This is a genomic window from uncultured Campylobacter sp. (assembly GCF_938017705.1).
GTDB lineage: Bacteria > Campylobacterota > Campylobacteria > Campylobacterales > Campylobacteraceae > Campylobacter_B.
In genome coordinates this window covers 1-46,480 of the sequence record NZ_CALIIS010000141.1, presented here as the reverse complement: position 1 = coordinate 46,480, position 46,480 = coordinate 1, and the positions used below count along the sequence as shown (strand labels likewise).

The 46,480-nt window shown below is 46.0% G+C and carries 40 protein-coding genes, 2 tRNA genes, 3 rRNA genes and 1 pseudogene; 20 read left to right on the top strand and 26 right to left on the bottom strand.

Annotated elements, in window-relative coordinates:
- Nucleotides 1–130: 130 nt before the first annotated feature.
- The 5 genes from infC to Q0605_RS07280 all read right to left on the bottom strand — a co-directional run bounded on the left by infC (nucleotide 131) and on the right by Q0605_RS07280 (nucleotide 4,833).
- Entirely contained in the window at nucleotides 131–652 is a 522-nt protein-coding gene (gene infC, locus Q0605_RS07300) for a translation initiation factor IF-3 (protein WP_177388239.1), read from the bottom strand.
- Nucleotides 649–2,472 carry a threonine--tRNA ligase gene (gene thrS / locus Q0605_RS07295; protein WP_298705564.1) on the bottom strand — a complete coding sequence of 608 codons (1,824 nt, stop codon included), beginning with the start codon at nucleotides 2,470–2,472 and terminating at the stop codon, nucleotides 649–651. The genes infC and thrS overlap by 4 nt, the downstream gene beginning before the upstream one ends.
- A gap of 102 nt (nucleotides 2,473–2,574) precedes the next feature.
- The gene (locus Q0605_RS07290) at nucleotides 2,575–3,774 is read right to left on the bottom strand and encodes a multidrug effflux MFS transporter (protein WP_298705561.1); all 1,200 of its coding nucleotides are present in this window, start codon (nucleotides 3,772–3,774) and stop codon (nucleotides 2,575–2,577) included.
- The gene (locus tag Q0605_RS07285) at nucleotides 3,758–4,495 is read right to left on the bottom strand and encodes a spore coat protein (RefSeq protein WP_298705559.1); all 738 of its coding nucleotides are present in this window, start codon (nucleotides 4,493–4,495) and stop codon (nucleotides 3,758–3,760) included. The genes Q0605_RS07290 and Q0605_RS07285 overlap by 17 nt, the downstream gene beginning before the upstream one ends.
- Nucleotides 4,496–4,758: 263 nt before the next feature.
- Nucleotides 4,759–4,833: transfer RNA gene (locus tag Q0605_RS07280), tRNA-Glu, on the bottom strand.
- Nucleotides 4,834–4,910: 77 nt separating this feature from the next.
- Between Q0605_RS07280 and Q0605_RS07275 the strand changes: the two genes are divergently transcribed.
- Together Q0605_RS07275 and nfo are read left to right on the top strand one after the other, a co-directional pair.
- Nucleotides 4,911–5,405: a hypothetical protein gene (locus Q0605_RS07275; RefSeq protein WP_298705557.1), complete on the top strand. Its 495-nt coding sequence runs from the start codon at nucleotides 4,911–4,913 to the stop codon at nucleotides 5,403–5,405.
- Nucleotides 5,406–5,770: 365 nt separating this feature from the next.
- Complete coding sequence (nfo, locus tag Q0605_RS07270) at nucleotides 5,771–6,625, top strand: deoxyribonuclease IV (protein WP_298705554.1); 855 nt, start codon at nucleotides 5,771–5,773, stop codon at nucleotides 6,623–6,625.
- A gap of 754 nt (nucleotides 6,626–7,379) precedes the next feature.
- Here the strand turns inward: nfo and Q0605_RS07265 are convergent.
- Both Q0605_RS07265 and Q0605_RS07260 read right to left on the bottom strand, forming a co-directional pair.
- The gene (locus Q0605_RS07265; RefSeq protein ID WP_298705551.1) at nucleotides 7,380–7,574 is read right to left on the bottom strand and encodes a hypothetical protein; all 195 of its coding nucleotides are present in this window, start codon (nucleotides 7,572–7,574) and stop codon (nucleotides 7,380–7,382) included.
- A gap of 132 nt (nucleotides 7,575–7,706) precedes the next feature.
- The gene (locus Q0605_RS07260) at nucleotides 7,707–8,045 is read right to left on the bottom strand and encodes a hypothetical protein (protein ID WP_298705548.1); all 339 of its coding nucleotides are present in this window, start codon (nucleotides 8,043–8,045) and stop codon (nucleotides 7,707–7,709) included.
- Between the two features lie 192 nt (nucleotides 8,046–8,237).
- On the opposite strand from Q0605_RS07260, the gene murI reads away from it, so the two are divergent.
- Nucleotides 8,238–9,143 (top strand): glutamate racemase, encoded by a 906-nt coding sequence (gene murI, locus Q0605_RS07255; protein WP_298705545.1) that lies wholly within the window; start codon nucleotides 8,238–8,240, stop codon nucleotides 9,141–9,143.
- A 965-nt stretch (nucleotides 9,144–10,108) separates the two neighbouring features.
- On the opposite strand, the gene Q0605_RS07250 is transcribed toward murI, so the two are convergent.
- The 3 genes from Q0605_RS07250 to Q0605_RS07240 form a co-directional block, all read right to left on the bottom strand.
- Nucleotides 10,109–10,471 (bottom strand): EexN family lipoprotein, encoded by a 363-nt coding sequence (locus Q0605_RS07250; RefSeq protein WP_298705542.1) that lies wholly within the window; start codon nucleotides 10,469–10,471, stop codon nucleotides 10,109–10,111.
- 310 nt (nucleotides 10,472–10,781) lie between these two features.
- Complete coding sequence (locus tag Q0605_RS07245; protein ID WP_298705539.1) at nucleotides 10,782–12,476, bottom strand: Na+/H+ antiporter NhaC family protein; 1,695 nt, start codon at nucleotides 12,474–12,476, stop codon at nucleotides 10,782–10,784.
- 16 nt (nucleotides 12,477–12,492) lie between these two features.
- Nucleotides 12,493–13,239, bottom strand: a complete 747-nt coding sequence (locus Q0605_RS07240; RefSeq protein WP_298705536.1) for an SDR family NAD(P)-dependent oxidoreductase — start codon at nucleotides 13,237–13,239, stop codon at nucleotides 12,493–12,495.
- Between the two features lie 36 nt (nucleotides 13,240–13,275).
- On the opposite strand from Q0605_RS07240, the gene Q0605_RS07235 reads away from it, so the two are divergent.
- Nucleotides 13,276–13,482 (top strand): hypothetical protein, encoded by a 207-nt coding sequence (locus tag Q0605_RS07235; RefSeq protein ID WP_298705533.1) that lies wholly within the window; start codon nucleotides 13,276–13,278, stop codon nucleotides 13,480–13,482.
- Between the two features lie 92 nt (nucleotides 13,483–13,574).
- The gene (locus tag Q0605_RS07230) at nucleotides 13,575–14,174 is read left to right on the top strand and encodes a hypothetical protein (protein WP_298705530.1); all 600 of its coding nucleotides are present in this window, start codon (nucleotides 13,575–13,577) and stop codon (nucleotides 14,172–14,174) included.
- A 597-nt stretch (nucleotides 14,175–14,771) separates the two neighbouring features.
- Here the strand turns inward: Q0605_RS07230 and Q0605_RS07225 are convergent.
- From Q0605_RS07225 to Q0605_RS07205, 5 genes and pseudogenes are all read right to left on the bottom strand, one after another.
- On the bottom strand, nucleotides 14,772–15,314 hold the full coding sequence (locus tag Q0605_RS07225; protein ID WP_298705528.1) for a DJ-1 family glyoxalase III: 543 nt from the start codon (nucleotides 15,312–15,314) through the stop codon (nucleotides 14,772–14,774).
- Between the two features lie 10 nt (nucleotides 15,315–15,324).
- A complete protein-coding gene (locus Q0605_RS07220) occupies nucleotides 15,325–15,900 on the bottom strand; it encodes a c-type cytochrome (protein ID WP_297988883.1) in 576 nt (191 codons plus the stop codon).
- 75 nt (nucleotides 15,901–15,975) lie between these two features.
- Complete coding sequence (locus Q0605_RS07215) at nucleotides 15,976–17,199, bottom strand: OprD family outer membrane porin (protein WP_298082961.1); 1,224 nt, start codon at nucleotides 17,197–17,199, stop codon at nucleotides 15,976–15,978.
- A 794-nt stretch (nucleotides 17,200–17,993) separates the two neighbouring features.
- Nucleotides 17,994–18,380: a hypothetical protein gene (locus tag Q0605_RS07210; RefSeq protein WP_298705524.1), complete on the bottom strand. Its 387-nt coding sequence runs from the start codon at nucleotides 18,378–18,380 to the stop codon at nucleotides 17,994–17,996.
- A gap of 681 nt (nucleotides 18,381–19,061) precedes the next feature.
- Nucleotides 19,062–19,301: pseudogene (locus Q0605_RS07205) on the bottom strand (helix-hairpin-helix domain-containing protein); the annotation flags it as partial.
- A gap of 25 nt (nucleotides 19,302–19,326) precedes the next feature.
- Here Q0605_RS07205 and Q0605_RS07200 point away from each other — a divergent pair.
- Together Q0605_RS07200 and Q0605_RS07195 are read left to right on the top strand one after the other, a co-directional pair.
- The gene (locus Q0605_RS07200; protein WP_298705522.1) at nucleotides 19,327–19,668 is read left to right on the top strand and encodes a hypothetical protein; all 342 of its coding nucleotides are present in this window, start codon (nucleotides 19,327–19,329) and stop codon (nucleotides 19,666–19,668) included.
- A gap of 299 nt (nucleotides 19,669–19,967) precedes the next feature.
- Nucleotides 19,968–20,669, top strand: coding sequence for an IS1595 family transposase (locus tag Q0605_RS07195; protein WP_298705519.1), 702 nt, complete (start codon nucleotides 19,968–19,970; stop codon nucleotides 20,667–20,669).
- Nucleotides 20,670–21,119: 450 nt separating this feature from the next.
- Here the strand turns inward: Q0605_RS07195 and rrf are convergent.
- The 6 genes from rrf to Q0605_RS07165 form a co-directional block, all read right to left on the bottom strand.
- Nucleotides 21,120–21,236 (bottom strand): 5S ribosomal RNA (gene rrf, locus Q0605_RS07190).
- A gap of 463 nt (nucleotides 21,237–21,699) precedes the next feature.
- A 23S ribosomal RNA gene (locus tag Q0605_RS07185) occupies nucleotides 21,700–25,260 on the bottom strand.
- A 638-nt stretch (nucleotides 25,261–25,898) separates the two neighbouring features.
- A tRNA-Ala gene (locus Q0605_RS07180) sits at nucleotides 25,899–25,974 on the bottom strand.
- A 343-nt stretch (nucleotides 25,975–26,317) separates the two neighbouring features.
- Nucleotides 26,318–27,830 (bottom strand): 16S ribosomal RNA (locus tag Q0605_RS07175).
- Together the 16S, 23S and 5S rRNA genes with 1 tRNA gene alongside form the textbook arrangement of a ribosomal RNA operon.
- Before the next feature lie 1,069 nt (nucleotides 27,831–28,899).
- Nucleotides 28,900–29,772 carry a signal peptide peptidase SppA gene (sppA, locus tag Q0605_RS07170; protein WP_298705517.1) on the bottom strand — a complete coding sequence of 291 codons (873 nt, stop codon included), beginning with the start codon at nucleotides 29,770–29,772 and terminating at the stop codon, nucleotides 28,900–28,902.
- The gene (locus Q0605_RS07165; protein ID WP_298705514.1) at nucleotides 29,760–30,977 is read right to left on the bottom strand and encodes a metal-dependent hydrolase; all 1,218 of its coding nucleotides are present in this window, start codon (nucleotides 30,975–30,977) and stop codon (nucleotides 29,760–29,762) included. The genes sppA and Q0605_RS07165 overlap by 13 nt, the downstream gene beginning before the upstream one ends.
- Before the next feature lie 172 nt (nucleotides 30,978–31,149).
- Here Q0605_RS07165 and aroQ point away from each other — a divergent pair, with 172 nt between their 5' ends.
- From aroQ to Q0605_RS07130, 7 genes are all read left to right on the top strand, one after another.
- Nucleotides 31,150–31,617 (top strand): type II 3-dehydroquinate dehydratase, encoded by a 468-nt coding sequence (gene aroQ, locus Q0605_RS07160; RefSeq protein ID WP_297988578.1) that lies wholly within the window; start codon nucleotides 31,150–31,152, stop codon nucleotides 31,615–31,617.
- Between the two features lie 14 nt (nucleotides 31,618–31,631).
- A complete protein-coding gene (locus tag Q0605_RS07155) occupies nucleotides 31,632–32,657 on the top strand; it encodes a M24 family metallopeptidase (protein ID WP_298705511.1) in 1,026 nt (341 codons plus the stop codon).
- A gap of 16 nt (nucleotides 32,658–32,673) precedes the next feature.
- The gene (folK, locus tag Q0605_RS07150) at nucleotides 32,674–33,204 is read left to right on the top strand and encodes a 2-amino-4-hydroxy-6-hydroxymethyldihydropteridine diphosphokinase (RefSeq protein ID WP_298705508.1); all 531 of its coding nucleotides are present in this window, start codon (nucleotides 32,674–32,676) and stop codon (nucleotides 33,202–33,204) included.
- A complete protein-coding gene (locus Q0605_RS07145) occupies nucleotides 33,186–33,941 on the top strand; it encodes a hypothetical protein (protein ID WP_298705505.1) in 756 nt (251 codons plus the stop codon). The genes folK and Q0605_RS07145 overlap by 19 nt, the downstream gene beginning before the upstream one ends.
- 116 nt (nucleotides 33,942–34,057) lie before the next feature.
- Nucleotides 34,058–34,663 carry a TIGR00730 family Rossman fold protein gene (locus tag Q0605_RS07140; protein ID WP_298705502.1) on the top strand — a complete coding sequence of 202 codons (606 nt, stop codon included), beginning with the start codon at nucleotides 34,058–34,060 and terminating at the stop codon, nucleotides 34,661–34,663.
- Complete coding sequence (mnmA, locus tag Q0605_RS07135) at nucleotides 34,660–35,691, top strand: tRNA 2-thiouridine(34) synthase MnmA (protein WP_298705499.1); 1,032 nt, start codon at nucleotides 34,660–34,662, stop codon at nucleotides 35,689–35,691. Before Q0605_RS07140 ends, mnmA begins: the two co-directional genes overlap by 4 nt.
- Before the next feature lie 110 nt (nucleotides 35,692–35,801).
- The gene (locus Q0605_RS07130) at nucleotides 35,802–36,368 is read left to right on the top strand and encodes a hypothetical protein (RefSeq protein ID WP_298705496.1); all 567 of its coding nucleotides are present in this window, start codon (nucleotides 35,802–35,804) and stop codon (nucleotides 36,366–36,368) included.
- Nucleotides 36,369–36,421: 53 nt separating this feature from the next.
- Here the strand turns inward: Q0605_RS07130 and Q0605_RS07125 are convergent, their stop codons facing one another.
- The 3 genes from Q0605_RS07125 to luxS all read right to left on the bottom strand — a co-directional run bounded on the left by Q0605_RS07125 (nucleotide 36,422) and on the right by luxS (nucleotide 39,474).
- Complete coding sequence (locus Q0605_RS07125) at nucleotides 36,422–37,879, bottom strand: DKNYY domain-containing protein (RefSeq protein WP_298705494.1); 1,458 nt, start codon at nucleotides 37,877–37,879, stop codon at nucleotides 36,422–36,424.
- A 163-nt stretch (nucleotides 37,880–38,042) separates the two neighbouring features.
- Nucleotides 38,043–38,381, bottom strand: a complete 339-nt coding sequence (locus tag Q0605_RS07120) for a cupin domain-containing protein (RefSeq protein WP_298705492.1) — start codon at nucleotides 38,379–38,381, stop codon at nucleotides 38,043–38,045.
- 589 nt (nucleotides 38,382–38,970) lie between these two features.
- On the bottom strand, nucleotides 38,971–39,474 hold the full coding sequence (luxS, locus tag Q0605_RS07115; protein WP_298705489.1) for an S-ribosylhomocysteine lyase: 504 nt from the start codon (nucleotides 39,472–39,474) through the stop codon (nucleotides 38,971–38,973).
- Nucleotides 39,475–39,580: 106 nt separating this feature from the next.
- On the opposite strand from luxS, the gene Q0605_RS07110 reads away from it, so the two are divergent.
- Entirely contained in the window at nucleotides 39,581–39,784 is a 204-nt protein-coding gene (locus Q0605_RS07110; RefSeq protein ID WP_298705486.1) for a 4-oxalocrotonate tautomerase family protein, read from the top strand.
- A 327-nt stretch (nucleotides 39,785–40,111) separates the two neighbouring features.
- On the opposite strand, the gene Q0605_RS07105 is transcribed toward Q0605_RS07110, so the two are convergent.
- A complete protein-coding gene (locus Q0605_RS07105) occupies nucleotides 40,112–40,525 on the bottom strand; it encodes a hypothetical protein (RefSeq protein WP_005869910.1) in 414 nt (137 codons plus the stop codon).
- An 80-nt stretch (nucleotides 40,526–40,605) separates the two neighbouring features.
- Here Q0605_RS07105 and Q0605_RS07100 point away from each other — a divergent pair, with 80 nt between their 5' ends.
- From Q0605_RS07100 to Q0605_RS07090, 3 genes are all read left to right on the top strand, one after another.
- Nucleotides 40,606–41,295, top strand: a complete 690-nt coding sequence (locus Q0605_RS07100) for a dUTP diphosphatase (protein ID WP_298021570.1) — start codon at nucleotides 40,606–40,608, stop codon at nucleotides 41,293–41,295.
- Between the two features lie 410 nt (nucleotides 41,296–41,705).
- Complete coding sequence (locus tag Q0605_RS07095; protein ID WP_298705481.1) at nucleotides 41,706–42,446, top strand: EI24 domain-containing protein; 741 nt, start codon at nucleotides 41,706–41,708, stop codon at nucleotides 42,444–42,446.
- Between the two features lie 72 nt (nucleotides 42,447–42,518).
- The gene (locus tag Q0605_RS07090) at nucleotides 42,519–42,722 is read left to right on the top strand and encodes a hypothetical protein (protein WP_298705478.1); all 204 of its coding nucleotides are present in this window, start codon (nucleotides 42,519–42,521) and stop codon (nucleotides 42,720–42,722) included.
- Between the two features lie 268 nt (nucleotides 42,723–42,990).
- On the opposite strand, the gene Q0605_RS07085 is transcribed toward Q0605_RS07090, so the two are convergent.
- The gene (locus Q0605_RS07085) at nucleotides 42,991–43,410 is read right to left on the bottom strand and encodes an acyl-CoA thioesterase (protein ID WP_295153100.1); all 420 of its coding nucleotides are present in this window, start codon (nucleotides 43,408–43,410) and stop codon (nucleotides 42,991–42,993) included.
- Between the two features lie 152 nt (nucleotides 43,411–43,562).
- Here Q0605_RS07085 and ciaB point away from each other — a divergent pair, with 152 nt between their 5' ends.
- Both ciaB and Q0605_RS07075 read left to right on the top strand, forming a co-directional pair.
- Nucleotides 43,563–45,377, top strand: coding sequence for an invasion protein CiaB (ciaB, locus tag Q0605_RS07080; RefSeq protein ID WP_298705475.1), 1,815 nt, complete (start codon nucleotides 43,563–43,565; stop codon nucleotides 45,375–45,377).
- 71 nt (nucleotides 45,378–45,448) lie between these two features.
- Complete coding sequence (locus Q0605_RS07075) at nucleotides 45,449–46,126, top strand: hypothetical protein (protein WP_298705472.1); 678 nt, start codon at nucleotides 45,449–45,451, stop codon at nucleotides 46,124–46,126.
- Nucleotides 46,127–46,480: the final 354 nt, after the last annotated feature.

The window sequence follows — 46,480 nt, the reverse complement described above, 5'->3', positions numbered from 1 at the left end:
TTTATTGGATAGCGCATTAAATTTTAAAATTTACGCTATTTAGCTTAAATTTACGCACTGCGCCGCGGAGAAAAAGAGCACGAAATTTTAAAATTTTGCCGCACGCAGCGCAAATATCGCTAAATTTGCGCTACGCCTTTTTCGGCGTGATCAGCATATTTACGTAGCGACCCTCCAGCGCAGGCGCCTTATCGCGATCGGCAACTTCAGCGAAAAATTCGTCCCAAATTTTATTGAGCAAATTTACGCCGATTTCCGGGCTCGACATCTCGCGCCCTTTTAAAAATACGCGAAGCTTGACGTGTTTGCCGCTACTAAGGAATTCTTTCGCGTGTTTTACTTTGTAATTAATATCGTTTTGAGCGATTTTGGCGGACAGCTTGATCTCTTTGACCTCGATGATTTTTTGCTTTTTTTTCGCCTCTTTGAGCTTTTTTTCCTGCTGATAGCGAAATTTGCTGTAGTTCATGACCTTGCAAACGGGCGGCTTTGCATCGGGCGCTATCAAAACCAGATCCACACCCTCTCGCTCGGCGATTTGCAGCGCCTGCGCCTTTGAAATTATGCCGTAAACCTCGCCGTTGTCGCCTATGCACCTGACTTCGCTAGCCGGAATGTCCTCGTTTAGAAAAACCTCTTTGCCTCTGCTCAAAAATTCACCTCGTTTAATTTAGCTTTTACGAAATTTAAAAACTCATCCAGCCCTAAATTTCGCTGTTCGCGCGCCCTACGATCGCGCAGAGCCACGCTGCGAGCCGAAACTTCATTATCGCCTAGGACGATGATGAGCGGCACCTTCTGTTTTTCAGCCGTTCTGATTCGTTTATTTAGCGTCTCGTTTTTATCTAAAATTTCGCCGTCAATGTCTGCTTCGCGCAGCAAATTTAAAATTTCGTTCGCGTAACTTGCGTGCGCCTCGCCGATCGGCACGATCGATACCTGCGTAGGACAGATCCAAAACGGAAGCTCGCCCGCGGTATGCTCGAGCAAAATCCCCACAAAGCGCTCGAAGCTTCCCAAAATCGCGCGATGCAGCATCACGGGCTGCTTTTTTTCATTATTCTCGTCGATGTAGCCTAGCTCGAAGCGCGCAGGCAGGTTAAAATCGACCTGTACCGTGCCGCACTGCCATTTTCGGCCGAGCGCGTCGGTAATTTTGATATCGATCTTAGGCCCATAGAATGCGCCGCCGCCCTCGTCTAGACCATATTTTAAGCCTTTTTCGTCAAGTGCGTCTTTTAAAGCCTTCGTCGCGATATCCCAAACCTCGTCGTCGCCGACCGCCTTTTGCGGTTTGGTCGAAATTTCAAGCTCGTATTCAAAGCCGAAAGCCTTCATCAAAAGCTCTACGAAATCTAAAATTTCATAGACGTTTTCTTTGATCTGGCTTGGCATCACAAACAGATGCGCGTCGTCCTGCGTGAACTCGCGCACGCGGAAAAGTCCGTGCAAGACGCCGCTTTTTTCGTGGCGGTGCACGACGCCGTACTCGCAAAATTTAAGCGGCAGATCGCGATATGAGCGGATTTCGCTTTGATAAACCTTGATGTGACCGACGCAGTTCATCGGCTTGATGCCGTATTCTTGATCCTCGATCGTCGTAAAATACATATTTTCTTTGTAGTTACTGTAGTGCCCGCTGATCTTCCACGCGTCGGATTTTAAAATTTCAGGACCGCGCACCGGCTCGTAGCCGCGCTTGCGAAGCTGCCTATAAAGGCGCTCCTCGAGCTTTATACGCATCCTCGTGCCGGCAGGAAGCCAGATCGGGAGTCCCGCGCCGATCTGCTCGTCAAAGGTGAAAAATTTCATCTCGGCTCCGAGCTTTCGGTGATCGCGCTTCTTGGCTTCTTCTAGCATCGTAAGGTGTTTTTTAAGGCTATCTTTATCGGCAAATACGACGCCGTAGATGCGAGTTAGCATCTCGCGCTTTTCGTCGCCGCCAAGATACGCCCCCGCGATGCGCGTAAGGGCGAAATTTTTCAAAAATTTCGTATTTTGCACGTGTGGACCGCGGCAGATGTCCTCAAACTCGCCCTGCGCGTATAAGCTAACCGGGCCGTCGGGGATACGCTTTAAAACTTCTTGCTTAAGATCGTCGTTTGCATATTTTTTCGCGACCGCCTCTTTGGTGGAGGCTATCTTTTTAATCTCTAAATTTGCCTCGGCGAGCGCTCGCATCTTCTTTTCGATCGCCTTTAAATCCTCTTCGCCGAGCTTCTCGCCGCTATCTTTACTGACGCGGATGTCGTAGTAAAACCCATCCTCGATCGCAGGTCCTACGAAAAATTTTGCGCTCGGATAAAGCTCGCGTACCGCCTGCGCCAAAAGGTGCGCACAGGAGTGACGCATAATTTTAAGCGCGTCCTCGGAGTTATCGAAATATATCGGCTGTGCCTCGCTTGCGTGCTCGCCGATGCTTTGAGTATCGTAAATTTCACCGTTAAATTTATACGCGATAATATCGCTCATTGGCTTGTTTCCTTTTTTACCGAATTGTCTTTCTTACACTGAAAGAACGAGAGCTAATTTTAGCTAATCAATCCTTAACGATAAATTTAAAAAATATTAAAATTAAAATTTTTGATTCTTTTCTCGCAATAAAAAATACACGGCGTTAGCACAAAGAGCACAAATCGCCATCACACTTGCGAGCAAAAACGGCTTATTCGCTCCCACTGCACCCACGATAAACGAAATAGCCCCGGCAATAGCAAACTGCGCAGTCCCCAGTACCGCCGAAGCTGCGCCAGAGTTGCCGTCCTTATACAGCGCCATCGCAAGCGTCGTGGCGTTAGGCGCGACAAAGCCGAGCGATGAAAGCAATACGAAAAGCGAAGCCTCAAAGCAGATGAAGGGAAGGCCAAGCATAGCGCATGCGAGCAAAATCAGGCTCGCCACAAGCATCGCTATTAGGCCGAAATTTAATAAAGCTGTGGGTTCGCGATTTTGCACGAGTTTGGCATTTAGTGCCGAAATGAGGGTCATCCCAAGAGCGTTGATGCCAAATATTACGCCAAAGGCATGCTCACCCAGCCCATAATAGCCCAAAAATATAAAGCTAGAGCCCGTGATATAAGCGAAAAGCGCGCTCATCGCAACCGCAAATCCTAGCGTATAGCGCATAAATTCTTTATTTCGCAAGATTATGCCGTATTCGCCAAGCACGCCTTTTACGCTAAGTGTAGCAGTCCCATCTATCTGCACGCTCTCGTCGAGTCCGAAAAATATAAATGCAAAAAGCAAAATTCCAAGTGCGAACAAAATCGCAAAAATCGCTTGCCACGAGAAAAAATCTAGCACAAATCCGCCTAGAGTTGGTGCTAGCATCGGAGCTAGCGAGCCTACGACCATCATCAGCGCAAACATCGCCGCAGCCTCGTGCAGTTCGAATTTATCATTAATTACGGCTCGCGCAAGTACCACTCCAGCGCACCCACCCAAAGCTTGCAAAAATCTAAAAAATATAAACGCGTAAACGCTATCAAAGCTCACGCAAGCAAGCGACGCACATATAAAAAGCAAAATGCCCGCGTATAACGGCTTTTTACGACCAAATTTATCGCTTAGCGGCCCATAAACGAGCTGTCCTAGCGCAAAAGCGATGAAAAAGCTCGCAACCGATAGCTGAGTGTAAAACTCGCTCGTGGCGAAGCTTTGCTTGACCCTTTCTAGTGCGGGTAGATACATATCGGTAGACAAGGGCGCCAGAGCGGACATATAGGCGAGTATAATCACCAGTTTAAATTTAGCGAATTTACTTTGTTTGACCATCGTTTTTCTCAATTATTTTTAGGCAGAGCTCAAACGTGCGCACGAGCGCGTTTAGATCCTTAAATTTTTGCGGCAAAAGCCTAGCGATAAAATATATCGGACGTAGCGCAAGTACCGTAGCCCACGCACTTTGCACTACATCCTGCCCGCCGCTTGAGGCATAGGTGCGAATGCCTGCACGCACCAAACCTTCGCTTAGCCCTTCGCGACACAGATCATAGACAAACAGCAAAAAATCTCGCATTTTGGCTTTTTGCAGATTACCGCGCTCGCCACGATTTTCAAAATCTATAAATTTCATCTCGCCGTTTTTTACTAAAACGTCGCGCAGCGCAGGTCTGCCGTGTATGAAGCCGCGCGAATGCAGCTGTGCTAACGCCGCAGCGTAACCCTGAATGAGCGCCACGCAAGATGCCTCATCCGAGCTTTTTAGCACCTCGTCCACCGGCGTGCCGCCGTCTTTGAGTACGAAAAAGCTCTCGTCTCGCAGCACCAGCTGCGGCACAGGCGCGCCGGCTGCGTACAGGCTCTCGCATTTTAGCGCTTCGTAATCGAAAGCAGCTTTCGGATTTGCTTTAAATATTTTCGTAAGCAATCCACCGCGGATGCGCAGTTCCGGCTGCTTTAGCCAGTATTTTTCACCCTCGAAACTAAAGCTCGTGACGCGCTCGCCAGGATGATTTTTTAGAATTTCATTTACATATTCTTTAAAATTTTGCATTCAATAAATTTAGCGAATTTTTTTTAGAAAGAGCTAAATTTGCGAGTTTTATTTCATTAAGTTCCATATGTCCGCATAAAATTTATTACGTAAATTCGGCGGGGATAAATTTTAAAATTATCAGGTAGAATTTTTATTGCAGTCTTGGAATTTTGTAGCGCAGGAAGCAGCAAAAGCGCATAATTTTAGAATTTAGTAGTTAGATAAAATTTCAGAATTTTACAAAAATTAAGATTTGCGTCAAAAAATTTTAAAACTAGAAGTGGCGACCCCTACGAGATTCGAACTCGTTTTACCGCCGTGAAAGGGCGATGTCCTAACCGTTAGACGAAGGGGCCACTTAATCTGGTATTAAGATTAAAGGCGGTATTCTACTCAAGACGCACTTAAACCCAACTTAAATTAAGGATTATTTATGAAATGCTCTTTTCTGGCGCCGCTTGCACTTTCGCTTCTGCTCGCAGGCTGCGCTACCACCGCACTCAAGCCCGCTTCCACACAAGCTGTAAATTTCACCGTCATTTCGCCGCTTACTCGCACTAGCGACGCGGGCTTTATGCGTAAATTTAAAAACCAAACCGAGGTTCAAATTTACGCAAGCGGCATCAGCGTGCTGAGCCTGGTTTTAAAAGGCGATAAAATTTGCATGAACGGCGCATGCGACGACGAGCTCGTTTTCAATAAAAAATTCTTCGGCGCCGAGCACTACCGCGGGCTTCTCGGCCAAATCCTAGACGGCAAGCCGATCTTTGGCGGCAGCGACGCGGGCGAGCGCCGTTGCCTAGTGCAAAGCCTGCAAGACGGCTCTATCGATTATAAGGTTTGCCGTGGCAAGGACGGCGGCGGAAGATCCATAAGCTTCGCCGACGCAAAACGCGGCGTAAAGATTAAAATCCGCGAGCTGCAGTAAATCTCGCGCGGCGAGTATTCGTAGCACGTGAAATACTACTCCGCAGGGCGGCGCGAATAAATTGCGAACGAATAAAATTTCGCGCGGCGAGGCGCCTTGTAAGCGCACGAGAATAATGCTCTCTAGCAGCCGCCTCAAAACACAGCGCGAGCGGTCAAAATTCCATTACTCGGCGGGGTAGCCGCCTAAGCTGCACAAACGGCGCAGTTTTATTGACGTTCTGCGCCGGCTCTTCGCGGCGAAATTTACTAAGCAGCGCGTATGTGCAAAAGAAAAAGAGCATATTTAAATTTAAAAAATTCGTGCACAGCGGAGGTTTATAAAATTTCGACCCACGCAGCGCAAAATAAAATTTAGGAGGCAGAATGAAGCGGATCGGAGCGCACGTGAGTGCTAGCGGCGGAGTTTTCAACGCGCCGCTAAACGCCGCAAAGATCGGGGCGGATGCGTTTGCGATGTTCGTCAAAAATCAGCGCAGATGGGACGCGCCGCCGCTTAGCGCGGAGGAGACCATCGCGTTTAAGGACGCGCTGAAGCAAAGCGGCATCCGCGCGAAGCATGTCTTGGTGCACGACAGCTACCTCATAAATTTGGGCCATCCGCGCGAGGCAGAGCGCGAGAAGTCCCTAAACGCCTTCGTGGACGAGATCCGCCGCTGCGAGGCGCTCGGGCTTAGGCTTTTGAACTTTCATCCGGGCTCGCATCTAAATGAAATTTCAGCTCAAGTGTGCCTGGATAATATCGCAGGATCGCTAAATTTCGCTATCGCAAACACTAGTGGCGTCAAGCTCGTGCTCGAAAACACCGCCGGCCAGGGCTCCAATCTCGGCTATGATTTCGCTCAGCTCGCTTACGTGATCGGCAAAATTTCAAATAAAGATCGCATCGGCGTCTGCATCGACACCTGTCACGCGTTCGCCGCAGGATACGACCTCCGCAGCCCGCAGGCCTACGAGCGCACTATGAGCGAGTTTGACCGCGCGATCGGCTATAAATTTTTAAGCGGCATGCACCTAAACGACACGAAAAACGAGCTTGGCGTGCGCAAAGATCGGCACGAGAGCCTCGGACGCGGATTTTTGGGGCTCGCAGCGTTTGAAAACATCATGAACGACCCGAACATCGACGAGATCCCGCTGATTTTAGAAACGATTGACGATAGCCTCTGGGCGGAGGAGATCGCACTTTTGCGCAGTATGCAAGGACGCCGCAAAGCCTAATCGGGCGCCTTTTGCGCCACGTAGAATTTATCTCATTTCGCTTCGAAGTGGCGCCAGCGATAAAAGCCCTATGCCGTGCGTTTACATCGCGAGATTTATCATTTAAATTTTAACAAGCAAAATAATGAGGATCGCGCGTTAAGAATGCCGCGTCAAAAAAGGCACGAAATTCTATGACGAAAACATGGCGTCATAGCAAAAGAGCAAAATTTTTATAGAAAAACGCAGCGCCCTGGCAGAAATGAAAAATTTTACGCTGCGTAATTAAAATTTTCAAGCAAGATTTTTAAAGCGATGCAGCGGTAAATTTTAAAATTCTATCGCTACGATATTTCAAGGCTCAGCGCCAGATTCGAAGCTCTAGGAATTTTAAAATTCTAAATTCCGCATCAAAAAATTCGCGCGAAGCTTTATACGCGCGACTGCGTAAATTCCAATCTTGCAATTGTCCAATCTATGCGGAGGCGAAAGCGCATAAGGCTACGTAATTCTAACTTAAAATTTTGCTGCGTGCCAATCTATGCTTTTAGCACGCATTTGCTTATGACAAATCTGCCTCTTTATTTTAGCGCTTTGCTTGCGCTAAAATCTATGCAGGATCCGTGTAAATTTACGTTAAATTCTGCCGCATATCGCCCGATTAATTTAAAATTTTATCGTTGAGCTTAGTAGCCTACCGCCACGATTTAAATTTAAAGGCGGCGGGATTTTGAGCCGCAGCCGACGCGTATTGTATCAGCCGCAGCTCGGCGTGCTATTTTAGCAGCTCATACATATCGCAGGATTCTTTATATATTTCCGACTCTCGCAAAATAAGATCGTCTTTGCATGTATCGCAAGCTTTTTTAAAATACTGCGCGGCTTTGCTTTTATCTTTTATAGTGTAATAATTGAAATTTGCAAAGTTATAGCACGCGACACAATCACCTAAATCACAACCTTTTTTCATATAAACCCCCCGATTTTAATTTATCCATTTTTACCTCTTTACCTTCATCATACATTTTCATTAGACTTTCGCAAGAGATAGCATCTCCTATCTTAGCATTACAAGCCTTGTCGTAATAATTTATCGCCTCTTTTATATTTTTTCTACAAATTTTCCAGCATGATATAACATCCCTAAATTTAAGCAGCTAATTCCGCTTCCCTCACTGCATTTTCTTTCGGCAAATTTGATACCCTCCTTTGGATCTTCATTTATTATTTTAGCAATCACAGCGTTACAAGCCAAATCCTCTCCTCCGTCGCAAGCTTTTTTAAATAGCTCATGCCTTTTAGCTGGATCTTTATGCCAGATGGCTGCGAAAAAGCAAGATTTCATATTACCGTCATTGCACTCTTTTTCTAGCGTCTTAAGTTCGGACGCTCCTAACGCAAAGCAAGCGATAAATGCTAACAAAAATAGTGATTTTTTCATTTAGTATCCTTTCCGGGTAAAATTTGGCTAATTTTACCCCCCCCCCCCTAAGAAATTGATTAAATTTATCGCGAATTTTAACGAGGCGGCGAGAATTTAACGGTCGCGAATCTGCCAAGCCCGCTCAAAATTTAAATTTTACCTAGATTGAGCTATAATCTCTTTTTTAAAATTTAACCTTGGACTAAGAATTTGAAAATAGCGTTTTTTGACTCGGGTATAGGCGGGCTGAGCGTGCTCGCCGAGGCTCTGCGGCGATTTAGCGGGGCGGAGTTTTTGTATTTTGCCGACGAGGATCACGTGCCCTACGGCACGAAAAGTAGGACCCAGATCGTGCGGCTCAGCCTCGATGCGGTCGGGTTTTTGGTCGCGCACGGCGCGGACGCGGTCGTCGTAGCTTGCAACACCGCCACGAGCGCGGCTATCTCGGAGCTTCGCGGCGCATTTAGCGTGCCGGTTATCGGCATGGAGCCCGCCGTCAAGCTCGCTGCGGACAGCTTCGGCGCGTGCCCGACGCTGCTCATCGCCACGCCGCTAACGATCGCCGGCGAAAAGCTCGCGCGCCTTGTCGGGCGGCTGGAGTGCGAGACGTGGAGCCTGCCGCTACCTCGCCTCGTGGAGTTTGCGCAGGATTTGGAGTTTGACTCGCCCGCGGTTCGGACCTATCTGCGGGAGGAACTGGGTAAATTTGAGCTTGCGCACCTCGGTTCGCTCGTGCTTGGTTGCACGCATTTTAACTATTTTAAGGACGTTTTGCGCGAGATTTTGCCGTCTCACGTGCGCATCATCGACGGCATAGACGGCACGCTAAACCGCCTTGCTAGCGAGCTGGGCGGAGGGCTAAAGCTCGCGTGCAGCGAGGATTATTCGGCGCAGGCGACTAAATTTAACGCAGGCGGTGGCGTAGAATTCGATACGAATTCATCGGCGCAAGTCGGTAAATTTGAGGCACAAGGGTGCGGCGAAGGCGGCAAAATTTACTATCCAAACGGCAACAGCGTGGAGTATTTTTGCTCGGGCAGGGCGCTAAATGCGGCGCAGCTACGCAAGGTGGAGATATTTTTAAAGCGGCTTGATTCAATGCGAGGGATCGGCTAGGCTACGCGCCCGTGAGCCGTAGATCCGTAGCGCAGGTTGGAATTCCAGTGCGTCATAAATCACATCAAATTAAAATTCCTGTTCATCGCGGATCGCACCACGCAAATTAAAATTCTAGCGCATCGCAGATCGTGCTGTGAAAGTTAAAATTTTGATGCGCTATAAATCGCAGCGCAAACTCAAAATTTCGTCGTTTCGTAAATCGCGTCACATAGACTAAAATCTCAGCGCGCTAAAATTTAACTCGGCTTGATGATTTAGAAGCGGCTTCGCAACGGCGCGCGAGCAATGGCGCTTAGTCGTCGTCCAGCGCGCGAAAGTTAAAATTTTACGGGGCAAATGCTGCCTTCCGCTGTCCGGCACGTAAATTTAAAATTTAACGCACAACGCCGCCGTCTGCCTTGAAACCGCATAGCGCAAGCCAAGCGCCGCCGTTGCCACTAATTCTTTGAATTTCATAGCGCGAGCCGAGATCGCTGTTTGCAGGAGTAACCTCGCGCCGCACGAATTATCGCTGCGGATTTGAAATTTTAAATTTAGACTAGAGAGCGGATAAAGTGCGCGCGCGAGGTTAAATTTAATGCGCCGCGCAAACCGTCGCCGAGAAAATTTGACTAGCGGCATGTGAGATCGTGAAATTTAGGATGCCGCACTGCGAAATTTCACCGCCGCCGAGAGAAATTTAGGCAAGGTGCACGGCGTAAATTTTAAAATGATTAAATTTTAAGGCGCCGCGAAGCCCGCAAGTCTTTTCTGTGGTAGCCAAAAGCTTGTAGGCTTTAAAATTTGAAATTCCAAAATCCGTAAAGCAAGATTTCGCGCCATGTCGTTTCGCGGGCGAGATTTATACCGCAAAATTCGGCGCCGTGCAGGGCAAATTTACTCTGCACCAAAGGCGCGGAGTAAATTTAGAATGTATTAAGAGCGCGAGAGAAGAGTTAATACTAAGCCGATACCAAAATAATTTATCGTGCTTGATTTTCCAAAAAGCCCCTTAATTTCATATTGCCATTAGCCTCTTTTGCATTCATCAAATTACTATACTCAACGCTATTTTTATCTGCCGGCTCTTTCTCTTTATATTTTTCTATGATAGCCTTAGCTTCGTCCAAGTGTTCCATATAATACTTGACCGAATACGCCATACTTTTTTCCTCTACGACCGTTTTTGCATTTACGCAATTTTTATATGAGTTACTTCCGTCTTTAAGTGTATTAAAATCACACTTTGATAAAACCTCTTTGGCTTCGTCCGGATGAGCGTCGTAATATTCTTTAGTTTTTACCTCGGTATCATCGCCGCAGCCTACTAATAAAGCAGCTAACACCCCCCCCAGAGGAACATTTTAGGATTTTTCATTTCATTCTCCTTGTTTGAAATTTATCGGTATTTTACTATCCGTTTACTTTAAAAAATTTGAATTACAGGCGCACGCGCCGTTTTAACACGGCTAGTTAAAATTCAGCTTTTAAAATTTGCTCGCGCTTTTTGAAATTTCGTTTTAAAATTTTATCCGCGCGACGGAATTTTACAAAGCGGAATTCTGCGGGATAAAGCAAAATTTCGCCGGACAGAATTCCGCATCTTTGCGGAATTCGGAAGCGGAAGACAAAAGCAAAATTTAAAAATTTACAGAGCTACTCCTCTATCTTTTTACCTGCGAACCGCACGAGAGCCCACGTAACGGCAAGTCCCATCGGCAGCGCGATCCAGACGCTAAGTCCTAGCGCTACGGGCAGATATCCCGCCACCACGGCGACCGCGCCGACGGATAGAGCGTAAGGCATCTGCGTCTTTACGTGCTCGATATGATCGCAGCCCGCACCCATCGACGAAAGGATCGTGGTGTCCGAAATCGGCGAGCAATGATCGCCAAAAATCGCGCCGGTTAGCACGCCCGAGATGTTTACGATCATATAGGCGTGAAGCGCATCGCCCGAAAGCCCGTAATGAAGCCCTACGGCGTTTGCCAAAGGTATGGCAAGCGGCATTAGAATTCCCATCGTGCCGTAGCTCGTGCCCGTCGAAAAGCTAATGAACGAGCCCAGCACGAAAATCGCTACCGGAAGCAAAAATTTCGGCGTGTTTTGGCTTAGCATATCGACTAGATAGCGCGACGTGCCGAGCTCTTTGATGACAGAGCTGAGCGACCAAGCAAGCAGCAGGATCACGATCGTGACGATCATCGTCTTCCACCCTTTAATCCACGTAGAGATCGCCTCTCTGATGTTAAAAATTTTGCGGTAAACGCTCATAAATATAGACACGACCATGGCAAGAAGCGCCGCTTGAAAAAGCGCGACCGACGAGTTTGCATTGCCGAACGTCGCCTGAAGCGTCGCAAAGCTTAGCGGAGCGGCTTTTGCAGCCGCAAGGGCATCGCCCTCAAGCTTGCTTAGCCCGCTAAAATAAAAGCTTGCAAATGCACCGCAGATTAGCACTATAAGCGGGATAACGGCGTTTGAAGCCTGCGGCTTGATCCCCTCTTTGGGCTCTAGCGTTTTATCTTCAAGCTCGGCGATGTTAGAATTTTTAGAGTGGATTTCGCCGCTCGCCGCGCGCCTTTCGGCAGAGAGCATCGGTCCGAAATCTCTGCGCATAAACGCTACGTAAACCACGAAAGCAAGCATAAAAAGATTGTAGAAGCGATACGGCATGGTTTGCACGAAGATCGAGAAGGCATTTACGTTTTGCACGCCGATCTGATCATATCCCGCTCTTATCAAAGAGACCTCAAGACCTACCCAGGTAGAAATTAGCGCGATACCCGCAATCGGTGCGGCGGTGGCGTCGATGATGAAAGCGAGCTTTTCGCGGCTGACTCTAAATTTATCGGTGATCGGCCTCATGACGGGACCTACGATTAGTGCGTTTGCGTAGTCGTCGAAAAATACGAAAAGACCCATAACCCATGTTGAAATTTGCGCCGAGATGCCAGTTTTGGCGTGCTTGCTAATCCAAAGCGCCACGGCTTTCGTGCCGCCCGTCCTGCTAATCAGCGCGACTACGCCGCCGATACAAAGCACCTGCAAAAGCACGCCCGCGTTGCCTTTACTGGCCATCGAGCCCACCACGCGCGCGACCAGATCCGTAAAGGCTCCTACGAGCGCGGAGATCGGATTGTCGTTAACGACTGCAAGCATATAGGTGCCGCTAAAAACGCCGATGAAAAGCGATAAAATCACCTCTTTGGTGATAAAGGCAAGCGCGATTGCCACGACGGGCGGTACCAGCGTCCAGATGCCGAAAAGCTCGGCATTATGCTGTCTGGTCGCGTCATCTACCGCAAACGCGGCAACCGATAAAAACATTAGTAATAGAATTTTTTTCATTTTCTCGCCTTAGAATTTAATGCTTTTCGATAAAAAGCCCGGCCCAGCTCTGCTGCGTCGCCATCGCCTCTACGACGTTGATATTTACGCGGTGCGGCATCGCTAGGCAGTTTAGCACGATCTGCGCGATGTCCTCGGGCAGGATCGCATCGACCCCCTCATACACGGCCGCAGCGCGCGCTACGTCGCCTTTAAAGCGCACCTCGCTAAACTCGCTCTTACAGATACCCGGCGCGATCTCCGTCACGCGGATGCCCGTGCCGCGCAGATCGTTGCGGATATTGCGGCTAAACTGCTTGATAAACGCCTTGCTCGCGCCGTAAACGTGGCTACCCGGATATGGCCATGCGCCTGCAGTCGAGCCGAGATTGAAGATATAGCCGCTGCCGCGCGCGATCATCAGCGGCAGCACCGCCTTGGTCGAATACAGCACACCTTTGATATTCGTATCGACCATCGTCTCCAAATCCTCTACGGGCGTCTGCGCGATCCCCTCAAGCCCGAGCGCAAGCCCTGCGTTATTTACGAGCACCTCGACGTCTTTGAAATTTTCAGGCAGCGCGCTTACGGCGTCAAACACCGCAGCTTTATCGCGAATATCCGCGGCGATAATGTGCGTATTACCTAGTTCACTCGCTAGCTTTTGCAGCCGATCTTTGCGACGCCCAAGCGCAATGATCTTATAACCCTGCGCGCTAAGCGCCCTGGCGATCGCCTCGCCAAAGCCGCTCGTAGCGCCCGTTATGAATGCCGTGTTTTTCATACGATCCCCTTTGCGTAAAATTTTAAATTTAGCGCAATGATAACGCAAAACGGATTTAGAATTTATGAAATTTGTTCTTGCGGCGCGGACGCGGATGAAATAATACGAAGGCATTGGCAGGTTCTCTCACCCAAGCTCGCAATCGGCAGCGGATTCGGCGAGCGCACGGCTAAATTTAAAATTTTGCGCTGTTCGTTTGTCGCGGTTTGCTATAATTACTTAAATTTAGGGAAAGGCAAATGAGCAAATTTATATGATTTATCCTCGTTAGTATCTGTGTTTGCGCCACTTATGCGGGTCTTAAATATGCTTTTATACTCTTTATCACGTGGCTCATGTTTAGTGGGATATATTTTGACGGGCCGGGTGCACTGCTCGGCATACCGCTCACGTTTTTAAGCTCGTCGGTTATATTTGATTATTATTGTATTGCGCTGGGTTCTCATCTACTCTTTTTATCGCTACTTAAAGGGCGCGACGTGAAAACGCGGTGGATTTTACCTTTATTTTTTCTCATAACGCTCGCGTTTTGTAGTTTTTGCGTCTTAATCGGGCACGAAGATTATCAGCGCATAAACGCGCTTTTTGCACTCTTGCTTATCTCTCCTTTTACGCTCATCGCATACGCCATCGTTACGACCGTAATCCTTGCCAAAAATAAAATTTCGGATTATTATCCGGTCTTAATCGCGATAATTTTTGTGCCCATTCATGCCGCCAGCATAGGGATATGGGGATTAGAACGGATACATTTTGGAGTATTTCTAAACGCGACAATACTGGGGATTTTTTATTTCACGGCGAAAATCGGGCGCGTAAATTTGATCGCACATAGACCCGTACCCTACAAAACGCAAAATTCTAAAGACCGCGTTATCAAAACAATACAAAGCAGCGCGAGATTTTTAAACGACGATATTTTAAAGAAGCGCTAAATTTTATCCTTTTTAGGAATTCTAAATGACACTTTCGTCGCGCGCTACAAGCTTATATGCTTCCCGATAAATCTGAGCTTTACCAACAAAACCTTCAAAAAACTGCGCCGTTTTGCCTCTTGACACATTGACATCGCTATTTGATCAAATTTATATCCAGCGTGATCTTATCGTTTTTGATCACGCCGATACCCTTGTTTAGCACGTTTTGCGCAATCTGTTAGCTTCAGCTGGCGAGTGCATCGCGAAGGTGCCGCACTAAAATTTATTCAGCTGAGTATCCTTTTGAGAGCCTACGCCCAAAATATCCTTCATACTTGCGCTTCACGCCATCGCGACGGTAAGGTTTAGTTTCAATAGCGACTAGCTCCAATAAAATTCCATCTGTCACGCACAAAGTCTTTTGCGTTTTTCGATTTAGAATTTGGGTTGTGAGAATTCCATTCGTCGTTTATGGATACTCAGAATAAATATTGTGGCTATATTATACGTGTAGAACGAGATAAAATTTACAGCCCTCAGGCGCAGCAAAATCAGCACGCCCCGTTTTACAAATGGCAAAATAAGGCGCGCTGGAGTTGGCTCTAACTTGAGATTTTATTTAAAAAGCAAATCGGACTTTAGCTTGGAATAAACCTGCTCGCCTTTTAGCTCGCGGACGATTTGCAGTGCGAATTCCATCGCAGTAGCAGGGCCTTTCGAAGTCATTATATTTTGATCTTTTACGACATTCGCCGAATTCGTATAGCCTGGGTGAGCGATCTGATTTTCAAAACCCGGATAACAAGTGTAAGAGCTTTTTAGCACACCCGCGGTAGCTAGCGCCCATGGAGCGGCACATATTGCGCCGATTTTTGCGTTATTTGCATCGAAATCGCGCAGTACTTGCCCCAGCCTCTCGCTCTTTGCCAAATTTTCGGCTCCGGGCAAGCCGCCAGGCAAAACGATCATATCAAATTCCGAAACTTTTATATCGTCTAAAATTTCATCGGCGATCATCTCTACGCCGTGCGCACCGCAGACGCATTTCTTATCCAGCCCCACGGATACTGCATCGATCTCCGCGCGGCGCAAAATATCGATCAAACTTACCGCCTCGATCTCTTCAAATCCGTTTGCCAAAACGATCGCTACTTTCATCTACGCTCCTTTATTTTAGGTATGAGCCCTGCTCGCTCGGGGCGGTCGAAATTTCAGTATTCGTGCTCCTACTAGACGAGCTATCGTATAGGAACGAATCGTCGCCTTTTAGATAAGCAATGATGTAGCCTAGCTCCGTAGCGCCCGTCTTAGCGGCGATCGGCTGCATGATATTTTTCATCTTGCCACCATAACTTAGATCTGTAGTGTATTGCGACATAGCTATCGAGATCTCTTTGGCGTCCATATCTTTGAGTTTACGTGATACTCCATAAGCTTTTTTTTGGCCATTCTCGCCGTGGCATGAAGCGCACTTCTCAGCAAAGATAGCTCCACCTCTTTCTTTTAAAGAATTTATATTTCGATTTACCTTGCCGCTATGGGTTTTACTGCCTGCGACCGGAGCGTTTTTGTAGATATTTACAGTTACGTTTTCATCTTTAGAATGCTTTTCGATCAGGGATTTTAGCTCTTTGGCAAACTCACCTTTGGCTTCGAATACGTATGTATCGTCATTTGTGTTATCTGCAGCGTTTAGAGTAAAGGCAAAAAAACATGCTAAAAAAGAAATTTTAAAAATTTTCATAGAAAACCTTGATTTAGAATTTAAAAAGGGCGAAGCAAAAGCTTCGCCCTAATTTTACCCGTATAAGGTAAATAATTAGAAGCTGTATTTAGCCTCAAATCTGATGCGATCTTTTTTCTCATCAAGACCTGTGCCATAAGCATCATCAATCTTATAGTGAGAATACCAAGTTTTGAAGCTTAGCTTTTCATTATATTTATAAGAAATTCTACCTACTACCTCATATGCATTATCACCATCTGCTTTACCGTCTAGGTAATCAGCGCCGATTCTGATGCCAGTATCAGGGATGGTATAGCCTGCTACTACATACCAGTAGTGATTTTTACCACTGAAAGTTCTATAGTCTAGCAGCTCTTCACCTGGGCTAATAAAGGAGCCTTGGTCTTCAAAAGATACAAAAGAAAGTTTATCTTTATCATCAGGTTCGAATTTTAAATAACCTGCAGCTAAATCAACGCCAAAGAAACCAGCATTAGCCTCTGCTGCCCAGAAGTCTGCATCACTAGCGCCCGCATCTTTATAATCTCCGTCGAAATCAGAGAATGCGTATTGACCTTTTACGCCAAGATTGAAATCATCGGAAATATCAAAATTTAGAGCTAGCTCTGCAGCGAAAAGCTGTGCTACGTCCTCTAAAGCGTTATACCATAGTTGGAAAGATACAGGATCATATGAGCCCATAAATCCTATGCCATATAGATTATGATCGGTAGTTAATTTTCCACCTACTCGACCAATATCATTCATCCAAGCTCCATTTGAATCTATAGAGCTAATATCGCTATCATTCTCTAAAGAATCCATCCAAAAGCCGCTAATTGTCAAGCCCTCGATATCGGTACTAGTAATCTTAACACCGTCTCCATACATATCGTCGGTAAAGAACGAACCTATGCCCTGGCGACCGACTGCAATAGTGGTACCGCCGATAGTGTATCCTAAATAAGCTTTAGCGATATCGAAATCAGAATCTTTGTCGCTTGGATTTTGTGTACCGTGATATTGGCTATTTGAAGAAGAAAGCGACTCGCCATTATCTCTATCTAAGAACCTAACGCCCACTACACCAAAGAAATTATCATCGATTTTAGCTTTGAAATCTACTTCGGATTTAAATTCCCAAACGCCCTTATTGCTATTTGTTTCATTTTTAAGGTGATCATGGGTATATCGCATACGAGCGTATCCGTTTAGATCCACGTCCTTGATAGCTTCCTCTAACGGAACAGCACTTGCACTCATAGCAAGAGCACCTGCAGCGACTGCTGCCGCTAAACTAAGTTTAACTAGTTTCATTTTGAACTCCTTTAAAAGTTTGTAAGCGCAATAGTAGCACAAAAAGACAAATTATATGCTTAAAATAGGCTGAAAAATACTAAAATTTTACCAAATTGTTACCGAGTATTTACCGAAAATCCGAATTTAACGGGCATAAAAAAAGCGAGACCCACACAGGTCTCGCTCATTATTGAAAGGAGTTCTAATTTCGATGTGGGGATTATATCAGGCTGCGGTAAACAGACGGCAACACCTCTTTCATGCGGGAGAAATTTCATAAAATTTTACGACGTGAAATTTTATGAATGAAATTTCAAGATACGAAATTCGCAAAGCGTGGGTTTTAAAAATATCTACGCGACATCTTATCGGCGGAGAATACGGCACTTAGAACGAGCAGTGCGCGAAAAACTACGAGAAAGAAAATTTATAAGAATTTCGCAATCAAAATTCTAGCGCCAGCTGTATTTCTATAATATAAAATTTACGGACAAAATGGCACTATGCAGCAAGGAATTTTAAGCGCGAAAGCAAGCGGATATAAAATGCGAGCCGAGCCATATAAGCAAGATGTGCAGCGTAGAATTTTGTGAAATATAAAATTCCACAACTTATAAAATATAAAATTTATGCAGGCAATCGCATAAAGAATCAGCGGACTTTAAGGTGCAAGCAAATCGCGCAAGTCCACTAGATTAAAAACAGAAGCCATTGCCTTCATAAGAGTAGAGAACGAAACAAAAAGCATTCATCGCAAATTAAAAGCAGGCTCGCTTACCTTCAAGGGCATAGCGGCTAAAAATCGTATAGGATTAAAAGCTGATATTTTCGCTCTCTGGTACAGCAATAGCGTCGTTTTTATGCATTTGTTTGGTCTCGATTTTACCGATATCATAAGCGCGCGGAGTAACGGAACCCGCTTTGCGCGAGATGATTCGCATATCGGTGATAGCGCCTGCTGCGGTACTTATGTAGGCAGTATCTCCCGCAGCCGCATAATATCTGCTTGCGCGAGCGGTGTATAGCTCGCCGTTGGATAGGTCTTTAAACGTATAGACGTAAGCTGTGGAGCTTTGGCGAGTGTAGTTTACGATCTCGGATTTTAGCGAGCGTAAGTTGCCTGCAGGCGTCGGAGCGGTGCTTACGGCGCAGCCTGCGATGCCAAGAGCCAAAAGTGCGGAAAATATGAAATTTTTCATTCAGTATCCTTATTTGTAGAATTTGAATTTTTAGAGTAGTAGGTTTGGGCTTAAAGTTTGCTTTTTTGAATGCAGCCAGAATAGAATTTGAGTGAATTCTTGGCCGTTTTATTTAAAGCAATTCCTTCCACCTAGCTATCAGCAAAAGTTCTAATCCCATCAAGGATATTTAATAAAATTTGAAATTTTGCCCGATTCATATATGCGGAATTCGGGTCTTGATATATGGAATTCGTAGCTCGATAACCAAGAACTTCGGTCCATGACTCTTATTTTGCCGTAATCTCTATACGATGCGCAAAAAGCTGTCATACCAAAAATTTTATGAGCAAAAAGGATAGAAAAGAAAGAGACAGAAAAATAAGGACGAAAAAAAGAAGAGAGAAAGAAACTCCTCTCTCTTCTTTTACCTCTTGATTATTACTCTTTCTTACCCTTCTTGCCCTTCTTACCTTTAGCCTTAGACGATCCCTCTTCTTTAGCTTCGTCTTTCAACTTAGCCGTAGAGCCTTTTACTTTACCATCCTCATTCATAGCTTTATCCATGCTATCATCCATTTTCTCTTGCATCTTTTCTGATTTGGCATTTGCTTTGGCCTTAGTAGATTTGACGGTATCTTTAGCTTTTTTACTTGCTTTTTGCTTTACGGATTTTAGATCACTAATGTCGGTCTGTCCGCTTACGGCAAGATCATCTTTAATAAGCTCAAATCTCTTATCGCCTATGCCTTTAATGTTTTTGATATCCTCGATATCTTTAAATTTATTATCCTTGCGGTAATCTATGATAGCTTGAGCTTTTGCTTCTCCGATACCGGGAAGCGCCATAAGCTCCTCTTTGCTTGCGGTGTTTAAATTTACTGCTGCTAGCATAAATGCAGGAAGTGATAGAAATAGTGCGGATTTAAACAGGTTTTTCATTGAAATTCCTTTGAGGTTGAAATATTTGTATTGCCAAATAAAACGTCTATTAGCATTGAGAGCTTTTGCATACCTATCCCGCGCCAGTGCTAGAAAAGGAATGCGCCCATATGCTATTACGCTACCTTGCAATACGGTAAGAATTATATTTGTAGCGGGCTTAAAGGGAGATAAATTTAAGAGATATATTGAAATTTTATCTGCTTCGATCGTTTTATTAAATAAATACATTAAATTTGAGCTTGGTCTTAAAAAGCAGATAGGCGCGGATAAAGCTAGATATATTAAATTTAATACCGCAAGCATTGAAACTGGATTTGGATTTAAATCATGTAAAAGGCTAAGCGACGGTACTTATAAAATTTAGTCCTACCTTGCTGCGCACGGAGGCTTTACGGGCGATGTTAGAACGCATAATACGGCGACGGCTGGTGTTATGAAAGGCACGGATACTTTACGTGCAAAGCTAGACAAGCAATCTTCATAAAATTTAGCACATCAATAAGCTTGCTTTTGTAGGACATGCTTTTCTGGGCTTGATTTTTAATAGGGTTTTATCTGCTTATAGAACGTTTCATTATATTAAGTAACAGCACTTGCCAAGCTTTTTTGGCATATAGTTTAAGGCTCAAGACAAGTTAAAAACTTTCAAAGGAGTTTTTAACTATGATCCTGTCGATGAAAAACAAGTATATCTATCGTTCCCGAATTTCGCAGAAGAAATTTAGAGAAATTCTCAAGTACTTTGTAGAGGATATAGAGGCTACTAAAATAGCAAATTTAACTGGGATTTCTAGAATTTCCATCAACAAAATTCTAAAAAATATCAGAATTTTAATGGCTAGCGAGTGTGAAAAAATAAGTAAGTTTTCAGGCGAGATAGAAATAGATGAAAGCTACTTCGGAGCTAAGAGAGTAAGAGGAAAAAGAGGTAGGGGTGCAGCAAATAAAACACCGGTATTTGGTATGCTAAAGCGTGACGGTAAGGTCTATACCCAGATAGTTAAAAACTGCTCTGCTAATGAGCTATTGCCGATACTGAAGGAATTTAGTGAGCTTGATAGTTCTACTATCTATTCCGATTGCTGGAAAGCCTATGATGGCTTAGTAGATTACGCAGCCTTGGCGCATTATAGAGTAAAACATTCAAAGAATGAATTTGCAAATGGTAAAAATCATATAAATGGTATTGAGAATTTCTGGGGTTATGCTAAACATAGATTATCTAAATTTAAAGGGATTAAGAAAGAGAATTTCTTGCTTCATCTTAAAGAGTGTGAATTTAGATACAATAACAGTAAAGATACGAAAACTTTCTATCATATTTTACTAAAGATGATAAGAGAGAATCCACTTAACTTGTCTTGAGCCTAGTTTAAATCATACGAAAGCTTTATAAGTGCCGGCGGCTTTATAATTTAGATATAAAAGCGCGGCAATGCATTAAAAAACGAACGAACGTATAAATCATAAATGAGGCTAGGAGAGGCTAGGAGGGCGGCCGCGCCATAGAAGTTAAAAAGCAAACGCAACAGGACAGTATGGAAAAACGATACGAACGAGCAAGTATTATAGAAAAATTTTAATCCGTATCATTTTTCACTCAATATAAGTCAAATTTAATGCAGAGTTTTGAGATTTTGTATTGATGGAGGGCTAGATTTAAAATTTGTATTTGCGGAAGGTTCTAAAATTCTAAAAGGCTATAAAATTTTAAATTTATCAAGCAATATTTATTGGCTAAAAAAGCGATAAGCTAAAGATGCCGGAATAGAATTTAAATTGAAAATTGTATGGAAAGTTATGGAATTTTAACAAAGCCTGCAGCGACCTACTTTCCCCGTCCGAGTAACGGATAGTATCATCAGCCAGGACGAGCTTAGCTTCTTGGTTCGAGATGGAGCAAGGCGTTTCCTCGTCTGTATAGCCACAGGCAGTGTTAAATAAGGGATTACTTTTGTTGTTTGATAGTAATATTATATACTGCGAATACCTTACGAGCTTTAGCCGCGTAGCATATAAGCTCTACTCGTTCCTGCCTATTCGCCTCATATCAAATATACTTCGTAATCTAACTTTGGATTAATCATAGATTACGGATATCTTTTATAATCTCTTATTTAACACTGCGTTCATCGTTAAAGTCAGATCTTATTTTATAAAAACAGAGTCTTATTTTAGGATTGATGCTTTAAGTATAAATTTGATTATTCATCTTTGCTTTTAAATTTAATACCCAAGGCATTTTACAAAGTATTTTTACTTTTAGACAAGGCGCGTGAGCTAGGATAAGGGAGCGAACATATAAGTTCGTGACCGCAATCCGAAGCGAAATGCAACGCAGTATAAAATAAAAATACGAAGTAAAATTTTATCCTTAACAAGGAAGTAATGCTTAAAAGATAAGCAAACGAGCTATTAGTACCGGTCAGCTAAAGGACTTTCATCCATTACACATCCGGCCTATCAAACTAGTAGTCTACTAGAGCTCTTAAAAGAAGATTCATCTTGGAGTCGGCTTCGAGCTTAGATGCTTTCAGCTCTTATCGCATCCCGACTTAGCTACCCGGCGGTGCTCTTGGCAGAACAACCGGTACACCAGTGGTCGGTTCAACCCGGTCCTCTCGTACTAGGGTCAACTCTCCTCAATCTTCTTACGCCCACGGCAGATAGGGACCGAACTGTCTCACGACGTTCTGAACCCAGCTCGCGTACCGCTTTAATGGGCGAACAGCCCAACCCTTGGGACCTGCTCCAGCCCCAGGATGCGATGAGCCGACATCGAGGTGCCAAACCTCCCCGTCGATGTGAGCTCTTGGGGGAGATCAGCCTGTTATCCCCGGGGTACCTTTTATCCTTTGAGCGATGGCCCTTCCACACAGAACCACCGGATCACTAAGACCGACTTTCGTCTCTGCTCGACGTGTATGTCTCGCAGTTAAGCTGGCTTTTGCCTTTATACTCTGCAAGCGATTTCCAACCGCTTTGAGCCAACCTTTGTAAGCCTCCGTTACATTTTGGGAGGCGACCGCCCCAGTCAAACTACCCACCAGACATTGTCCTACCTAAGGATAACTTAGGCTAGTTAGCTACCCGAATAAAGAAGAGTGGTATCTCAACAATGGCTCATCGTAAACCGAGATCTACGAATCGAAGCCTCCCACCTATCCTGCGCATCTTTATCCAAGTAGCAGTGTCAAGCTATAGTAAAGGTCCACGGGGTCTTTCCGTCTTGCCGCGGGTAGGAGGAATTTTCACCTCCACTACAATTTCACTGGATCCCTCTTTGAGACAGCTCCCATCTCGTTACGCCATTCATGCAGGTCGGTATTTAACCGACAAGGAATTTCGCTACCTTAGGACCGTTATAGTTACGGCCGCCGTTTACTCGGGCTTCGATCAGATGCTTTGCATAAGCTAACATCATCAATTAACCTTCGAGCACCGGGCAGGCGTCACACCCTATACATCCTCTTACGAGTTAGCAGAGTGCTGTGTTTATGGTAAACAGTCGGGAGGGACTCTTTGTTGTAACCTTCTTCGCTTACGAAGTAAATTCTTAACGAAGCTAGGCACACCTTATACCGAAGATACGGTGCTATTTTGCAGAGTTCCTTAAAGAGAGTTCTTCCACGCGCCTTAGAATACTCATCCCACCCACCTGTGTCGGTTTACGGTACGGGCGATATCAGCTAAACTTAGAAACTTTTCTCGGCTCGATAGTATCATGGATTCTTCATCTACTCCGAAGAGCGTCAGAAGCCTTTCAGATCTCGGATAAAGAGTTACGGATTTGCCTATAACTCAACCTACTTCCTTAGACTAGCACTTCCATCCGCTAGCTCCACTAACTTTAAGCGTCCTTCCGTCGCACACTGATATCGGTATCGGAATATTAACCGATTTTCCATCGCATACCCCTTTCGGACTTTGCTTAGGACCCGACTAACCCTACGATGACGAGCATCGCGTAGGAAACCTTGGGTTTACGGCGAATACGATTCTCACGTATTTTATCGCTACTCATGCCTGCATGCTCACTTCCAACCGCTCCACCGCTCCTTACCGGTACGGCTTCGACGCTGATTGGAACGCTCTCCTACCACTTGCACTTAATGATTTATACTTTTCTTGCGGCTTTGTTCAAATTTAAAACTTAAGATATTTAAGAATTTATCCGATGTCTTAAAGTTTTGTTTGTCTTTCTTCGCTTCTTGGTTGTTAAATTTTAAATATCTAAGTTAGGATTTTAAAATTCTAAAAAATTTTAAAATTAACAAAGTTCGAAATATTTAAAATTTGAATATAGAAAGCGAAGTATTTTGGATGAGAAATTAATGTTGTGAAGATTTTTTCGATTGAGATAAGGCTTTTAGCCTATCGATTGAGAAAAAATCAAACTCATTAATTTATCGCCAAAAGACGAGCTAGTATAAATGATTAAGTGCAAGTCTAAAGCTTCGGTACTCATTTTAGCCCCGTTATATTTTCCGCGCAAAATCACTAGACCAGTGAGCTATTACGCTATCTTTAAAGGATGGCTGCTTCTAAGCCAACCTCCTGGTTGTTTCAGTAACTTCACATCGTTTTCCACTTAAATGAGATTTGGGGACCTTAGCTGTTAGTCCGGGTTGTTTCCCTCTTGACGACGGATTTTATCACTCGCCGCCTGACTGCCGTGGTTACGCTATAAGTATTCGGAGTTTGATAGGGTTTGGTACATTGGTGTATGCCCTAGCCCATTCAGTGCTCTACCCCTTATAACTACTACACGACGCTATACCTCAATATATTTCGGAGAGAACCAGCTATCACGATGTTTGATTGGCCTTTCACCCCTATCCACAAGTCATCCGGAGCCTTTTCAACGGCCGTCGGTTGGGTCCTCCACCGGCTCTTACACCGGCTTCAACCTGCTCATGGATAGATCACATCGTTTCGGGTCTGCAGCATCTGACTAATCGCCCTATTAAGACTCGCTTTCGCTACGGCTCCGGGTTCCCTTAACCTCGCCAGACACCACAACTCGCAGGCTCATTATGCAAAAGGCAGTCCATCACACTGTGGATCTGTTTCAATACTAATCTTGGATTGTCTTACCTTGCTTATTAAATTTTAAATTTAATCTATTTAAATTTGATCTACGGTTTGAAATTTTAATTTTAGAAGTTTTACCTCTTTTGGCTTTTAAAATTTCAAATTTAATCCGATTATTTATAAAAAAATTATAAAAACAAGATATGCCCGCCTAAAGGCGCGGTATTTTGGATGAGAAATTAATGTTGTGAAGATTTTTTCGATTGAGATAAGGCTTTTAGCCTATCGATTGAGAAAAAATCGAACTCATTAATTTATCGCCAAAAGACAAGCCGTCCTTAATATTCAAACAGACCCACATAGTGCTCTGAATGATTGTAAGCAAACGGTTTCAGGTTCTATTTCACTCGGCTCACCGCCGTTCTTTTCACCTTTCCCTCACGGTACTTGTACGCTATCGGTCTAGTAGTAGTATTTAGGGTTGGATCGTGGTCGACCCGGCTTCAGACAGGATTTCACGTGTCCCGTCCTACTCAGGATACCGCTAAGTAAGGATGTGATTTCATATACGGGAGTATCACCCTCTATGCCTAACCTTTCCAGATTGTTCTATTATCAGATCCTAGTCTATGTTGCGGTCCTACAACCCCACTAGTAAACTAGTGGTTTGCCCTCTTACGCGTTCGCTCGCCGCTACTAGCGTAATCTCTATTGATTTCTCTTCCTGCGGGTACTTAGATGTTTCAGTTCCCCGCGTTGGCTCCATTAATGGTAACACATATCGCTATGTATTGGGTTGCCCCATTCAGAAATTCCCGGATCAAAGCCCCTTGACGGCTCCCCGAGACTTATCGCAGTCTGGCACGTCTTTCATCGCCTCTACTAGCCAAGGCATCCACCGTTCGCTCTTAGTAGCTTACCTTTTATATATTTTTTACTTCGCAGACCGGCAAAGCCGCTCTTTGCGACGGGGAGCTTCGCTCCCTCGACCCACCTAAAGCACAGCAACGCTTTCGGCGTTGCCGTAAAATTCCTATAAAAGAAATCATTTAGGATTAGATCCGTAAAAAATACTTAGACTATTTATTATATATTCTAATTCGCATTACTTCCTTGCTAAAGATAAAATCGATCTAACTAAGCATTTGATCTACGGATAAGAGCTTTTAAATATACCCTATCCTTATAAAAACCGATGCGTTAAATTTATTCTATAGTATTTGATTAACTCGAATTAAGACGGAAAGAGATCAAACTTATAAAGTAAGTTAGGCTCTATAAGCGTGTATTGATCTTAGCTTTTAGCTTTGGATAACATAATAAGGCTAAAGGCTTGGCATCACTTCGAATAATCAAAGCTTTAACAAGTCCTGTAAAATTGTTTTATTAAAACTTGATTGTGACTTTAACAATGGTACTTTAAAGAACGTTTAGGGTAAACCTAAATAGAAAATTTTAAGTTATGGTGACTTGATCAAATTTATTAAATTTAACAAACCGATCTGCTTGGATAAAACCGAATTAAAATTCTCTATTTAGATCTACATTACAAATATCTTATGGTGGAGAATAGCGGGATCGAACCGCTGACCTCCTGCGTGCAAAGCAGGCGCTCTCCCAGCTGAGCTAATTCCCCATCTTTGTTTATCTTTTTTCCTTATACTTCGTCAGTTTTTTGCAAAAACCTGCGTCGCATATATCCAAATACGCTGCTTGATTTTCTTAAAACTTCCTCGTCTAAGAAAAAAAATCCAAACAAATCTATTTTAACAATATGAAATAGATTGTATTAAGCAATTAATTCTTACTTCAATATATTAAGGAAAATAGCTTATAAAATACAAGACTAAAATTTTAATCTTGTCCGTCAATCTCTCAAACCTAAACAAGCTCGATTGAGCATGCTTAGAGCTAAACATATGTTAGCGCTAAGACTTTATGATAGATACCTTGTGAGAGGATATCTATTTGTACTCTAGAAAGGAGGTGATCCAACCGCAGGTTCTCCTACGGTTACCTTGTTACGACTTCACCCCAGTCGCTGATTCCACTGTGGAAGGTAGCGAATTTCGCATTCCCGCTTCGAGTGAAATCAACTCCCATGGTGTGACGGGCGGTGAGTACAAGACCCGGGAACGTATTCACCGTAGCATGGCTGATCTACGATTACTAGCGATTCCGGCTTCATGGAGTCGAGTTGCAGACTCCAATCCGAACTGGGACATATTTTTTAGATTTGCTCCATCTCGCGATATTGCGTCTTATTGTATATGCCATTGTAGCACGTGTGTCGCCCCGGACATAAGGGCCATGATGACTTGACGTCGTCCACACCTTCCTCCTCCTTACGAAGGCAGTCTCATTAGAGTGCTCGGCCGAACCGTTAGCAACTAATGACGTGGGTTGCGCTCGTTGCGGGACTTAACCCAACATCTCACGACACGAGCTGACGACAGCCGTGCAGCACCTGTCTTAACATTTCTGCAAGCAGACACTCTTCCATCTCTGGATGATTTGTTAGATATCAAGTCCGGGTAAGGTTCTTCGCGTATCTTCGAATTAAACCACATGCTCCACCGCTTGTGCGGGTCCCCGTCTATTCCTTTGAGTTTTAATCTTGCGACCGTACTCCCCAGGCGGTATACTTAATCCGTTAGGTGGATTACTGCCGTGACTAGCACAGCAACAACCGGTATACATCGTTTAGGGCGTGGACTACCAGGGTATCTAATCCTGTTTGCTCCCCACGCTTTCACGCATTAGCGTCAGTTAAGTTCCAGCAGATCGCCTTCGCAATAGGTATTCTTCTTGATATCTACGGATTTTACCCCTACACCAAGAATTCCATCTGCCTCTCCCTTACTCTAGATTATCAGTTTCCCAAGCAGTTTAACGGTTGAGCCGTTAGATTTCACAAGAGACTTGATAATCCGCCTACGCGTCCTTTACGCCCAGTGATTCCGAGTAACGCTTGCACCCTCCGTATTACCGCGGCTGCTGGCACGGAGTTAGCCGGTGCTTATTCGTTAGGTACCGTCATTATTCTTCCCTAACAAAAGGAGTTTACGCTCCGAAAAGTGTCATCCTCCACGCGGCGTTGCTGCGTCAGGGTTTCCCCCATTGCGCAATATTCCCTACTGCTGCCTCCCGTAGGAGTTTGGACCGTGTCTCAGTTCCAATGTGACTGATCATCCTCTCAGACCAGTTACGCGTCATAGCCTCGGTAGGCCGTTACCCCACCGACTAGCTGATACGATATAGTCTCATCCCTTGCCGAAATTCTTTCCCGATTTATCTTATGGTAAAAAGGAGTATGGAGTATTAGCAGTCATTTCTAACTGTTGTCCTCCAGCAAGGGGCAGATTAGCTATATATTACTCACCCGTGCGCCACTAAATTTAAAAGAGCAAGCTCTCTTAAATTCCGTTCGACTTGCATGTATTAGGCACGCCGCCAGCGTTCACTCTGAGCCAGGATCAAACTCTCCATATTTATACTTCTCGCAACGGCAAAGCCGTTACTGCGAGCGGGAGCTTTCGCTCCCTGCACCCACCTAAAGTTACAAAGATTTGCGAAAAAACCAGTTTTTCGCAAATCATAAATTTCTAAGGATAGCATTAAAAAAACCAGAGCTTGGCTCAGGTTTATTCTGCATCTTAAATTTAATCTATGATTTAAACTCTTTATACTTATACAGGTGGATGCGATTATGAAGTTTTTAATCTAAAAACTTTATGTTTTTGTAACATCGTTTTTATGAACTTAAATCCTTTAATGGATCTAAATCCATAGGCTCAATCGATCACTTGTTTAGATTTCAAAGATTGACTAAAGATATTTGTTTTTAACAGTTAAAATTTTAAAAAACACGTTCGCTAAAAGGCTAAAACTACTAGGACTTAAGAGTTAAGGAAGCAGGTTTAGCTTGGTGCGAAACAGAATTGTGATTATACAAGAGCGATGCTTAAAGGGGGCTGAATAATATAGGGGGCGACGTTAGAAATTTAGGAAAGATTTTAGAGGATTTATATGGCGATAGAATTTTAAAAACGCGCGAGAAGTAGGAGCAAATCAAATATAGTAAAACTCAAAAAGCGTTTATCGTATCATCGCATAATTTCAGCATCATAGCAGGCGGGATCGAAATTTTACAAAATAGCGGTTGAGATTAAATTTTATAAAATAGCAAAAATAAAATTTTACAAAAGACCGCCAAGCGATAAACCTACGCGTTAAATCGATGCACCGAGCGCATCAATGCATAAAATTATCAGTGCGTCGAGCAAGACCAATCTCGCTTCTTAGCCGTGTCTCATACGTGTGGCCGAGCATTGCGCATGCACAGAGCCGCGACATATGTCCTGCATAGATGATGAGCGCGAGCGGTAGGGGGTAGTATTTGCGCAGAATGCGCGACATATGTTCGGCACAAGAGGAGCCGTATCTTGAAATTTAAGGAAACTTTGCCGCCATATGCTAGCCGCCCTGTACAAATTACGGCAACTCGCATCTTGAAATTTTAAGAGCAAAATTCTAAAATTTCTGCGAAATTTCTAAAATTCTAATACGCCATCAGCTTCGCGCCGAATGCACCACGCACTAAGCTCTCGCTTTTATTTGCTAGCCTATCTATCATCTTTTCATACGCCGAGGGCTCCTGCCAGATTGGATCTGCTACGCCGCTAGCCTTTACGAGCGCGCTTTTAGCGTCCTCTAAAGAGCCTACCTCGTCGATGAGCCCGACGCCTTTGGCGCCGCTGGCTAAAAATACTCGCGCATTCGCCCATGTATCGCGCTTCCTAAGATCCAGCGAGCGCGCTTGCGCTACCTCGCGCGTGAATAGCTCATAGCTCTCATCCACCAGAGCTTGCAAGCTCGCGCGCTCCGCGTCGCTCCATTTTCGCATCATCGTACCCGCCTCTTTGAGCTCGCCCGCTTTGACGATCTGTTCGGCAAAGCCTAGTTTAGCGGCTGCTTCGCTCACGTCTAAGCCCTGCATGATTACGCCTATGGAGCCGATGAAGCTGCCCGGATTTGCGTAAATTTTACTCGCCCACACGCCGCCTAGGTAGCTACCGCTAGCCATCGTGCCCTTGGCGTAGGCGACAACTGGTTTGCGCGAGTTTAGGGATTTGATAGCCAGCGAAATTTCCACGCTCGGACTTAGCGCGCCGCCGGGGCTGTCGATCAGTAGAAGCACTCCCTTGATCGTCTCGTCATTTTTCAGAGTTTCGATCTTTTCTAAAATTTCGCTATCGTCCATTATCGCGCCGCTTAGCGAAAGTTGAGCGAGATTCGCGCCCTTTTGTTGCGTGCTTTCGCCGCCTGCAAAAATTAAAAACAAAATAAGCAAGAAAATCAGGGATTTAAAGTATTTGTTGATAAAGCCGAGCACGGCGCCGATCGGCGCAAAGATATTCTTTAGAAATTGCATTTCATTCCTTCGATAAAAAGTAATTTTACGTTTTTGCTCTGCAAAATGAGCTGTAGCGGCAGCTGATCCTCATCGCACTCAATGCCTTCAAAAACGGCGATGTCGGCGAGCTTACCGGCCCTCAGCTCGCCCAAATTTAGCCCCAGCGCGGCTGCTGCGTTTCTCGTCGCGCCTAAAATCAGCGCTCGCGCTAGTTCCGCCAAACCTAGCTCGTCGTGCATCATTAAATTTGCACGCAGCTCGTCTAAAAAGCTTAGGCTAAAATTTGAGCTAAGCCCATCGGTAGCGATGTTGTAATTAAGCCCGCTTGCGAGCAGCTTTTTAAAGCTCAGCCTCTTTTTGCTAAGCAGGCGGTTGGAGCGCGCGCAGTGCGTGATCGAGTGGAGCTTCGGATCAAAGATGCTAAAATCATCCACCCAAACGCAATGCGTAAAGAGCGTGCGAAGCCCGCTAAAATGCACTACAAAGCTCTGCGGCGAGTAAAAAGGCGCGGGAGAAGGGTTAAATTTAGCAAGCCAGGCTTTAAATTTGCCGCGACCAGTGCGCAGCCACTGCCGCTCGTGAGCACTCTCCATAAAATGCGTGCTTATAGCAAGCCCGTTTTCACGGGCAAGCCTGGTCGTAAACTCCGTAATCTGCGGGTGCGTCGAATACGGCGAGTGTACCGACACAGCGGGGATGAAAAGCGAGCTTGCAAACGCCTTTGAGCGCTCAAAACGCTGCTTAAATTTCAAAATATTCTCCGCCGTAGCGTCCTTGCTCGCGCCTAAAATTTCATTGAAAAACACGGTTCTAATGCCGCTTTGCGCGCAAGCTTCAGCCTCGCTGCCGAAGCTTGAAATTTCGCCGATCGTGCCCACGCCGCTTCGCATCATCGCGGCGATCTGCTCCAAGATCAATCGTCCGCGTGCCGCGGCATCCAGCTGCTGCCTTGAGGCGATGACGCTACCTAGCCACTCCAAAAAATCGCCGTAGCGCAGCGTGCCTTTGTTTGCGCTAAATTCCAAATGCACGTGCGGGTTTATAAACGCAGGCATCGCTATATCGCCGCTAAAGTCCAAAATTTCGGCTTGCGGGTATTTGCGTGCCGCACTCGCAAAGGCGCAGACCTCGATTATTTTCTCGCCAAAGACGATCGCGCCATCTTTTAAAATTTTAAAATTCTCATCGCAGACAAGAACCCACTTCGCCCTTAAAATTCTCATCGTTTTCCTTATCTAAAACAGCGCGTGATTTTAGCATAAAATTCTCTTCCGTGCTAAATTTAGAGATAAAATTTTAGCGACTGGGCTTGAACGGGCAAATTTGGCGCCATAGTAAAAAATAAGCTCGCTTTGGTTATAATTTTCGCTTAAATTTCAAAACAAGGACGCAAAAATGAAAATTATGGTGATTCAAGGACCGAATATCAATATGCTTGGTATGCGCGAGCCCGCTATTTACGGGGTTATGAAGATGGAGGATATCCATAAGCAGATGAAGGCGGTCGCCGATCAGAGCGGCAACGAGATCGAGTTTTTCCAGAGCAATTTCGAAGGCGAGATCGTCGATAAGATCCAAGAGTGCTTCGGCACCTGCGACGGCATCATCATCAATCCCGCCGCCTACACGCACACTTCGCTCGCTATCCGCGATGCACTCGCCGCAGTCAGCCTACCCGTGATCGAAGTGCATATCTCAAACATCGCTCGCAGAGAGGAGCTTAGACAAAAAAGTCTAATAGCGCCCGTAACAGCGGGTCAGATCATAGGCTTCGGCCCCGTAGGGTACCATCTGGCGATGATCGGAATGATTCAAATTTTTGAGCAGATCAAGGCAGCCAGAGCCGAGCAGAAAGCCGATTAGGCTTAGGATTAAATTTGAAAAATTTTATCCTAAAGGACGAAAACGCCGTTTACCACGAGTGCGGATACAGCTGCGACAACGCGATATTTTTGAGCTTCGCGGGGCGCAAATTTTTCCTCACCGATGCGCGTTATAGCATCGAGGCGCGCGAGCTTTGCAAAGATACCGAAGTGATCGAGGTCGAGCGAAATTTGATAAAAGACGCGCGGCTGTTTTTGCGAAAGGCGGGCGTTCGTGATCTTAGCTATAACCCGTACGATTTTAGCGCGGGCGAGTGGGAAGCTCTGAGCAAGGGGCTTGGGATAAGATTTAAGGCACGCGCGAATTTTTCGCAAATTTCGCGCATAATAAAATCAGAGGATGAGATAAAAATTTTAAAGCAAGCGGCGCAGTTTGGCGCGGAAAGATTTGACGAATTTGCCGCGTTCGTGCGCGCCGAGGGCGAAGGCATGAGCGAAGAGGAGCTATTTTTTAACGCCGAGCTCATCTTTAAGAAAAAGGGCGAGCTCGCGCTTAGCTTTTCGCCTATCGTCGCAATCAACGAAAACGCCGCAAAGGCGCACGCTCTGCCGAGCAAAAAGCGTTTGCGGCAGGGCGATTTGCTCCTGCTTGACGCGGGGGTTAAATTTAATCGCTACTGCTCTGACAGGACGCGTACGGCGTGCTTTGACGAAAATTTTAACTTCGGCAAAGAGCAAAATTTTAAAAACGCCAAGCGGCAAGAAATTTACGAAATCGTAAAAGAGGCTCAGGCTCTTGCCATCGCGGCGGTTATGCCCGGCAAAAAGGCGCGCGAGATCGACGCTGCGGCCAGGGATTTTATCGCCGCCCAGGGCTTTGGCAAGGCGTTTTTCCATAGCACCGGACACGGCGTCGGAGTCGATATCCACGAGCTTCCGTTCATCTCAAAGCGCGGAGATACCGTGCTAAAAGAGGGGATGGTCTTTAGCGTGGAGCCAGGGATTTACTTGCCCGGCGAATTTGGCGTGCGCATCGAGGACGTCGTGGTCGTACGCGAAAACAGGGCTGAAATTTTATGAGGGTAGCTAGGTGAGCGTGCGGCTTAAAAAAAACGGATTTTACGAGTGCGCGGACGCGCTATGCGTCGTAAAAAGCGCAGTTTTCCCGATGAGGCGCCGCGAGCGCGGAAATTTTAAAAATTTATACCTGCTCGGGCTCGGCGGGAATTTAGGGGATGTCAGGCGACACTTCGAGCGATTTTATCGCGTTTTGCAAAGCGATACGCGCTTTTTCGTAGCGCAAAATTCTCCGATCTTAAAAAACAAGCCGTTCGGTTTTTTGCGGCAGGAAAATTTTTTAAACTCCGTGATGTTAGTGCAAAGTTCCCTAGCGCCGTTTGCGCTGCTTAAGATTATGCAGCGCGCGGAGCTGCGATTTGGGCGCAAACGAAGCTTCAAAAACGCGCCGCGCACGCTGGACGTGGATATTTTATATGCAAGCGCGAAGGTGCGTGCCTGCGAACGGCTCGCGTTGCCGCATCCGGGTGTTTGCGAGCGCATAAGCGTGATTTTGCCACTTGGAGAGATGAAATTTAAAAGAGGACTGATATGCAAACTAAAATCGTAAATTTTTTAAGCGCCAAGGGCGGGGTTGGCAAGAGCGTGATCGTAGCGAATTTCGGCGAAATTCTAAGCGAGATAGGCTACCGCACGGCGATCATCGAGGCTCCGAGCTTTAACAACCAAGAGATCATTCTAAACGCGCTGCAGGGCAAAAAAATCTCGCTTCAAAGCGCAAGCGCGGTAAAAATTTCGCAAAATTTAACTCTCGTCTCGCCTGCGGACGGCGCGGGCGAAAACTCTGCTAAATTCGCAAGCGAGCTGAAAGAAGCGGAAATTTTCGATTTTATTTTGATCGACGCGGGACTTGAAAGCTTAAAAAGCTTCACCGAGGTTGCGGATCACAACGTCGTGCTGTGCGCGAACGAGCCCTGCGCGATCAGCAACACCTACGCGCTTTTAAAGACGCTCGGAGCAAGCAAAAAAGAGATTTTATTTTTGTTAAATTTCACCGCGAGCGAAGAGGACGCCGTGATGATCTACGAAAATTTAAAGGCGGTCGCGCAAAAAAACATAAGCGAGCTAAATTTTAAGCTATTAGGGTTCGTGCCGTTTTGCAAGGACGTCGCAGAGTGCGCGCACAACCGCGTGCTTTTCAACTCGCACCGCCCGTTCTCGCCCGCTACCATCGCGCTTAGACAGAGCGTCTCGCGATTTTTGAACAAACAGGGCTTGGAGCCGATCGACATGAGCGCTTACCGCGGCGTCGGCGGATTTTTACGAAAGCTTAGCAACCTAGTATGATTTACGATGAAATTTTAAAACAGCATATAACCCGCTATTTTAAGGCTAAATTTAAAAATTTAATGCTAAGCTAAAAGTCAAAATTTTAAAATATATACGAAAAAGATAGATTAATCATGCAGTTGAAAGAAATTTTAAAAGACATCAAAATCGCCCGCGACAATCTCAAAAACGTAGGCAAAAGCGCCACGATCTTCGGCTCGGCACGCTTTAGCGAGGATAATCGCTACGTAAAAGACGCGCAAAAGCTTTGCGAGGGGCTCGCTGATTTAGGATACTCGATCATCACTGGAGGCGGTGGCGGCATTATGCAAGGCGCCAACCGAGGCGCATTTGCGAGAGCGAGGACGCACAGCGTGGGCTTTAACATCATGCTGCCGTTTGAGCAAAAAAGCAACGGCTTTTTGACGCAAGGCGCGAAATTTTCGGCATTTGCACCGCGCAAAGGCGCACTTATCGAAAACAGCGAAATTTTCGTCATCTTTCCGGGCGGCTTTGGTACGCTGGATGAATTTTTTGAAATTTTAGTGCTGGTGCAGACGGGCTTTAAGCGCGCGCAGATCTATCTTTACGACGAGGAATTCTATGCGCCGCTAATGAAGTTTTTCCGCACTTCACTGCTAAAATCTGGTGCGATAAACGAAAGCGATCTGCAAAATTTCATGCTCTGCGACAGCGTGGATGAAATTTTAACGGATGTGCGACGTAAGGAGAACGAATGAAAATTTTAGTCGCGATGAGCGGCGGCGTGGATAGCTCGATGTGCGCGAAGCTGCTGCAGGATGCAGGGCACGAGGTGCAGGGCTGCTATATGAAACTGCACGCAAAGCCGGGCTATCACGAAGCAAACATCGCCAAAGTCCGCAAGGTAGGCGAGTTTTTGGGTATAAAAATCCACATTTTGGATCTGCAGGAGGATTTTAACCGCGACGTTTACGAGCCCTTTGTGCAGGCCTATATAGGCGGTCTTACGCCAAATCCGTGCGCGCTGTGTAACCGCCGCATAAAGCTCGGCAAGCTTTTGGAATTCGCGCGCGAGCAGGGCTTTGAGCGCCTAGCTACGGGGCACTATGTCCGTATCGAGGACGGGCTTTTAAAAGCCGCTGTAGATCTTAGCAAAGATCAGAGCTATTTTTTAGCAAACATCGATCCTGCCGCGCTTAAATTTATGCTCTTTCCGCTTGGAGGGATGTATAAAAAGGACGTCAAAGAGGCCGCGCGCGCCTATACGGAGCTTTTGCAGATCGCTTCTGCGAGCGAAAGCAGCGAGATCTGCTTTGTGGACACCACCTACATCGACGTTTTGAACCGCCATACGGGCACCAAAATGCCTGGCATCGTGCGCGACCGCGCGGGCAACGCCATCGGTACTCACGAGGGCTACATGCACTACACGATCGGCAAGCGCCGCGGTTTTACGGTGCACGGCGCGCATGAGCCGCACTTCGTGCTAAGCATCGACCCGCGCAAAAACGAGATCGTCGTGGGCAGCAAGGACGAGCTGGCGACCTACGAGTTCAACACCGAAAATTTCAACGCCTTTTTAAACAGAGATAAAATTTTAAATATGTCTGGCCTCGGCGTCAAGATCCGCTACCGCAGCGCCAAACTCCCCGTTAAAATTTCGCTGCGTGAGGACGGCGGCGTGCATGCCGTGCTGTCCGCACCCGCAGCGGGCATCGCTCCGGCACAGCTCGCGGTTTTCTACGACGAGCGCGACCGCGTAGTAGCAAGTGGATTTATAAAATAGCGCTTTATCGGCGTTGGCACTATCTTATCAGAATTTAGCTTCGCACATCACGCAGATAGGGCAAATCAAAGATAGAGCAATAAATTTTAAATTTAAAAACGGGGGCTTTTGTGCAATATTTGAGAAATTCTACCGACGATCCAAGCGTGCTTCGTCGTAACAAGCCCATCTCTAAAGCAGAGTGGGTTTTACTTCACCCCGTTTTGCTCACGGTAATATTTATGGTAATAAGAACGCTTTGTAATTACGTGATTTTCGGCAAAAAGTACGATCTAATCTCTTGTATAGTCGGGTGCGACGCCTTTTTGGAGTTTACGTATTCGTTCTATCTCGTCGCATTTTGCGCGCATCTTTTACTATCGCGCGATATACGGCTTACGGCGGCGGCGCTAGCCGCCTTTTTCGTCATGGCATACTCTTTAGGGAAATACTCCAACTCTGCTCCATTTTTCATCGCTTTTGCTTATATGCTATTTTTATCATTCGCGTTTAGGCGACTTTTGCCGATCGCTTATGCGCTATTTTTTGTAATCAGCTATATCTCGATATTTTTAGTGGTTGCTTTGGCTTCGCCGCTTCCAATTATCGTGATGTTTATCGCTTGCCCGCTAGCTTGGACTTTTTATTTCAAATTTACATATAAAGAAACCCTGCTCGTAAGCGATAAGAACGACTAATTATGCCTAATCTTACGAAGCACGCGACGAAAATTTTCTAAAATTTCGGCGCACTAAAATTCCACCCGCGTCTTTATCTCAAAAAGCAGCTCGCCGTCCACCGCCTCAAGCCCGCCGCTCTTTATCATCTCGCGAATTTTACTCGTGCCAAGGCTGCTTTTTTGAAGCAAAATTTCAACCAAATCTAGATCCCTGATCTCATAAATGCACCGATCTATCAGCTGCGAAGAGCCCAGATCGTCGAAGTAGAAAAATCGCCCGCCGTTTGAATAGACCCAGCCGTATAGCCCGCCGTGCACGCCGCCTACCCTGCGCCACTCATGCGGCAGCTCGAGCGCGAAAAGTCCACTTTTGCGAGCGACCAGCCTGCGAGTGCTGCGGCCGCCGCCCCAAACTTCGGCACCTTCTAAAAAATATATCCGCTCGCCGCTTTGAAACACGCTGCCGCTAAGCGCGTGAACTTCGCCCGCAAAGGGATTGTCTGCCGCGCGCTTTTGCTTTTCGTCGTTCTCGTCGAAATAGTAGATGCCGCTAGGGGAGGCAAAAAGTAGATGGTTTGAGTGCGCAAGCTGCCTATTTAGCGGAGCATAGGGCGCGGCGGCGGGGTCAAATTTTAAATCATTCGCAAAAACGTCGCCGCTTTTCGCATCCCACAAAAAATAGTCCAACCGCTGCCTCAAAAGTTCGTAATGCCCGCCGTTATCGCGCGCGTCAAGGCGCAGGTTTTTAAAATACACGTTCGCGCCGTCTGCGGCATAAACGCCGCTAGCGCGCCCATCGCTTCCCTCTATTCGGCGCAGGCTCGCGGCATCGGCGCCAGGCAAAACCTCTCCTTTATAAAACGCGCGCGAGCCCTGCGCAGCGTAATACACGCCCGCGATTTGGCGCAGATCCGTAGCGTCCATTCGTTTAAATTTATAAATGTAGCTTTGCGGCTTGGGCGCATCCCAAAAAATATGCGCCAAGGTTTCATAAGTGAGCTTAAGAGCTCCCAGCGCGTCGTTGGGTACCGCCTCGCCGTCGCAAAAATAACTGATCCGCCCGTCGCTTACGTATCCGAACGCTACGGCTTTCGTGCGCGCGGGCTCTAGCTCGCTCATCGCGATATTTCCGCAATATACGGCGTTTTTATCCGCCGCGACATTGAAGCGGTAGCCGGGGCCGAAATCCAAAACCCGAAAGCTCGCCGCGTCCGCGTCCGGTATCGCAAAATAGCCCGCGCCCACCACGAGGGCGTAAATTTCATCTCCTTTTTTATAAAAATCGCTGTATTTGATCTGCTCATCGTCCCGCGGCGAGTAGTCGTCGCTGGAATTTATAACAGCCGCCAGAATAAGCACGCTAAAAGCCGCGAATACAAATATCGCGCCAAGCACGATCTTGCGCCAAAGCGGCATGCCCCGAGGCCCGTCTTGCACCGGCTTACGATCTGCTTCTACCTTGCGCGCCCTATCTTTGCGCTTCTTTTGCGCGAGCTCATCCTTTGGCTCTTGCGTAAAATCTTCATACATCTTTTGCCTCAAATTTAATCTCGCCGCAGATTGCGCGGCACTTGAAATTGTACAAAAGCGCGGCTAAATTTATGAAATTTAACGCTACGGACAAATTCTGATTCAACTCTTTGCGGCGCTAATTTATTTTACGAATACCACAAAATCTCTGGCAAATTTTAATTCAAAGCGCTTCGTAACCGCACGGAATCGGCGCCGTAACGCTTGCAAACACAAAATCCTCATCGCCCGTATTTTTCATACCGTGGCACTCTCCGCTTCTGGAAATGATTAGATCGCCCGCGCAGATCGGTACCTCCTCGCCCTTGCTCGGATAAAACACGCCGCGTCCGCTTAAGCAAATCCACACGTCATCTCCGTCTGGGTGAATATGCGGCGCTACGACCTGGCCGCGTTTGACGATCCAAACCGCGCCGCAAGTGGCCTCCGTAGTAAAAAATGTCGTTTTTACGGCTCGCTCGTCGCTACAAATAGCATCTTTTATATGAAAAATTCTTTGCATTTTCGCTCCTTTAAGTTCACCGCATCCGGCGCGGTTTCGGCGGAATTTTAGCATTCTTTTCGTGCAGCGAAAGTGAAATTTCAAGCGCCAAACTCGCAACGCAACCTTAAATAAAAATTTTAAATTCACATTTTACTGTGCGATTTTTTTGGAGGATTGAAGATCGCATCTAAAAGTAAGAAGACGCATAAGCATGGTATTTGTGGATAGAATTTCGGCTTTAATTTAAGACGAAATTTTAAAAATTCTTCTAAATTTAAAACTGCTCTGCTAGATAAATTTATTAAATTTGATATGAGCTTTGCTTACGTGCTTTTGCTACCCAGATTAAAGCCAAATCGTAGCTTTTATCAAAAACCTCGCGTGACGCAGACTTTACGGCAAGCGCCAAGTCGGTTTATAAAGCTAAATCGACTTATAAATAGATGCTACTACCTCCAGCTTGTTTTAGCAGATACGCATTTTTGCACCTCGAATTTTTGCACATTTTACGATAATGTTTTTATAGCGCGTAACATACTGATCACGAGCCGAGCGGGAGTTCAAAGAGATAGCGTTAGAATTTTGCACTATCTCTTAAATTTCAAAACTATTTTATCTTGCTTGGATCCAACGCGATCTCGTCGTTTTTGATCACGCCGATTCCCTTATTTAGCACGTTTTGCGCGATCTGTTTAGCTTCTGCTAGCGAGTGCATCGCGAAGGTGCCGCACTGAAATTTATTCAGCTCGGGGATCTCTGCTTGAGAGCCCACGCCCAAAATATCCTTCATACTCGCGCTCCACGCCGCCGCAACGGCGCTCTCGCTAGGCGCCCCGATCACGCTCATATAAAAGCCCGTGCGGCACCCCATCGGCGAGATGTCGATGATCTCGACGTCCGCGCTATTTAGGTGCTCGCGCATGAAGCCCGCGAAAAGATGCTCCAGCGTGTGGGTGCCGCGCTCGCTCATGATCTCTAAATTCGGACGGCAAAACCGCAGATCATAGACGCTGATCTTATCGCCGCTCTTGGTACGCATGCTCTTTGCGAGCCGCACGCCCGGGGCATTCATGTGGGTATGATCGACCTTAAAACTATCTAACAATGGCATATTTTCTCCTTAAATTCAGATCGTGGCGATTTTAACATAAAATTCCGCACTTTCAGGCACACAGACGAAATTTTGGCTACAATTGCGTTTATTTTAAGGAGAATTAATGCCCTACATAAACGTTAAAATCACCAAAGAGCACGGCGGCTTAAGTCGCGAACAAAAAGCAAGGCTCGTCAAAAACCTCACCGACGCCCTCGTAGCCGTGCTAGGCAGGGGCGAGAAAACCACGGTCGTTACGATAGATGAAATATCCACTGACGACTACGCGATCGGCGGGCGGCTAGTAAGCGAAATCAGGGAACGATAGAGCTAAGCTCGCGCGTCAGGCTAAATTTGAAAAGCGAAATTTTAGAATTTTAAAATTTTCAAGCGAAATTCTACGCGGTAGGCTCCGCTTCTAAGGTAATAAAATTTGCGATAATCCCCGCTTGCAAAATGAAATTTTACGCTAAATTCCATGCTGTAAAATTCCAAAAACCAACCGAGCGGAAATTTTAAAGCGGGTCTAATGGTGAAATTCTTTAAAAAATCGACAAGATAGAATTTATGCAAGTTTTAAAAATTTTACCAGATAAAATTTAATCCTCGCAAGTCTAAAATTTCGTAAAAATAAATAGACGATATTCTTAGCGAACTAGCGTTCCCAAATTAGTTTTTTGCCGAAAGTTAAGGTATTATCGGTCATTTTCATCCAATCGATTCTAATCGTAAAAAAATCGGTCTCCATCGCGCGCGCAAACGGGAAGCGCTTAAGATATAGCGAGGTTTCGCGCTCATCCGCGCTACGGATATGGCCGCAAATCTGCACGCCTTTGATCCTACCTACAAATTTCGTATCCAGTGCGACTGTAGCCGCAACTCCGCGGTTGGCAAAGACTGCTTTGATATGCTCGGAGTCGTTCGCGCTTGCGATGATGAGCTCCTTATTTTGCGGATCGTAGGCATAAAATGCACTGCAGCAATATGGCAGATTATTGCGCAAAACTCCGAGAGATAGAAGTTTCATCCTGCCTAAAAACTCGTCGAATTTATCCTGAGCGGCACACATTTTAAGCCTCCTTTTTGCTAAATTATACAATGATTTTCTTTTATTAGCTATAATCGCGAGCCAAAATTAGGAGAATTTTTATGGAAAATTATAAAAAAGTAAAAGAGATGTTTTTGATGCAGCAAGCCCTAAACGACGAAACAAACGGCGTGGGCTGGGAGGACGGCTATACAAAAAACGGCAAACTTATCAACTGGAAGCGCTGCATTTACATGGAATGCGCCGAGCTCATCGATAGCTTTGCGTGGAAGCATTGGAAAAATATCTCTGCAGCGCCGGACGTGAATAATATCGTCATCGAGATCGTTGATATTTGGCACTTCGTAATGAGCTATATTTTAGAGCAATATTACGGCGGCAAAGACATCGACCACATCGTAAGCGACGTCACGGCAGTAAGCGGATTTGCGGAGTTTAGCTCCTACGCCTACGATGTGCGCGAATACAGCATCTACGAAATCGTAAACGACATCGAGCTCATAATCCACGAAACAAGCGGATTTGAGCTGCAAATCGGCGAGCTGCTGACCGATTTTTTTCGCGTGGCGATTAAATGTGGCGTGAGCTTAGACATTCTTTTTGCCAAATATATCGGTAAAAACGTGCTAAATAAATTCCGCCAAGACCACGGTTACAAAGAGGGCAGCTACCGCAAAATCTGGGGAGACCTTGAAGATAACGAGGTGCTAATCGAGGTGCTATCAAAAGGCGCAGTAAGCGCAAACGAAATTTACGAGCAATTGCAAAAGATCTACGACGCGACGAAGTGAAGTCTGGATTTGCTTGCGAAATTTATCTTTAAAATTTCATCTATAAAATTTCGGCATGCGAATTTTAAAAAAGAGATTTGATTTGAAATTCTGCAGTTTTGTGCCTGAAATTTTACGTAATGTCAGCCTATTTATAAGAGGCAAAATTCCGCGCAACAAGCAAATAAATATTCGCAGCAGGTAAAAACATAGCTAGATCTGGCCTCTTTTTACACACTATAATGAGCAAATTAAACGCGGGTAGGCAAGCGATCAAAGCATAAATTTCGTATTATAATGCAAGATGAGCCGGTTAAAAAAAGCGAATGAGCCAAGCGAGCGGATTAATGAGGCGCTTTCGTGCGGTAGCCAAATTGCTCAGCTCAAATTCCGTCGCAAAAGTCGCTAAAATAACGCAAATAGGAGCATACATGGGTAGAATCTTTAATTTGGCAAAGCAGGACTTTTTTACGCGCAAGTTTATTTTGCTCTCGCTACTGCCACTTGTATGCTCGCTTATAATCTTAGGCACGCTCGCATTTTTCGGTGGCAAAGAGCTTTTTGACGCACTTTCGCAGGGCGCGCAAAGCGGCGATTTTAGCTTCTTGGACGAACAGCGCTTCCCGGTAATTGCAAAAGTTTTAAGCTTCGCTGCTACGAAGTGGATTATCGGCGCGATTTTTTCGGTGTTTGCCAGCTTTGCGGTACTGATGCTTAGCGTGTTTTGTGCGCTTATCATCGCAGCCTTTTTGACGCCCGTAGTCACTAAAGAGATCAACGCCCGCCACTACCACCTAATCCGCGCGGATGAAGCGAGCACGGCGCGAGTGCTAAAGCTGATGAGCCTTGAAATTTTAAAATTTTTAGCAATCTTATTTATCTGTTCGGTACTTTTGTTTGTGCCGGTGATAAATTTATTTATCATCAACGTGCCGTTTTTTTATATCTATTACAAGCTGGTTCTAATCGACGTCGCTTCAAATGCGTTAAGCGCGAAAAGCTTCGAGCGCTCTTATAAAATGGGCGGCGGATATAAATTTGCCCTAAGCGCTTTTATTTTTTATCTGCTGTGTTTGATCCCGCTGGTAGGATTATTTTTCCAGCTATTTTTCATCATCTTTTTGACGCACGTAGTGCTGATAGACGAAAGTGCCCGCAATAAAAATCGCTAAAGATTAACTAAAATCAATGAAAAATTTTGAAATTTTCATAAAATAGTGCAAAATTTTTAAGAAAGGATTTCTATGAAATCAGGTGATATTTACATTTGCAATATATGTTCGCTCAAAAGCAGCGATGATGAAAACGCGGTCTTTATCAAGGCGCATAAAAACGGCGAGACAGTGCATATCTGCACATCCTGCATGCCTAGCGTCATCCATGGCTCAGGCATGGTCGTAAAGAGCAATGCCGAGATCGAAGAAGAGCTCCAAGACGCTACAAACTAGCTGCTAGCACCACTTGCTGCGGCGCGTTTTAATTTGTTTATTAATCTGCGCGCCGCAAAATTCTAAAATTCTAAAATTCTAAAATTCTAAAATTCTAAAATTCCGTCTGCTAGGTTTTCCACCAAAATACTGTACAGCAAAATTCCGCGCTTAAAATTGTAAAATTTTACGCAGCAAATTCTGTGCACTAAGCTTATCCACATAAGAATTTTCGCGTTATAAGCTTGACGCTAAAATTCCTTGAGCTAAAACTAAGGTCTGAAAAATTTTAAAATCCGTGCAGCCGCTTAATCTCCGCACTGATCGGCTTTTTCTGACCTGATTTGGTCACACTTACGTAGGTTGCGATCGCGCTGGTTACGTGCAAGCACTCGCGAAATCCGTCCTCGCCCAGCCGCAGCGCCGCGACCTCGATCTGCACGCGGATAGAGGTATTTCCCACGCTTAGTACTTTTGCGTAGCAGCTGATGACATCGCCGATAAATACGGGCTGCTTGAAAGTTACCTCCTGCATCGAGATCGTCACGACCCGCTCGGGCGCTATCTCGCGCGCTGCCGTCGCGCCCGCTAAATCGATCTGCGCTAGTATCCAGCCGCCGAAAATATTGCCCGAGCTATTCGTATCCTTAGGCAGCGCTACGACCTTGATGCGCGGCTCGCCGAAATCATCTAAGTTTAAATCGCTCATTTTTACTCCTTAAATTTAAAAATCTCGCATTTTAACCGCGCAAATTTAACACTTTTTCGATACAATCGGCAAAAATCTATGCCGAAATTTTAGGCGGGCAGAGATAAAATTTCGCTCGCTTGCAAACGATAAAACGACAAAAAGGATACGCGATGAACGATTTTGTAAAACTTAGCGAGATGGCAGCGAGCGCTAAGGCGCGACTAAACGCCCTCTACGACGAGCCGCACGCCGAGCTAATCGCGCGCGGGCTGAAGATCTGCGGCTTTGAGTTTGGCGATACCGCGCGCATTGCCGTGCTACGCCGAATCGTCGATCTCAAAGAGGATCCGCTTCTGCAGGAATTTCGCCGCTTAGGCTACGATGAGGCGTGCCAGCGCGAGCTAAAGAGCAAAATGTACGATTTCACGCGCGAAATACACGAGAGCATGCACGCAGCTCTTATCGCCGAGGCAGGCGCGCAGGGGATTTTGCAGCCGTTTTATCTGGAGCTTTTAAAGGGCATCCACCGCATCGGGCTCGTGTTAAGCGATATGCAAAAAAGCTGGCAAGCCTTAATCATCGAAGGCGCGAACAAGCGCTGGGAAAAGGAATTTAGCTCGCTTGCGCAGGCGAAGGAATTTTTACTGCAAGAGGAGCTGTTTATGCGCACGCCTCACGGCGAAATTTGCGAGCGCTGCTACGGCGCGATAGTGCAGCTCGAGGGCAAATCCCAAATGGTGCCCTACGCCGTGGCATTTGCGGATGAGACGGCAAAGCTGCAGAGCGAATTTAGCGATCTTTTGGAGCGCCTGGTGACGCTTGCAGAAGATGAGAGCGAGCTAGCCTACATCGCGTATCTAGGCAAGCTCAAACAGGCCTTTTGCGAAAAAGACGCTAGCGCGGTGATCGGCGCGTGGCGGGATGCGGAGATCGCGTGGATGGATATAAAAACGCCGCTTCAAATCGGTCATCCGCTTGAGTACTATGAGGATGCCTACACGCACGCAGTCGCGCTGGAATGGGACGTCAGGCTTGCAGGCGCGTATGAGTTTAGCGCGGAGGAATTTAAAGCGCGCGTAAGCGAGAGCTTTGAGCGTGCGTATGAAAAAATCGGCGCAAACAACGCCGTCATGCACTCGCTCGTGCTTTCAAACATCGCCAAAACCCAGCTTTACGTCTGCGCGCCGCTGATCTACTACGGCGCCGATCTTAACGGGCTCTTTTCGGCGCAGGTCGTACCAAACGACGAGTTCGTAAGCACCAACTGCGGTAAGAAAATTTTCGCCTTCGTAAATTTCGTCTATGAAAGCGCCAAGGCTAGACCTTTTATGCGGCTAAGCAGCGAAATTTTCGACCTTGAGTATTTAAATTTCGGGCGCGAAATTTTATTTAAAAAGCCGCGAATTTGGCGCCGCGTCTACGAAATATCGACGATCGGGCACGAGTTCGGGCATATATTTTTCATCGACGCGGACACCGAGGCGCGCATGAACCGCTCGGGGCTTTTTAAGCTCATCGAGGAGTACAAGGCGACCGGCGGCGGGCTCGTGAGCTTCTTTTTCCACGAGGAGGAGGAGTTTTGCCTGCCGGTGCTGGATGAGCTGATCCGCCGCGCCGTGGGGCTCATCGCGTGGCAGCAGGTGGAGGAGCTCAAACCCTACTACTGCGAGGCGCTGATACATCTGAGCTTGCTTTTTGCATCGGGCGTTTTGAAATTTGAACGCGGGCGGCTGGCGGTTAAATTTGACCGCGCAGGCTATGAGAGCTTTAAGTCCGCGTGCCTGCAAAACTACGAGGATCTGGCGCGGCTTTATTGCGGCAAAAAGGACGCGGCGGAATTTTTATCGCGCTTTGCGGAGCTTAGCGGCGGCGTGTATCTGCCGCGCGAGGCGCAGGTGCGGGAGTTTGTGGAGTTTTACTACTCGCGCTACGAAGCGATCGGCAATGAAACGGATCCTAGCGACGAGCGAACAAAGTGGCTTTAAAATTTCAGCTTCGAACTGCGCCTTAAATAATGGAAAGCTAGTAAAATTTTGCGGAATTTTAAGGGGAAAATATGAGCTATTTTAAAAATTTACTCTCTGATTTGCGAAACGGCAGAGTCGCGCTGCACCCGATTTTGCTCGCGGCGACGTTTTGCATAGTAAAATTTTGGTGGCCTAGGTTAATAGGCAATGTAGGCGAAAGTGATGCACTCGGCAGCTTCATATTTATGGACTTCATTCAATGTGCGTGTTTCATAGCGCTAGGCGCACATCTTGTCTATGTGGCGGGGCGGGGCGGCAAAAATAGCCAAAGCCGTAGTTGCGAAAACAGCGACTACGAAGGCGCGATACAACCCCGCAGACTGCGTTATTTAGCCGTGCTACGCGCTATTTTATGCACCCTATGTATCACCGCGTGCGCGGCAGGCTATCTTACCGCGGACGTAAACCACCAGAAATTGGGCGTTCTGAATTGGTTTTTTCCGACTGCGCTAGCAAGCGCGTTCATCTATTCGATCGCGATTTGGTTTGTTACGATCGGCTCTGAAGTACTAATTTGGGGCGTTGTCTTCGTGATAAGCTACGTGGTTGCTTACTATGCGGTTTGGATAGGTTTTTTTACCATTCCTGGGGAGTATGGCGGGTTGGCATTTTGGAAAGGGCTGGAGATAATATTTCCGCTAATTTGGGCGTTTTATTTCAAGCGCACTTACAAAAAGCGCCTAGCAGAGGAGATGCGCGAGGCATAACGGCAAGCTGAATGCAGAATTTTAGCAAAAATTTTACGCCGCCAACCGCAGTTTAAAATTAGCGCGAGCATAGCTCGCCCTTTGAGCGTGCCAGGGGTTGGGGGATTTTAAGGGGGAAGGGGAGCGCCTCGCAAGTAGCGCCCCTTCCCCCTTAAGAGAAAACGCTGCCACGCCCCAAATTCTAGAGGCAAATTCTACATAGAGAAATTTTAAATTTATTACAAAATGAAATTCCGTTTAAATTTTAGCCCGCGATATACTTCTCTTGGGGCGGGAAGGAGGCCCCAATTGCGAGGTCGCTCCCCTTCCCGCCCCAAACTCCACCCATCCCCCGACAACGCTAGCGGTGCGGAC

What these genes read in the sequence shown, in the direction of transcription:
- Q0605_RS07165 (WP_298705514.1), bottom strand. Translation starts at nt 30,977, where the DNA reads ATGAGAATTTTAAGGGCGAAGTGGGTTCTTGTCTGCGATGAGAATTTT.
- Q0605_RS07090 (WP_298705478.1), top strand. Translation starts at nt 42,519, where the DNA reads ATGAAATCAGGTGATATTTACATTTGCAATATATGTTCGCTCAAAAGC.
- Q0605_RS07145 (WP_298705505.1), top strand. Translation starts at nt 33,186, where the DNA reads ATGCAAACTAAAATCGTAAATTTTTTAAGCGCCAAGGGCGGGGTTGGC.
- nfo (WP_298705554.1), top strand. Translation starts at nt 5,771, where the DNA reads ATGAAGCGGATCGGAGCGCACGTGAGTGCTAGCGGCGGAGTTTTCAAC.
- Q0605_RS07290 (WP_298705561.1), bottom strand. Translation starts at nt 3,774, where the DNA reads ATGGTCAAACAAAGTAAATTCGCTAAATTTAAACTGGTGATTATACTC.
- Q0605_RS07105 (WP_005869910.1), bottom strand. Translation starts at nt 40,525, where the DNA reads ATGTGTGCCGCTCAGGATAAATTCGACGAGTTTTTAGGCAGGATGAAA.
- Q0605_RS07225 (WP_298705528.1), bottom strand. Translation starts at nt 15,314, where the DNA reads ATGAAAGTAGCGATCGTTTTGGCAAACGGATTTGAAGAGATCGAGGCG.
- Q0605_RS07240 (WP_298705536.1), bottom strand. Translation starts at nt 13,239, where the DNA reads ATGAAAAACACGGCATTCATAACGGGCGCTACGAGCGGCTTTGGCGAG.
- Q0605_RS07220 (WP_297988883.1), bottom strand. Translation starts at nt 15,900, where the DNA reads ATGAAAATTTTTAAAATTTCTTTTTTAGCATGTTTTTTTGCCTTTACT.
- Q0605_RS07095 (WP_298705481.1), top strand. Translation starts at nt 41,706, where the DNA reads ATGGGTAGAATCTTTAATTTGGCAAAGCAGGACTTTTTTACGCGCAAG.
- mnmA (WP_298705499.1), top strand. Translation starts at nt 34,660, where the DNA reads ATGAAAATTTTAGTCGCGATGAGCGGCGGCGTGGATAGCTCGATGTGC.
- Q0605_RS07110 (WP_298705486.1), top strand. Translation starts at nt 39,581, where the DNA reads ATGCCCTACATAAACGTTAAAATCACCAAAGAGCACGGCGGCTTAAGT.
- Q0605_RS07260 (WP_298705548.1), bottom strand. Translation starts at nt 8,045, where the DNA reads ATGAAAAAATCACTATTTTTGTTAGCATTTATCGCTTGCTTTGCGTTA.
- Q0605_RS07100 (WP_298021570.1), top strand. Translation starts at nt 40,606, where the DNA reads ATGGAAAATTATAAAAAAGTAAAAGAGATGTTTTTGATGCAGCAAGCC.
- Q0605_RS07245 (WP_298705539.1), bottom strand. Translation starts at nt 12,476, where the DNA reads ATGAAAAAAATTCTATTACTAATGTTTTTATCGGTTGCCGCGTTTGCG.
- Q0605_RS07210 (WP_298705524.1), bottom strand. Translation starts at nt 18,380, where the DNA reads ATGAAAAATTTCATATTTTCCGCACTTTTGGCTCTTGGCATCGCAGGC.
- Q0605_RS07140 (WP_298705502.1), top strand. Translation starts at nt 34,058, where the DNA reads ATGCAGTTGAAAGAAATTTTAAAAGACATCAAAATCGCCCGCGACAAT.
- Q0605_RS07285 (WP_298705559.1), bottom strand. Translation starts at nt 4,495, where the DNA reads ATGCAAAATTTTAAAGAATATGTAAATGAAATTCTAAAAAATCATCCT.
- Q0605_RS07235 (WP_298705533.1), top strand. Translation starts at nt 13,276, where the DNA reads ATGATAACGCAAAACGGATTTAGAATTTATGAAATTTGTTCTTGCGGC.
- Q0605_RS07195 (WP_298705519.1), top strand. Translation starts at nt 19,968, where the DNA reads ATGATCCTGTCGATGAAAAACAAGTATATCTATCGTTCCCGAATTTCG.
- ciaB (WP_298705475.1), top strand. Translation starts at nt 43,563, where the DNA reads ATGAACGATTTTGTAAAACTTAGCGAGATGGCAGCGAGCGCTAAGGCG.
- Q0605_RS07075 (WP_298705472.1), top strand. Translation starts at nt 45,449, where the DNA reads ATGAGCTATTTTAAAAATTTACTCTCTGATTTGCGAAACGGCAGAGTC.
- Q0605_RS07120 (WP_298705492.1), bottom strand. Translation starts at nt 38,381, where the DNA reads ATGCAAAGAATTTTTCATATAAAAGATGCTATTTGTAGCGACGAGCGA.
- Q0605_RS07125 (WP_298705494.1), bottom strand. Translation starts at nt 37,879, where the DNA reads ATGTATGAAGATTTTACGCAAGAGCCAAAGGATGAGCTCGCGCAAAAG.
- Q0605_RS07085 (WP_295153100.1), bottom strand. Translation starts at nt 43,410, where the DNA reads ATGAGCGATTTAAACTTAGATGATTTCGGCGAGCCGCGCATCAAGGTC.
- luxS (WP_298705489.1), bottom strand. Translation starts at nt 39,474, where the DNA reads ATGCCATTGTTAGATAGTTTTAAGGTCGATCATACCCACATGAATGCC.
- thrS (WP_298705564.1), bottom strand. Translation starts at nt 2,472, where the DNA reads ATGAGCGATATTATCGCGTATAAATTTAACGGTGAAATTTACGATACT.
- aroQ (WP_297988578.1), top strand. Translation starts at nt 31,150, where the DNA reads ATGAAAATTATGGTGATTCAAGGACCGAATATCAATATGCTTGGTATG.
- Q0605_RS07215 (WP_298082961.1), bottom strand. Translation starts at nt 17,199, where the DNA reads ATGAAACTAGTTAAACTTAGTTTAGCGGCAGCAGTCGCTGCAGGTGCT.
- Q0605_RS07265 (WP_298705551.1), bottom strand. Translation starts at nt 7,574, where the DNA reads ATGAAAAAAGGTTGTGATTTAGGTGATTGTGTCGCGTGCTATAACTTT.
- sppA (WP_298705517.1), bottom strand. Translation starts at nt 29,772, where the DNA reads ATGCAATTTCTAAAGAATATCTTTGCGCCGATCGGCGCCGTGCTCGGC.
- Q0605_RS07275 (WP_298705557.1), top strand. Translation starts at nt 4,911, where the DNA reads ATGAAATGCTCTTTTCTGGCGCCGCTTGCACTTTCGCTTCTGCTCGCA.
- Q0605_RS07230 (WP_298705530.1), top strand. Translation starts at nt 13,575, where the DNA reads ATGTTTAGTGGGATATATTTTGACGGGCCGGGTGCACTGCTCGGCATA.